General features: G+C 63.9%; 54 protein-coding genes (2 of these 54 running past the window's edge). 27 read left to right on the top strand and 27 right to left on the bottom strand.

All coding sequences use genetic code 11. From position 1 onward, the window contains the following. Together FJ946_RS06425 and FJ946_RS06420 are read left to right on the top strand one after the other, a co-directional pair. A protein-coding gene (locus FJ946_RS06425) for a xanthine dehydrogenase family protein subunit M (protein ID WP_140524808.1) crosses the window boundary here: on the top strand, window positions 1-680 show its 3' portion. 340 nt of this gene lie to the left of the window's left edge; 680 of the gene's 1,020 nt are visible here — the last part of the coding sequence; its start codon lies off the left edge, out of view; its stop codon occupies window positions 678-680. A 2-nt stretch (window positions 681-682) separates the two neighbouring features. Continuing rightward, entirely contained in the window at window positions 683-2,962 is a 2,280-nt protein-coding gene (locus FJ946_RS06420) for a xanthine dehydrogenase family protein molybdopterin-binding subunit (protein WP_140566430.1), read from the top strand. 214 nt (window positions 2,963-3,176) lie between these two features. Here the strand turns inward: FJ946_RS06420 and FJ946_RS06415 are convergent, their stop codons facing one another. Next, the gene (locus tag FJ946_RS06415; RefSeq protein WP_224619155.1) at window positions 3,177-3,458 is read right to left on the bottom strand and encodes a hypothetical protein; all 282 of its coding nucleotides are present in this window, start codon (window positions 3,456-3,458) and stop codon (window positions 3,177-3,179) included. 93 nt (window positions 3,459-3,551) lie between these two features. Then, window positions 3,552-3,767, bottom strand: coding sequence for a hypothetical protein (locus FJ946_RS06410; protein WP_140498386.1), 216 nt, complete (start codon window positions 3,765-3,767; stop codon window positions 3,552-3,554). A gap of 63 nt (window positions 3,768-3,830) precedes the next feature. Between FJ946_RS06410 and FJ946_RS06405 the strand changes: the two genes are divergently transcribed. From FJ946_RS06405 to FJ946_RS06395, 3 genes are all read left to right on the top strand, one after another. Continuing rightward, window positions 3,831-4,850 (top strand): isopenicillin N synthase family oxygenase, encoded by a 1,020-nt coding sequence (locus tag FJ946_RS06405; protein WP_140566433.1) that lies wholly within the window; start codon window positions 3,831-3,833, stop codon window positions 4,848-4,850. 327 nt (window positions 4,851-5,177) lie between these two features. Continuing rightward, complete coding sequence (locus tag FJ946_RS06400; protein ID WP_140566435.1) at window positions 5,178-5,867, top strand: SDR family NAD(P)-dependent oxidoreductase; 690 nt, start codon at window positions 5,178-5,180, stop codon at window positions 5,865-5,867. A gap of 409 nt (window positions 5,868-6,276) precedes the next feature. Then, the gene (locus FJ946_RS06395) at window positions 6,277-6,528 is read left to right on the top strand and encodes a DUF768 domain-containing protein (RefSeq protein ID WP_140498383.1); all 252 of its coding nucleotides are present in this window, start codon (window positions 6,277-6,279) and stop codon (window positions 6,526-6,528) included. Between the two features lie 52 nt (window positions 6,529-6,580). Here the strand turns inward: FJ946_RS06395 and FJ946_RS06390 are convergent, their stop codons facing one another. The 3 genes from FJ946_RS06390 to FJ946_RS06380 all read right to left on the bottom strand — a co-directional run bounded on the left by FJ946_RS06390 (window position 6,581) and on the right by FJ946_RS06380 (window position 10,372). Then, the gene (locus FJ946_RS06390) at window positions 6,581-7,699 is read right to left on the bottom strand and encodes a P1 family peptidase (RefSeq protein WP_140566438.1); all 1,119 of its coding nucleotides are present in this window, start codon (window positions 7,697-7,699) and stop codon (window positions 6,581-6,583) included. Window positions 7,700-7,707: 8 nt separating this feature from the next. Continuing rightward, window positions 7,708-9,339, bottom strand: coding sequence for an exodeoxyribonuclease VII large subunit (gene xseA / locus FJ946_RS06385; RefSeq protein WP_140566441.1), 1,632 nt, complete (start codon window positions 9,337-9,339; stop codon window positions 7,708-7,710). Between the two features lie 76 nt (window positions 9,340-9,415). After that, a complete protein-coding gene (locus tag FJ946_RS06380) occupies window positions 9,416-10,372 on the bottom strand; it encodes a LysR substrate-binding domain-containing protein (RefSeq protein ID WP_140498380.1) in 957 nt (318 codons plus the stop codon). A 177-nt stretch (window positions 10,373-10,549) separates the two neighbouring features. On the opposite strand from FJ946_RS06380, the gene FJ946_RS06375 reads away from it, so the two are divergent. Further along, window positions 10,550-10,840 carry a DUF1127 domain-containing protein gene (locus FJ946_RS06375; protein WP_140524803.1) on the top strand — a complete coding sequence of 97 codons (291 nt, stop codon included), beginning with the start codon at window positions 10,550-10,552 and terminating at the stop codon, window positions 10,838-10,840. Window positions 10,841-11,008: 168 nt separating this feature from the next. On the opposite strand, the gene FJ946_RS06370 is transcribed toward FJ946_RS06375, so the two are convergent. The 4 genes from FJ946_RS06370 to FJ946_RS06355 all read right to left on the bottom strand — a co-directional run bounded on the left by FJ946_RS06370 (window position 11,009) and on the right by FJ946_RS06355 (window position 15,200). Further along, window positions 11,009-12,055 (bottom strand): DUF937 domain-containing protein, encoded by a 1,047-nt coding sequence (locus FJ946_RS06370; RefSeq protein ID WP_140524802.1) that lies wholly within the window; start codon window positions 12,053-12,055, stop codon window positions 11,009-11,011. Between the two features lie 99 nt (window positions 12,056-12,154). Continuing rightward, window positions 12,155-13,528: a glutamate--cysteine ligase gene (locus FJ946_RS06365; protein WP_140558666.1), complete on the bottom strand. Its 1,374-nt coding sequence runs from the start codon at window positions 13,526-13,528 to the stop codon at window positions 12,155-12,157. A gap of 243 nt (window positions 13,529-13,771) precedes the next feature. Then, complete coding sequence (locus tag FJ946_RS06360; RefSeq protein ID WP_140566443.1) at window positions 13,772-14,506, bottom strand: 16S rRNA (uracil(1498)-N(3))-methyltransferase; 735 nt, start codon at window positions 14,504-14,506, stop codon at window positions 13,772-13,774. A gap of 31 nt (window positions 14,507-14,537) precedes the next feature. Beyond that, window positions 14,538-15,200, bottom strand: coding sequence for a hypothetical protein (locus FJ946_RS06355; RefSeq protein ID WP_140566446.1), 663 nt, complete (start codon window positions 15,198-15,200; stop codon window positions 14,538-14,540). Between the two features lie 88 nt (window positions 15,201-15,288). Between FJ946_RS06355 and FJ946_RS06350 the strand changes: the two genes are divergently transcribed. Both FJ946_RS06350 and FJ946_RS06345 read left to right on the top strand, forming a co-directional pair. Then, entirely contained in the window at window positions 15,289-15,987 is a 699-nt protein-coding gene (locus FJ946_RS06350; protein ID WP_140566653.1) for a type 1 glutamine amidotransferase, read from the top strand. 281 nt (window positions 15,988-16,268) lie between these two features. After that, window positions 16,269-16,409 (top strand): hypothetical protein, encoded by a 141-nt coding sequence (locus FJ946_RS06345; RefSeq protein ID WP_181165325.1) that lies wholly within the window; start codon window positions 16,269-16,271, stop codon window positions 16,407-16,409. Between the two features lie 40 nt (window positions 16,410-16,449). Here the strand turns inward: FJ946_RS06345 and FJ946_RS06340 are convergent, their stop codons facing one another. From FJ946_RS06340 to FJ946_RS06330, 3 genes are read right to left on the bottom strand one after another with little or no spacing between them, the layout of a single operon-like run. Next, window positions 16,450-17,217 carry a metallophosphoesterase family protein gene (locus FJ946_RS06340; RefSeq protein ID WP_140498373.1) on the bottom strand — a complete coding sequence of 256 codons (768 nt, stop codon included), beginning with the start codon at window positions 17,215-17,217 and terminating at the stop codon, window positions 16,450-16,452. Between the two features lie 39 nt (window positions 17,218-17,256). Beyond that, complete coding sequence (locus FJ946_RS06335; protein WP_140524799.1) at window positions 17,257-18,393, bottom strand: alpha-hydroxy acid oxidase; 1,137 nt, start codon at window positions 18,391-18,393, stop codon at window positions 17,257-17,259. A 25-nt stretch (window positions 18,394-18,418) separates the two neighbouring features. Beyond that, a complete protein-coding gene (locus tag FJ946_RS06330) occupies window positions 18,419-19,222 on the bottom strand; it encodes an FCD domain-containing protein (RefSeq protein WP_140566450.1) in 804 nt (267 codons plus the stop codon). Window positions 19,223-19,432: 210 nt separating this feature from the next. Between FJ946_RS06330 and FJ946_RS06325 the strand changes: the two genes are divergently transcribed. The 4 genes from FJ946_RS06325 (at window position 19,433) to glcF (ending at window position 25,172) form a co-directional block, all read left to right on the top strand. Then, complete coding sequence (locus tag FJ946_RS06325) at window positions 19,433-20,755, top strand: DUF3422 family protein (RefSeq protein ID WP_140566453.1); 1,323 nt, start codon at window positions 19,433-19,435, stop codon at window positions 20,753-20,755. 160 nt (window positions 20,756-20,915) lie between these two features. Beyond that, window positions 20,916-22,412, top strand: coding sequence for an FAD-linked oxidase C-terminal domain-containing protein (locus FJ946_RS06320; protein ID WP_140515031.1), 1,497 nt, complete (start codon window positions 20,916-20,918; stop codon window positions 22,410-22,412). Between the two features lie 217 nt (window positions 22,413-22,629). Further along, complete coding sequence (gene glcE / locus FJ946_RS06310; RefSeq protein WP_140524797.1) at window positions 22,630-23,835, top strand: glycolate oxidase subunit GlcE; 1,206 nt, start codon at window positions 22,630-22,632, stop codon at window positions 23,833-23,835. Window positions 23,836-23,846: 11 nt separating this feature from the next. Further along, a complete protein-coding gene (glcF, locus tag FJ946_RS06305) occupies window positions 23,847-25,172 on the top strand; it encodes a glycolate oxidase subunit GlcF (RefSeq protein WP_140566456.1) in 1,326 nt (441 codons plus the stop codon). 14 nt (window positions 25,173-25,186) lie between these two features. Here glcF and FJ946_RS06300 read toward each other — a convergent pair whose 3' ends face one another. Together FJ946_RS06300 and FJ946_RS06295 are read right to left on the bottom strand one after the other, a co-directional pair. Beyond that, entirely contained in the window at window positions 25,187-26,107 is a 921-nt protein-coding gene (locus FJ946_RS06300; RefSeq protein ID WP_140498366.1) for a bifunctional 5,10-methylenetetrahydrofolate dehydrogenase/5,10-methenyltetrahydrofolate cyclohydrolase, read from the bottom strand. Window positions 26,108-26,359: 252 nt separating this feature from the next. Continuing rightward, a complete protein-coding gene (locus FJ946_RS06295; RefSeq protein WP_140515038.1) occupies window positions 26,360-27,094 on the bottom strand; it encodes a L,D-transpeptidase in 735 nt (244 codons plus the stop codon). A gap of 214 nt (window positions 27,095-27,308) precedes the next feature. On the opposite strand from FJ946_RS06295, the gene FJ946_RS06290 reads away from it, so the two are divergent. Next, window positions 27,309-27,947 carry a DNA-3-methyladenine glycosylase I gene (locus FJ946_RS06290; RefSeq protein ID WP_140566459.1) on the top strand — a complete coding sequence of 213 codons (639 nt, stop codon included), beginning with the start codon at window positions 27,309-27,311 and terminating at the stop codon, window positions 27,945-27,947. A 2-nt stretch (window positions 27,948-27,949) separates the two neighbouring features. Here FJ946_RS06290 and FJ946_RS06285 read toward each other — a convergent pair whose 3' ends face one another. After that, window positions 27,950-28,195: a hypothetical protein gene (locus FJ946_RS06285; RefSeq protein WP_140566655.1), complete on the bottom strand. Its 246-nt coding sequence runs from the start codon at window positions 28,193-28,195 to the stop codon at window positions 27,950-27,952. Window positions 28,196-28,444: 249 nt separating this feature from the next. On the opposite strand from FJ946_RS06285, the gene hisS reads away from it, so the two are divergent. The 7 genes from hisS to FJ946_RS06245 all read left to right on the top strand — a co-directional run bounded on the left by hisS (window position 28,445) and on the right by FJ946_RS06245 (window position 37,556). Next, window positions 28,445-29,947 (top strand): histidine--tRNA ligase, encoded by a 1,503-nt coding sequence (gene hisS / locus FJ946_RS06280; protein ID WP_140566462.1) that lies wholly within the window; start codon window positions 28,445-28,447, stop codon window positions 29,945-29,947. Between the two features lie 255 nt (window positions 29,948-30,202). Continuing rightward, complete coding sequence (locus FJ946_RS06270) at window positions 30,203-31,324, top strand: ATP phosphoribosyltransferase regulatory subunit (RefSeq protein WP_140566465.1); 1,122 nt, start codon at window positions 30,203-30,205, stop codon at window positions 31,322-31,324. Next, window positions 31,321-32,019, top strand: coding sequence for an ATP phosphoribosyltransferase (hisG, locus tag FJ946_RS06265; protein ID WP_140566468.1), 699 nt, complete (start codon window positions 31,321-31,323; stop codon window positions 32,017-32,019). The genes FJ946_RS06270 and hisG overlap by 4 nt, the downstream gene beginning before the upstream one ends. Before the next feature lie 246 nt (window positions 32,020-32,265). Continuing rightward, the gene (locus tag FJ946_RS06260; RefSeq protein WP_140566471.1) at window positions 32,266-34,038 is read left to right on the top strand and encodes an AMP-binding protein; all 1,773 of its coding nucleotides are present in this window, start codon (window positions 32,266-32,268) and stop codon (window positions 34,036-34,038) included. Window positions 34,039-34,470: 432 nt separating this feature from the next. Then, complete coding sequence (locus FJ946_RS06255) at window positions 34,471-35,286, top strand: DUF427 domain-containing protein (protein WP_224681817.1); 816 nt, start codon at window positions 34,471-34,473, stop codon at window positions 35,284-35,286. A 29-nt stretch (window positions 35,287-35,315) separates the two neighbouring features. Beyond that, window positions 35,316-37,079 carry an MOSC and FAD-binding oxidoreductase domain-containing protein gene (locus tag FJ946_RS06250; RefSeq protein WP_140566477.1) on the top strand — a complete coding sequence of 588 codons (1,764 nt, stop codon included), beginning with the start codon at window positions 35,316-35,318 and terminating at the stop codon, window positions 37,077-37,079. Between the two features lie 21 nt (window positions 37,080-37,100). Then, the gene (locus FJ946_RS06245; protein WP_140566480.1) at window positions 37,101-37,556 is read left to right on the top strand and encodes a VOC family protein; all 456 of its coding nucleotides are present in this window, start codon (window positions 37,101-37,103) and stop codon (window positions 37,554-37,556) included. Between the two features lie 55 nt (window positions 37,557-37,611). On the opposite strand, the gene FJ946_RS31080 is transcribed toward FJ946_RS06245, so the two are convergent. The 5 genes from FJ946_RS31080 to FJ946_RS06225 all read right to left on the bottom strand — a co-directional run bounded on the left by FJ946_RS31080 (window position 37,612) and on the right by FJ946_RS06225 (window position 40,061). Continuing rightward, a complete protein-coding gene (locus FJ946_RS31080; protein WP_246673092.1) occupies window positions 37,612-37,902 on the bottom strand; it encodes a hypothetical protein in 291 nt (96 codons plus the stop codon). Then, window positions 37,899-38,168, bottom strand: coding sequence for a TMEM175 family protein (locus FJ946_RS31075; protein WP_224705536.1), 270 nt, complete (start codon window positions 38,166-38,168; stop codon window positions 37,899-37,901). The genes FJ946_RS31080 and FJ946_RS31075 overlap by 4 nt, the downstream gene beginning before the upstream one ends. A gap of 176 nt (window positions 38,169-38,344) precedes the next feature. Continuing rightward, window positions 38,345-38,584, bottom strand: coding sequence for a hypothetical protein (locus FJ946_RS06235; protein WP_140566483.1), 240 nt, complete (start codon window positions 38,582-38,584; stop codon window positions 38,345-38,347). 136 nt (window positions 38,585-38,720) lie between these two features. After that, a complete protein-coding gene (locus FJ946_RS06230) occupies window positions 38,721-39,593 on the bottom strand; it encodes an NmrA family NAD(P)-binding protein (protein WP_140515049.1) in 873 nt (290 codons plus the stop codon). Window positions 39,594-39,638: 45 nt separating this feature from the next. Then, complete coding sequence (locus FJ946_RS06225; RefSeq protein WP_140524788.1) at window positions 39,639-40,061, bottom strand: DoxX family protein; 423 nt, start codon at window positions 40,059-40,061, stop codon at window positions 39,639-39,641. Between the two features lie 117 nt (window positions 40,062-40,178). Here FJ946_RS06225 and FJ946_RS06220 point away from each other — a divergent pair, with 117 nt between their 5' ends. Then, window positions 40,179-41,084 (top strand): LysR family transcriptional regulator, encoded by a 906-nt coding sequence (locus tag FJ946_RS06220; RefSeq protein WP_140498353.1) that lies wholly within the window; start codon window positions 40,179-40,181, stop codon window positions 41,082-41,084. A gap of 195 nt (window positions 41,085-41,279) precedes the next feature. On the opposite strand, the gene FJ946_RS06215 is transcribed toward FJ946_RS06220, so the two are convergent. From FJ946_RS06215 to FJ946_RS06205, 3 genes are all read right to left on the bottom strand, one after another. Then, window positions 41,280-42,197 carry an NADP-dependent oxidoreductase gene (locus FJ946_RS06215; RefSeq protein WP_140498352.1) on the bottom strand — a complete coding sequence of 306 codons (918 nt, stop codon included), beginning with the start codon at window positions 42,195-42,197 and terminating at the stop codon, window positions 41,280-41,282. Window positions 42,198-42,351: 154 nt separating this feature from the next. Continuing rightward, entirely contained in the window at window positions 42,352-43,053 is a 702-nt protein-coding gene (locus FJ946_RS06210) for a nitroreductase family protein (RefSeq protein ID WP_224619148.1), read from the bottom strand. Window positions 43,054-43,183: 130 nt separating this feature from the next. Beyond that, window positions 43,184-44,140 (bottom strand): AraC family transcriptional regulator, encoded by a 957-nt coding sequence (locus FJ946_RS06205; RefSeq protein ID WP_140498351.1) that lies wholly within the window; start codon window positions 44,138-44,140, stop codon window positions 43,184-43,186. Between the two features lie 243 nt (window positions 44,141-44,383). Between FJ946_RS06205 and FJ946_RS06200 the strand changes: the two genes are divergently transcribed. Then, window positions 44,384-45,337 (top strand): EamA family transporter, encoded by a 954-nt coding sequence (locus FJ946_RS06200; protein ID WP_140498350.1) that lies wholly within the window; start codon window positions 44,384-44,386, stop codon window positions 45,335-45,337. Window positions 45,338-45,349: 12 nt separating this feature from the next. On the opposite strand, the gene FJ946_RS06195 is transcribed toward FJ946_RS06200, so the two are convergent. Next, the gene (locus tag FJ946_RS06195; RefSeq protein WP_140566486.1) at window positions 45,350-46,786 is read right to left on the bottom strand and encodes a PLP-dependent aminotransferase family protein; all 1,437 of its coding nucleotides are present in this window, start codon (window positions 46,784-46,786) and stop codon (window positions 45,350-45,352) included. A 578-nt stretch (window positions 46,787-47,364) separates the two neighbouring features. Here FJ946_RS06195 and FJ946_RS06190 point away from each other — a divergent pair. Both FJ946_RS06190 and FJ946_RS06185 read left to right on the top strand, forming a co-directional pair. Continuing rightward, window positions 47,365-48,489, top strand: a complete 1,125-nt coding sequence (locus tag FJ946_RS06190; RefSeq protein WP_224619146.1) for an acetylserotonin O-methyltransferase — start codon at window positions 47,365-47,367, stop codon at window positions 48,487-48,489. A 121-nt stretch (window positions 48,490-48,610) separates the two neighbouring features. Next, window positions 48,611-49,138, top strand: coding sequence for a cytochrome c (locus FJ946_RS06185; RefSeq protein ID WP_140566658.1), 528 nt, complete (start codon window positions 48,611-48,613; stop codon window positions 49,136-49,138). A 160-nt stretch (window positions 49,139-49,298) separates the two neighbouring features. Here the strand turns inward: FJ946_RS06185 and FJ946_RS06180 are convergent, their stop codons facing one another. Next, the gene (locus FJ946_RS06180; RefSeq protein WP_140566489.1) at window positions 49,299-50,843 is read right to left on the bottom strand and encodes an alpha/beta hydrolase; all 1,545 of its coding nucleotides are present in this window, start codon (window positions 50,841-50,843) and stop codon (window positions 49,299-49,301) included. 283 nt (window positions 50,844-51,126) lie between these two features. Here FJ946_RS06180 and FJ946_RS06175 point away from each other — a divergent pair, with 283 nt between their 5' ends. Further along, complete coding sequence (locus FJ946_RS06175) at window positions 51,127-51,921, top strand: class I SAM-dependent methyltransferase (RefSeq protein WP_246673094.1); 795 nt, start codon at window positions 51,127-51,129, stop codon at window positions 51,919-51,921. Here FJ946_RS06175 and FJ946_RS06170 read toward each other — a convergent pair. Together FJ946_RS06170 and FJ946_RS06165 are read right to left on the bottom strand one after the other, a co-directional pair. Beyond that, the gene (locus tag FJ946_RS06170) at window positions 51,915-52,985 is read right to left on the bottom strand and encodes an ROK family transcriptional regulator (protein ID WP_224684945.1); all 1,071 of its coding nucleotides are present in this window, start codon (window positions 52,983-52,985) and stop codon (window positions 51,915-51,917) included. The two genes, FJ946_RS06175 and FJ946_RS06170, sit on opposite strands and share 7 nt — an antisense overlap. Window positions 52,986-53,066: 81 nt before the next feature. Continuing rightward, entirely contained in the window at window positions 53,067-53,717 is a 651-nt protein-coding gene (locus FJ946_RS06165) for an SGNH/GDSL hydrolase family protein (protein ID WP_140566495.1), read from the bottom strand. A 322-nt stretch (window positions 53,718-54,039) separates the two neighbouring features. On the opposite strand from FJ946_RS06165, the gene FJ946_RS06160 reads away from it, so the two are divergent. Together FJ946_RS06160 and FJ946_RS06155 are read left to right on the top strand one after the other, a co-directional pair. Further along, on the top strand, window positions 54,040-55,119 hold the full coding sequence (locus tag FJ946_RS06160) for a substrate-binding domain-containing protein (RefSeq protein WP_140498345.1): 1,080 nt from the start codon (window positions 54,040-54,042) through the stop codon (window positions 55,117-55,119). A gap of 68 nt (window positions 55,120-55,187) precedes the next feature. Next, window positions 55,188-55,907 carry the beginning of a sugar ABC transporter ATP-binding protein gene (locus FJ946_RS06155; RefSeq protein ID WP_140498344.1) on the top strand. The gene runs 792 nt beyond the window's last position, so only the first 720 of its 1,512 coding nucleotides appear in the window; it begins with the start codon at window positions 55,188-55,190; its stop codon lies off the right edge, out of view.

Here is a 55,907-nt window from a genome sequence, read left to right as displayed (position 1 = left end):
GCAACATGGCAAGCCTTGCCGGCAACATCCTGCAGCGGACCCGCTGCGAATATTTCCGCGAAACCTCATGGCCGTGCAACAAGCGCGAGCCAGGCTCGGGCTGCGCCGCGATGGAGGGGTTCAACCGCCAGCATGCCGTGCTGGGGACCAGTGAGAACTGCATCGCGACCTATCACGGTGACTTTGCCCAGGCCCTGATCGCGCTTGACGCCACGGTTCATGTCCAAGGCCACAACGGGCGGCGAAAGATTCCGTTTGCCAGCCTGCATCGCCTGCCCGAGGACAGCCCTCACATCGAGACCGACCTGGCACCCGACGAGATCGTCACCGCCATAGAGGTGCCCGCCGGCGCATGGACCAGGCGTTCGCGCTATCTCAAGATCCGCGATCGGCAATCCTATGCGTTTGCCCTTGCATCGGCCGCGGTCGCCCTCGACCTCGACGGCGAGACCGTGAACGAGGCGCGCATCGCGCTTGGCGGCGTGGCGACCGTACCCTGGCGGGCAAGAGCGGCGGAGGAGATCCTGCGCGGCAAGGTGCTCGACGAGGCAGCGGCGGCCGAGGCCGCCGAAGCCGCGTTCGCCGAGGCCCAGCCGCGTCGGCACAACGCATTCAAGATAGAACTCGGCAAGCGAACCTTGATCAGGGGGCTGCTCGAAACCCGTGACATGAAGGTGTGATCATGAACGTCGCCGCTCCACAGCCGAAGGAAAACATGGGACAGCCGCTGCCGCGTATCGATGCGCGGCTGAAAGTGACCGGCCAGGCCGAATACGCGGCGGATCTCCCGGCCGCCAACATTGCGCACGCCGTGCTCGCGACGAGCAGCATCGCCAAGGGCAAGGTCGCCAGGCTTTACCTGGATGACGCGCGCTCGGTGCCCGGCGTCCTCGACATCGTCACCTATGGCGACCTCGACAAGGTCGAGACGCCGAAATTCGGAAATACCGGCGCGAGTTCTATCGGGCCGCTGCATGACAAGGCGATCTTCCATGACGGTCAGATCATTGCGCTGGTGGTCGCCGAGACCTTCGAAGCAGCCGAGGAGGCGGCGCAAAGGATCCGCGCGGACTATGCCGAGGAAAAGCCGACCGCCAGTTTCGACATGCCGGGGACAAAGACCATCGACGCCGCCGGCAAAAGCCCGTTGTTCAAGGAGGACGTCAAGGCCGGCGATTTCGATGCCGCGTATGAATCGGCCCCGATGAAGATCGATGCGCGGTATTCGACGCCGACCCAGCATCACAACCCGATAGAGCTGTTCTCGACCACCGCTGTTTGGCATGGCGACCAACTCACCGTTTACGAGCCCTCCCAGAACGTGACCGGCTGGAAAGTCGAGTTGGCGCGGCAATTGAGGCTCGACCCAGCGAATGTGCGCATCGTCTGCCCTAACGTAGGCGGCGCATTCGGCTCGAAGGGGCCGATGACGGCGCGAACGGCCATCGTGGCTGTGGCCGCCAGGCGGCTTGGCCGGCCGGTGCGCTGTGTGGTCAGCCGCATGCAGGCGTTCGGCACCCAGACCTATCGGGCCGAAACCCGGCACCGCATCCGCATCGGCGCCGGCAAGGACGGCCGCATCACTGCTTTCGGCCATGAAGGCTGGGAGGTGACCTCGAGACCCGATTCCTATGTCGTCGGCGGGACTTCGGCCACCGGTCGCATGTATGCTTATGGCTCGGTGCTGACGCATGTCTCGCTGGTGCAGGCGGATCGCAACACGCCCGGTTATATGCGCTCGCCGCCCGAGACGCCCTACGTCTATGCCCTCGAGAGCGCCATGGACGAAATGGCCGTCGCACTCGGCATGGACCCGATCGAATTTCGCCGGATCAACGAGCCCCAGAAGGAGCCGATCGGCGGCAAGCCGTTCTCCAGCCGGTCGCTAATGAAATGCTACGATCAGGCCGCTGATGCCTTCGGCTGGACGAGACGGGATGCGAAAGTCGGCTCGATGCGCGACGGCGACTGGCTCGTCGGCATGGGCTGTGCGACGGCAGTCTACCCGACCGCTGCCGCGCCATGCGCGGCCCGCGTGCGCCTGACCGCCGAAGGAGACGTGCGCGTGCAGTGCGGCTCGCATGAAATCGGCACAGGTGTGCGAACCGTTGCCGGCCAGATGGCGGCGGAACGTCTCGGTGTCGACATCGGCAAGGTCGCCGTCGAGATGGGCGACAGTGCCTTGCCGCCGGCGCCGGTATCGGGAGGTTCGATTTCCACTGCCAGCGTCTGTTCGGCCGTGCTCAAGGCGTGTGATGCTGTGCGCACGAAATTGTTCGCCGCAGCGGTCGCGGAGGGTGGCCCTCTTGCAGGCTCGCACAATGAGGAACTGGACCTCCACGAGGGACGGATCCTCACCAAGGGCGGGGCGTCGGCAAGCACCGCCGATATATTCAAGGCCATGCAGGTAGGCGCCATCGAGGAATATGCCGAATTCGCGCCGAAGGGCTCGACCCCCGAAGCGCTCAAAAAACTCTATGCCGGCCAGTCGGAATTCCATGGCGGCGAGTCCGACGCGGATTCGGTGAAATATGCGTTCGGGGCCGAATTCGTGGAGGTGCACATCAACAGCTACACGCGCGAAATCCGTGTGCCGCGCATTGTCGGTGCGTTCGCCGCCGGGCGCATCATGAACACGCGCACCGCGCGCAGCCAGCTGATGGGAGGCATGATCTGGGGCATTGGCCAGGCCCTGCATGAGGCGACCGAGATCGATACCCGCTATGCCCGCTATGTGAACCGCGACCTGCAGGATTATCTGGTCCCGGTGAATGCCGATGTCAGGGACCTTGACGTCATACTGGTTCCGGAGATCGACCATGAGGTCAATCCGGCTGGTGTGAAGGGCCTGGGCGAACTCGGCAATGTCGGCACCGCCGCTGCCGTCGCCAGCGCTGTCTACCACGCGACCGGCAAGCGGATCCGCGACTTGCCGATCAGAATTGACGATCTGATCGTTTGAGGACCGAGACAAAGAGGATTGCTCCGCCGCAACAAGCGTGGGTTTGTCCTCGCCCAGTTTCACTGCCTTGCGGATCGGGATGCTGATGCGTCAGGAACCGACTGTTTCATGCCAGGGTGATCCGGAACAGCCGGAACCCTTCCCGCCCCATCGAACGGAACTGACCGTAGGAGCGCTCAGCCTTGGCCGCGCAGGATGCTGACGACGAGCAGCGTCAGCGCCGTATTCCACAGCGCCTGCTCGGCCCGGTATTTGCACCGGCAGCCACCACGCCCTGCGCTTGGTCGATGGCGTGTCCCAGCAGGCGCGGAATGAAAAGCTGCAGCGTCGCGGCGATGAAGGTCGAGACGATGGTGATGGCGACCTGCCAAGGGTGGCGCAGCGTCATGCGCATGATACGCAGCAAGGTGCCAGGGCCCTTGCCCCAGGAGGCTTGCGCCACATGGGCAAACGATTTGCCGCGCCCCGCCGCGCTGCCGATTGCTTGCGTGTTCAAGGACCTATCCAAACCGATCCGGACTTTAGCCCGGACGAATGAAACAGACTCAAATTCAAGTGCCACGATGTTACGCGCCTCCCGCGCGGCCGTTCAAGGGCCAATGACAGCTTCGCGCTGTGCCTGAAATGACACGCCGCTGTTTCGCGCAATGATCGCGCTCATCGTCAGGCTGCCCGCCCAAATAGAAAAATTGTTCGTCCCGGCGGCATCGAAAAGCCGATCGTTCCTTTCCCGGCGCACTGAACTCCGTGAGATTTGGGGCATCGATGGCGGCTTCGGCCGCTGGAAAAGGAGCAGCACATCCACGGGCCCGGCTTTCCGGGCGAAGTTTTCAAGCAGCACCCGGAAAGAACCCGGAAAGGAGCTGACATGCCCAGAATAGTGCCCGTGCTCGATCTGAGCCGTCTCGAACAAGGCGCGTCGGAGCGCCGGACGTTTCTGGCGGATCTGCGCTCCGCCTCGCGCGATATCGGTTTTTTCTATTTGGCGGGCCACGGCATCCCATGGGCCGACATCAGCGAGACGCTCGCCGCTTCGCGGCGTTTCTTTGCCTTGCCGGAAGCCGACAAGCTGTCGATAGAGATGGTCAATTCCTCGCAGTTCCGCGGTTATACCCGCGCTGGCGGCGAACTGACCAAGGGCAAGGCCGACTGGCGCGAGCAGCTCGACATCGGCGTCGAGCGCCCGCCCATCGCGCAAGGCCCGGGAATTCCTGCCTGGACGCGGCTGCAGGGGCCGAACCAGTGGCCGTCGGCGTTGCCGGAGCTGAAGCCGGCGCTGCTGGCCTGGCAGGCGAAGGCGACGGCCGTGGCCATTCGTCTGCTCAAGGCCTTCGCGCTGTCGCTCGACCAGGCCGAGGACGCTTTCGATCCGATCTATGGCGGCGAACCCAATCATCGCATGAAGATCGTGCGCTACCCCGGCCGCGAAGCGACCGGCGGCGACCAGGGCGTCGGCGCGCATAAGGATGGCGGCTTCCTGACGCTGCTGCTTCAGGATGACAACAAGGGCCTCCAGGTCGACTATGACGGAAGCTGGGTGGACGTGGATCCGATTCCCGGAACGCTCGTCGTCAACATCGGCGAGCTGCTGGAGCTCGCCTCGAACGGCTATTTGAAAGCCACCGTGCATCGCGTCGTGACGCCGCCCGCCGGCGTTGAACGCATCTCGGTGCCGTTCTTCTTCAGCGCCAAGCTCGATGCCACGATACCGCTGCTCGAGCTTCCCGAGGAACTGGCGGAGCAGGCGCGCGGGCCGGCCAGCGATCCCGACAATCCGCTGTTTCGCGATGTCGGAACCAATGTGCTGAAGAGCAGGCTGCGCTCCCATCCCGACGTTGCGCGGCGTCATTATGCCGATCTGTTTGAGCCCGAGACCCGGGCAGGCTGAGCCATTCGGCAGGTAGAAATTTTTGTAGGGCAGCAAAATTTTAGAATTCTATTCGTCGCCAGAGCGCGAAAATGGGCTCAAGATAAAATTATCGTTCGAGGTTTCCTCCCATTCCTCCGAACGGTGTTCCCCTCTGAAGGTTATGACCTTCTTTCTGGCCGGGCCGTCTTCGCGCCCGGCCATTTTTCTCTGCCGGGAACAGTTTTTGCGGCCTGGGAAGCGCGCCACGACGATACGCGATTTTCTTGGAAATGCTTTCTCTTGCGTTCCACTTGGGAAGGCGCAAACCCTGTCCAATCCAGTCACCACCGCGAAAGAGAGATGCTCATGACATCCAATGTCGCCGTCATTGCCGGAGCGGGATCCGGATTGAGCGCCTCGCTTGCGTGCCTTCTCGCAAGGGAAGGTTTTCGTGTCGTGCTGGCCGCCCGCAACGTCGAGAAGCTCGACCCGTTGCTGGCGCAGACCGGCGCCCAAGCCGTGGCAACTGATGTCTCCGATGCCGCGTCGGTGCAGCGCCTGTGCGAGGTCGCTGACAAGGCCGGCCCGCTGTCGCTCGTGGTCTTCAATGCCAGCGGACGCGCCCGTGGCCCGATAGCCGAACTCGATCCAGAGGCTGTCAGGCAGGCCTTGCTGGTGGGGGCCTATGGCGGCTTCCTGGTTGGCCAGCAAGCGGCCAACCGGCTGCTTTCGCAAGGCTCGGGCTCGATCTTCTTCACCGGCGCGACGGCAAGCGTCAAGGGATTCGCCGGCTCGGCCGGTTTCGCGATGCCCAAATTCGGCTTGCGTGGACTGGCGCAATCCATGGCTCGCGAACTGGCTCCCAAGAACATCCATGTCGCGCATTTCGTCATCGACGGCGCCATTGCCTCGACCGCGCCGGGAGGGGCCCCCGATCCGCAGGATCGACGGCTATCGCCGGACGCGATCGCCGAGGCCTATCTCGGCATCCATCGCCAGAACCGCAGCGCCTGGACCTGGGAACTCGAGCTCAGGCCCTGGGTCGAGACCTTCTGATCGGCACGGCGACCTATGCGGCTTTCGCGGGGCTTCCATGCAAGGCCGCGGGGAGAGTCGACATTGCATGGGGATGTCACTATATAGCGGCGGCTTCGATGGCTTGTGCCTGGAAACGGCAACGTCATCGGGCAGCTGTTGTGACAGCCATTGAGATGCAAACGGACCTGAAAACCGTAAGAAGCAAGTAGAAGCAGCCTCTCGAGGCGGGACAGGATTCCCGCCAAACGATACCCGCCCCCCAGAAACAGAAAATGTTCTTCAATCCTCTATTTCCTTTGGCTCTGTGGACCTTGGACGACATCGGCTTGCCGTCCGGTGGCGACTCGGCTGGAATGGGGACATGCATCCTTCACCGGATGCCGACGTTTATGATTACCAACCGGCTTCGCCGCCAGGGAAAAGCAATATGAGTGAGCACGCCATCGAATTCTTGCAGGGATGGATTGGCGAAAAAGTCCATTGCCAGTCCCACGCCAGGATCGAGAAGCAGGCCGAGACGCTGGCCAGGGAATGCGCTGCCAAGGCGGCCGAGGTCGGCATACCGCTGGAGGATATCCAGGAAGAAGTCGGCGATATCCAGGAACTCATCGCCTCCCGGCTCGAGGAAGCGGCCGAGGCCGACGAGCACCAGCAGGCCGCGAGCAAGGCTGCGGAATAATTCAGGAGCAATCCTGTATGAATACGCGGACCATTCGGTCCGCGTATTTGTCTCAGCCGAATTTCTCCTTCAGCCACGCCTTCGGCAGCGCCGGCACGAAATTGCCGTCGCGGCCGGTCATGTCCTCGTTGGCGACCATCGCATTGAGGACGGCTTCCTCGACGCCCTGGACCACGGCATCGAAGAACGGATCGATGTCGCTGTCGGGGATGAACTCGGCGCGAGCGATCCGGCCCGGCGGCGCCAGGGCCGCGTCGGGATTGGCGGTAGAGAAGGCGAGGAAGATGTCGCCGGAACTGTGATAGCCGAAGCCGCCGGTCATGGCGACGCCGAGCGGCACACGGCGGGCCAGCCGCTTCATCTGATGCGGCAGGAACGGTGCGTCGGTGGCAATAACGGCGATGATCGAGCCTTTTTCGGCACGTGGCGTGCCTTCGCGGATCGCGGGTTCGACGAGCTCCGGCCCGGCGCGCAGGCCTCGAAGCGTGAAATTGCGCCGCTTGCCGAAATTCGCCTGCACGAAGGCGCCGACAGTATAGGCACGCCCTTGCCATTCGGTGATGCGCGACGCGGTGCCCGAACCGGCCTTGAAGCCGAAGGCGATCATGCCGGTGCCGCCGCCGACGCTGCCTTCCTCGATCGGTCCGCTGGCGGCACCGTCGAGCGCCTTGGCAACATGCCCTGATGTCACGTGGTGGCCGTTGATGTCGTTGAGGAAGCCGTCATAGGTTTCCGCTGCCACCGGCAGTCCCCAGCCGCTGTCGAGTGCGGCCGGCAGCACTTGGCTCATCCAGCGCAGCGTGCCGTCGCGCGAAACGCCGCAGGAATGCGTGTTGGTGACGGTGATGGGGAAGTTGAAGGCGCCGGTCTCCTCGACGATATGCGAGCCGGTCAGTTCGCCATTGCCGTTCTGGCTGAAGATGCCGGCGAAGACCGGTGTGGCAAGGTCGGCCCGCGGCCTGGGCAGGATCGCGGTCACGCCGGTGCGCACCGGTCCCTGGCCCACGACGAGCGGGCCGTCGCCTGAAATCAGCGTGGAATAGCCGACCGACACTCCAGCCACGTCGGTGATCGCGTTGAACGGGCCGGGCGTGCCGTCGAAGCCGATACCGAAGCTTCGCGCGCGCGGCTTGCCGGAGGGCGTTTTGTGATGATGCGGATTGTCTGTCATGTCACGGTTCAGAATAGGGAGCCCTGGCTGCCGGGCTCCTTGGCCTTGGTCGCGGTTTTGGCGACCGGTCGTGGCCGCGCCGAGCCGCTGGTCGCGACAGCATCCGCCGTGCCGTCGGCGAACTCCAGGGACAGCGCCATCCCCGCCGTCAATTCCGCCGCACGCTTGACGACGGCGCCGTCGGCATCCTTCACCAGGGCGAAGCCGCGTGCCAGCACGGCCTTGTGCGACAGCGTCGCCAGCAAGCGGTCGGCCTGGGCGACGCGACTGCGCAGCCGCTCCAGCCTCAGCGATGCCGCATGCGTGCTGCGCCGCGTCAGCGCGGTCAGGAAATCCCTTTGGATCCGCTGCCGCCGCGCCGTGGGCTCTATGGTGATGCGGCCCTGCAGCGCCGCCAATTGCTGCCGGTGCCGCTGCAGCGACGCCCGGGCGCATTTCGGCAACTGATCCGCGGCGCGATTGAGCTCCGCGCGCCGGGCCCTCGTCAGCGTGCGCAACGCGCCCTGTGCCCGCAGGAGATTGCGCTCGTTGGTCCGCCACGCCTCGGCAATTCGCTGCGACAGCATTGCCGGCGTCAGTTTCAGGGCGAGGAAGCGTCCGCGCTTTCGTTCGGTCGAAACCATGAGGCCGCGCCCGAGCCGGCTCGCCGCCTCGTCGAGGCGACGACGTGGCAGCGCCAGCAACTGATCGGGCGAGGGCAGCGCACGCGCCGCCGCGCGCACGGACTGGCGCTTGCGCTCGAAATTGCGCGAAACCGCAGCCTTGAGCCGTGCGCCGAGACTGGCGAGCGTCGCTTCGAGGTCGGCCTTCACCGGGACGGCGATTTCGGCCGCCCCCGTCGGCGTCGGCGCTCTCACATCCGCGACGAGGTCGATCAGCGTCCAGTCGGTTTCGTGGCCGACGGCCGAAATCACCGGAATGGCGGAGGCGGCGACGGCGCGGGCCAGCGCCTCGTCGTTGAAGCCCCACAAGTCCTCGAGGCTGCCGCCGCCGCGCGCCACGATCAGCAGGTCCGGGCGCTCGATGGTGCCATCCCTTGCCAGCGCGTTGAAACCGGCGACGGCGGCGGTCACCTCGGCGCCCGCGGTTTCGCCTTGCACCCGCACCGGCCAGACGAGCACATGCAGCGGAAAACGATCCTTGATCCGGTGGATGATGTCGCGGATGACGGCACCCGTCGGCGAGGTGACGACGCCGATGACGCGCGGCATGAAGGGCAGCAACCGCTTGCGGCCCCCCTCGAACAGTCCTTCGGCCTGCAGCCGGCGCTTGCGCTCCTCCAGCAGCGCCATCAAGGCTCCGGCGCCCGCCGGTTCCAGATTGTCGATGACGATCTGGTAGTTGGATTTGCCGGGATAGGTGGTGAGCCTGCCGGTGGCGATCACCTCCATTCCTTCTTCGGGGCGGAATTTCAGCCGGCCCATCGTGCCCTTCCACACCACGGCGTCGAGCCGCGCGCGGTCGTCCTTCAGCGTGAAATAGGCATGGCCGGAGGAGTGCGGCCCGCGATAACCCGAGATTTCACCGCGCACCCGCACATTGCCGAAGGCATCCTCGACCGTGCGCTTCAGGGCGCCTGATATTTCGCTCACCGTATATTCGGTGGCGTTGCTGCGTGATTCGGATGCTGCTTCGCTCATCGGCCGATTGGGGGGTGGTTGCGCGCCGGCGTCAAGCTGGCTGTTTTCAGGTCGGCGTTCAGGTGCGTCTGATCGCTTACCAGCCCGGCAGGATCTGGTTCGGCTTGGTTCGCCGCATCTTGCTGAAGGCGAGTGCCGCGAAATCGAACGTTCCCGCCTCTTCGCCAAGCGGCACCGAGATGTTGTCCAGGCTTTCGGAAATGTGCCGGGCCAGCGCATCGACGATCTCCGGCCGCGAGGTTTGGCCGCGCATGATGCCGATGCGGCAGTCGGGCAGGGCGCCGAAGCCGTCGGCCTCGCCCAGCACCCGCATGCCGGGCCTGAGCGCGCATTCCGGCAGCACCGAGATCGCCAGGCCCGACAACACCGCGGCGGTGATGACCGTTGCGGAAAAGCTGGTGAACAGGATACGATAGTCGCGGTTCTGCTGGTCAAGCACGTCGACGGCGGCGCGTCGCCAGATACAGTTTGGCCGGCCAAAGGCCATAGGCAGCGTCTCCTGCTCGTGCGTGGCGTGGTTGGCCGAGGTGACCCACAGCAGCGGTTCGCGCCGCACCACCTCGGACTGGCCCCGCACGTCGTTATGCGTCACCAACGCCAGGTCGAGATTGCCGCGCTTGATGTGTTCGACCAGCCCCGGCGTCGGTTCGCAGACGACGGTCAGTTCGACGCGTGGATTGGAACGCGTGAAGCGCGCCATGATCTCGGGCAGGAAACGGTCGGCGTAGTCGTCCGGCGTACCGATCCGGATCGTGCCTTCGAGCCGCCGGTCGTCGAAGGCGGCCAGCGTTTCGCGGTTGAGATAGAGCAGCCGTCTTGCGTAGGAAAGCAGCTTGTCGCCTTCCTCCGTCAGTCTGTTGCTGCGCCCTTCCTTTTCGAACAGCGGCTTGCCGATCCGCTCCTCTAGCCGGCGCATCTGCATCGACACCGCCGACTGGGTGCGGTGCACCTCTTCGGCCGCCCGGGTGAAACTGCCAGTGTCGGCGATCGAGATGAAGGTCTGCAACTGATCTAGATCGAGCGGCGCTTTCATCGGCATGATCCATCACTAGTGTTGATGCTTAAGATTAGAAACATTCGTTGGATTAATCAATCGAGCAATGGCAAATTACTGATGTCCACATGAAGGCATGTGAATCGAAGCCGGAACGGCCGCTGTCGCCAGCGCCGATCGCCTGGTTTTGCCCGTTCGAGTCTGAAGGAGACCGACATGGTTACGTTTGATTTCGCTACCGAGACCTCGCGCATCACCACGCGTCCGGCCGTTGCGACGCGCGTGATTAATGCGGTCTCCAATGTCTACCAGGCCTGGAAAAACCGCCGTGCCTTCTATCGCCTCGGCGAGATGTCGGACGCCGAGCTTGCCGATATCGGCCTGACGCGCGCCGACCTGCACGTCGCCATCGACGTGCCGTTTGGCCGCGATCCGACGGCGATGCTGCGCGAAATCGCCAGCGATCGCGTCGAAACCATCGAGGACATCGCCCGCAGGGTGGCCTGATCGGTTGAATTTCGGTCCCGCTGAACCTTTCATCAGTCAGCGCGACAAAGGTTATGCAGGCTTCCCACTCCCTGCCGGTCCCCCGCCGGCCTGCCTGCACGCTGCCCGGTCCTCCCAAGGACCGGGCTTTCTTTTTGCGTTAGGCAAAAGCCAAAACCTGGGCGACGGCTACCGCCGATCCATGCCGCGCTTGAACTGGTCGAAAATCGACTCCATGCCTTTCTGGTAGTCGTCGCGCTGCTGCGCTCCGGTCTCGAACATCTTGCCAAACAGATCGTCGAACGGGTTCGTCGGCCTGCCGCTCGGATTGGCCTGCGGCTGCGGCGCCTGGGGCTGCCGCCGAGCTTGGGGCTGCGGCGCCGGCTGCTCGCCGCCTGATGCACCGCCACCCTGCCGCAGCATCTCCTCGAAGATCTTGCCTAGCGGACTGTCGCCATAGGGGCTCTGGGTCTGCTGCGGCTGAGGCTGGTCCTGCGGCGGCTGCGCGCCACCGCCGAACATGTCCAGCAGCACCTTGCCGAGCGGATTGTCGCCAAAGGGGTTCTGTGTCTGCTGCGGTTGCGGCTGGGATCGGCTTTGCGGCTGTGGCACGCCGCCGCCGAACATGTCCTGCAGCACCTTGCCAAGCGGGTTGTCCATCGGGTCTTGCGATGGCGGGCTCGGCTGCGGCGCCGGCGCCTGGGCGCCGCCCAGGCCGCCTCCCTGGCGCATCATCTGCTCGATGATCTCGCCCAGCGGATTGCTGCCGGCGGCGCCGAAGCCGCTGGCCGCCTGCATCTGCCCCCCGGCCAACTGATTGGTGGTCTGCTTGAACAGCCCGCCCATCATCATCGAGGCCAGGGCCGGCAGCATCTGTTGCAGCACCTGCTGGCTGATACCGGTCGCTTGCGCCGCCTGGCCGGCAACCGCGCGCGACAGATCCTTCGAGCCGAACAGATGCCCCAGAATGCCGTTGCCCTCATTGATGCCTTGCGGCGAGAAGGCCCGGGTCGCGTCCTCGAAATACTTGGCGTGCTGACCGCTCGCCATCGCCGTCATGAAGGCGCCGAGCCCATAGGGATCGGCGGTGTTGCGCCTCAGTCCTTGCGAAAAGGCAGGCAGCAACGCCTCCACCGCAGATTGCGTCTGCTGCATCGAGAGCCCGTATTGTTGGGCAAGCGCCTGCATGCCGCTGCCGTTCTGGGCTTGTGCCAGCATGTCGAACAAGGAAGGCATTGGTCTCTCCTCCGGAAATCCCCGCCGGAGAAGCCTAATTCGTTTCCACCGCCGATTGAAGCGGCTTTTGCAGGAGCTCGGCCGCCTCGAAGCCGAGGGTTAATAGGCGTATTCCATGAACACCGGCTCGATCGAGCCGCCCCAGCGTGTGTGGTAGGCCGACAGCATCTCCTCGGCGCTGGTGGTGCCGCGCGCCACGACTTCGTCGAGCGTGTTGAGGAACGAGGTCTCGTCATAGCCGTCGCGGTTCTTCTTGCCGCGGTTCTTCAGCCCCATGCGCGAGATGGTGAGCACGTCGCGAGCGATGTCGCGCAACGTGGCGTTGCGGAACGGCGCCGAAATGCCTTGTTCGGGCACGGCGTTGCGCATCGCCAGCACTTCCCCGTAGGTCCAGCTCGAGGTCAGCGCCTCCGCCGCATCGAGCGCTGCCTCGTCGTAGAGCAGCCCGACCCAGAAGGCCGGAAGGGCGCAGATGCGCCGCCACGGCCCGCCATCGGCGCCGCGCATCTCGAGAAAGCGCTTCAGCCGCACGTCGGGGAAGAGCGTCGACAGATGGTTAGCCCAGTCGCCCATCGTCGGCAATCCGTCCGGGATTTCATTGCGGACGGCCCCGGCCATGAACTGACGGAAGGTGACGTGCGTCATGTCGTGGTACTGGCCGTCGCGGATGACGAAATACATCGGCACGTCGAGTGCCCATTCGACATAGTCGGCAAAACCGAAATCGGGCGAGAAGCAGAATTCGAGCAGGCCCGAGCGTTGGTTGTCGGTGTCGCGCCAGATGTCGCCGCGCCAGCTCTGCAAGCCGTTCGGCCGGCTTTCCGTGAAGGGCGAATTGGCGAACAGCGCCGTCGACAGCGGCTGCAGCTTCAGCGACACCTGCATCTTGCGCCGCATGTCCACCTCGCTCTCGAAGTCGAGATTAACCTGGATCGTGCAGGTGCGGTACATCATGTCGAGGCCCTTGGTGCCGACCTTGGGCATGTAGCGCGTCATGATCTCGTAGCGCGACTTCGGCATTTTCGGCGTCTCGGCCAGCGACCATTTCGGGCTGCCGCCAAGGCCAAGGAAGCGGATGCCCATCGGCTCGGCGATCTCGCGCACCTGCGCCAGGTGGGCATTGCCCTCGCGGCAGGTCTGGTGGATCGTCTCCAGCGGCGCGCCGGAGAGTTCGAATTGGCCGCCGGGCTCCAGCGAAATCGCGCCCTGGCCGGTCGGCTCGACCAGGCCGATGATGCGGCCGTCATCGATGATGGGGTCCCAGCCGAGCTTTGACTGCATGCCTTCGAGGATGGCGCGTATGCCGCGCTCGCCGCCATAGGGCACGGGCCCGTTGCCGTCGACGTAGAACGGGAATTTCTCGTGCTCGGTGCCGATGCGCCACTTCTCCCGCGGCTTGTTGCCCTCGGCCAGATGCGCGACGAGTTCGTCCATGCCTTCGATCGGCCGGAAATCGGTTGTGTCGCGCGCCATCATCAAGCCCCTGCGGCGCTATGATCCCGAAATCGACCTCGATTTTCGGGATATGCGCCAAAATCAAAGTACTACAGCGGCCTTTGCGCGTCGACGCGCGGCACTGCAGGGCGGCCGGAAGACCGCCGGCGCTAGATGGACGAAATGTCAGTAGCCGATCAAGCGAAAAATCCTGAGCCAGAGGTCAACAGGAATTGAACGATGCGGCTCTTCCCATCTCCACAAGAGGGGAGGAAGAAACCCTCACCAATCGCCGATTGTGGTCTGCATCACCGCCAGTGCGGCCACGGCGGCCGTATCGGCGCGCAGGATGCGCGGGCCGAGCGGAATGGCAGTGACGAAAGGCAGAGCGCGCAACAGCTTGCGCTCCTCATCGGAAAATCCGCCTTCCGGCCCGACCAGCAGGCCGAGCTTCCTTTCGCTTACCGCTTGCAGCGCGGGCAGGGGATTGTTGGTCGAAGCGTCCTCGTCGCAGAAGACCAGCCGCCGCTCCGTGTCCCAGCCGGTCAGCAGGCGTTCGAACTTTTCCGCTTCCCGCACCTGCGGCACCGCAAGTATGCCGCACTGCTCGGCCGCCTCGACGACATTGGCGCGCAACCGGTCGATGGAGGGTTTGGCCACTTGCGTGTGCTGGGTGATGACCGGCTGCAGCACGCCGGCACCCATTTCGACCGCCTTTTGCACCAGATAGTCGAGCCGGCCTTGCTTCAGCGGTGCGAAGCAGTAGACGAGATCGGGCAGCGGCGGCTGCGGCCGTTGCCGCGCTAGCACCCTCAGCTTCACCGCCTTCTTGGACTTGGCCGCGATGGCCGCCGACCATTCGCCGTCGCGGCCGTTGAACAACAGGATCTCGGCGCCCTCGCCAAGCCGCAGCACATGCAGGAGATAATGGCTCTGCTGGTGGCCGGCGTCGAACTCGATCTCCGGCCCGAGATCGTCGGGCACGAACAGGCGTTGCATCTTGTAATTGGCGCGCATGGCCGAGGAATGGGCGAGGCGGCGGCTGGCGTCAAGCCTTGGCGGAAGGATGCCAGACGGGTTCGTAGCCTCGCCTCAGCACCCCGATCGTGGTCGGCGGCGTCAGCAGCCGTAGCGGCCGATGAGCGAGGTCGTTGAAATCCTGCGCTCCGCAATATCCTGCGAACGACCAGCGCAGCGCCTTGCCGCGACGCAAGGCGTAGGCATTGCCGCCACCGTCGACCATCGTGCCGTCGGGCAGGCCTGCAAGCTCGTCGGCCGCCACCACCGGCGGCTTGCCGCCCGCGGCCAGCCGCTCCTTGTGCAGCCGCTTGTCGACCTGCGGCGCGCGCGGCTCCGTTATGCCGAAGGCTTCGCCGAAGCGACCCACAAAATCCCTGGCCCGTTCGCGCCGGCAGAAGAAGCAGGGCCGATGGCCCGCCGCCAGCGCCGTCACCTCGTCGAGGAAGAACAGTTCCGTCCAGCCCGCCTTGGGTCCCGATAGATCATCACGTCGCCGGTTGCGGCCCATCGGCTCGCGCCGCACTTCGCCGAAGTCGCAGACGCAGATGATCCAGGCGTGAAGCGCCCAGCGTTTTTTCAACAGCGTCCTGGTCTCGGGATCGTGGATGATGCCGCGATTGCCCATGAACAGGCCGCGCTCGGGCACGGCGTGGATGGCGCCGAACGGATCGACCCGGTTTTGCAGTGGCATAGTTTTCTCCGCGCGCCCGCATCTTGGCTGAAATGCCGGCGCCATGATATCGCTCGTCGCATCGTTTTCACGTCAGCAGGGTTTTGCGATGCGGGTGCTGGTGGTCCAGAACTACGACAACACCGGCCTCGGCCAGGTCGGCGCGGCACTTGCGGAAGCCGGTGCCGATCTCGACATCCGCCTTCCTTACAAGGGCGATCCGCTGCCGGATGATGCGAACGGCCACGACGCCATGGTGGTGCTCGGCGGCGGCCAGAACGCGCTGGCCGACGATGAATATCCCTATTTTCCGGCGCTGCTCGAACTTATCAGCGATTTCGCCGGCCAGGACCGCGCGGTGCTCGGCATCTGCCTCGGCAGCCAGCTGGTTGCCCGCGCCTTCGGCGGCGAGAACCGCATCGGCGGCGCCAACGAATTCGGCTGGCGCGGCGTTTCGCTGACGCCGGACGCCAAGGCCGATCCGGTGCTGGCCGAGCTTCCGGAAAAGTTCCCGATCTTCCAATGGCACGACGACACCTTCGTGCTGCCTGAAGACGCCGTGCGGCTCGCCGGCAATGATGTCGCCGAGAACCAGGCGTTCCGCGTCGGCCGCGCCGTCTACGGCTTCCAGTTCCATTTCGAGGCCGATCGGCCGCTGGTGAAGGACTGGAGCACCTCTTTCGCGCCGCTCATTGCAGCGCGCCACCCCGACTGGGCCGGCAAGCTCGAGGGCGAAATGGCCCGTAACGGACCGGATGCCGATGCTGCCGGCCTTGCCATCGCCCGCGCATGGGTGGCGACGATCTGAGCATCATCTCTGCGGACCAGGGCGTGGCATAATTGGCACGCGGCGGTGAATCCGCCTGGGGAAAACCGGTTTCGTCCTTGGCTTGTGTACGCCCGCCATCCTAGAAGGCGCGCGCTCTGCATCACCGGTGCAACCGCGACGGACCTTTGTGTGGCCCGTGCGACACACCGCCGATACAGAACGTGCCTAGAAGCGCGAAATCGTCGAAACTTTGAGACGTATTTTCGGTTTCAACGCATTGGTAACCGCCTCGTGCACAGATGCAGGAAGCTCAACAAGAGATGACGTCCGTGAAAGCAGCGCTTCTGTCCTTTGCCATGATGTCCGCCATCGTGATTTGCGGTCTCGGCATCTATGCGGCCGATGCCGCCAACAACCACAACGCCGTCGACGGCTACGGCGTCACCGCTTCGCTGCGCTGAATAGCCGGACCGTTCGCGTCGTTTCCGCGACGCGCGCCACTCAAGCTTCCCTTATTGTCATTGTCAGAATGCGTTTGTCGGCGTCCTCGACAACGAGCGCGCTCAGCATGCCTGATTGCCAGGCGAGCGTATCGACATTGACGCGGTTGGCCATGACCTCCGCCTCGGGAACGGGCGTGTGGCCGTGCACCACGATCTTCGGGAAAAGGCCGGCGTGATCGTGGAAAACGTCGCGGATCCAGATCAGATCCTGCGGATTCTGGTTCTCCAGGGCAACGCCTGGCCGGATGCCGGCATGGCAGAAGAAGAAGTCGCCGAAGCTGATTGAGAAGGGTAGCGAACGCAGGAAATCGATATGGTGTTGCGGTACTGCTTCGAGCAGAGCCTGATGCCCCCGTCTCATCGTCTCCATCCTGCCGAACCAGCCGGCGTCGGCCGCGAGGGGCACACCGTAGGATAGCGCCGTCTGGACCCCGCCATAGCGCATGAAAAGCCCGTCCGGGTCAGGGGTATCGAGAAAATCGAGAAAGCCGAGATCGTGATTGCCGGCAAGCATCAGGTTTCGCGGATCGCGTTTGCGCGCCTCGATCAGGAAATCGACGACGTCCTTGGAGTCCGGCCCACGGTCGACATAGTCGCCGAGGTGGATGACGCGCCAGTCGCGAGCCGGCTTCCATTCGAGCTCGCTCTCGATCCGCTGATGCATGGCGGCCAGCAAATCGAGCCGGCCATGGACATCGCCGATTGCGTAGAGACGCATGCCGTCCGGTCCGCGCGCGTCCAGGAAATGAATGTCGGGTTCTGCCAACGTATCGCTGTCTCCGTGATCAGGCCGTCGCCGACCTGGCTAGCGCCGGATCTGGTCCTTGCCCATGTCGGTCACCAGACGTTTTCCGCACAGGGCCAGTGTGATGTCCATCTCCTTACGGATGATTTCCAGCGCCTTGGTAACGCCTTCCTTGCCGAGCGCGCCCAGGCCGTAGAGAAACGGCCGGCCGATATAGGTGCCCCTGGCGCCGAGGCACAGTGCCTTCAGCACGTCCTGGCCGGAGCGGATGCCGCCATCCATGTGCACCTCGATCCTGTCGCCGACCGCGTCCGCGATTTCCTCCAGCGCCATGATCGACGAGGATGCGCCGTCCAACTGACGCCCGCCATGGTTGGAAACGACGATCGCGTCGGCGCCCGTTTCAGCGGCCATCAATGCGTCTTCCTTATCGAGAATGCCTTTCAGGATCAGCTTGCCGCCCCAGCGTTCCTTGATCCAGGCGACATCCTTCCACGACAGATGCGGGTCGAACTGCTCCGTCGTCCATGACGCCAGCGAAGCCACGTCGCCGACGCCCTTGGCGTGGCCGACGATGTTGCGGAACGTGCGGCGCTTCGTGCCGGCCATGCCCATCCACCAGCGCGGACGGACCGCGATGTTGGCGATGTTGGCCAGCGTCATCTTGGGCGGCGCCGAAAGTCCGTTGCGGACATCCTTGTGCCGTTGGCCGAGGATCTGCAGGTCGAGCGTCAGCACCAACGCCGAGCATTTCGCCGCTTTTGCCCGGTCGATCAGGTCGAGCACGAAGTCCTTATCGCGCAGCACGTAAAGCTGGAACCAGAACGGCTTCTTCGTCACCGACGCGACATCCTCGATCGAGCAGATGCTCATCGTCGACAGCGTGAACGGCACGCCGAATTCCTCGGCCGCCTGCGCCGCCAGCATCTCGCCGTCGGCATGCTGCATGCCGGTCAGGCCGGTTGGGGCCAGCGCCACCGGCATGGCCACCTTCTCGCCGATCATGGTCGATTCCAGTGAGCGGTTGCTCATGTCGACCAGCACGCGCTGGCGGAACTTGATCTTCTGGAAGTCCTCCTCGTTGGCCCGGTAGGTGCTCTCGGTCCATGCGCCGGAATCGGCATACTCGAAGAACATCCTGGGCACGCGCCGTCGCGCCAGGTCCTTGAGGTCGGCAATGGTGAGAATGTCGCTCATCGTGTCCCCGCTTGATCGATATCGTTCAGGAGCGTTTGCGCGCCGGTTCGGCACCGCCGGCTTCAGAGCGTTGCCTGAGCCTGAGCCGCGATACGCGCTGCCAGTCGCCGCTGCGCTCGGCTTGCGCCATCGACCGCTCGACATAGATCATGTGGTCCATCGCCGCCTGCCGCGCGCCGGCCGGGTCGCCGGCCTTGACCGCGATGTGGATCGCCCGGTGCTGGGCCAGCAGCGCATCGCGCGCGCCGGGCACGGTGAACACCAGCAACCGGTTCTGGAACACGCCTTCCGACAGCAGCCTATAGCAGGAGCGCAGCGTATGCAGGAGCAGGATGTTGTGCGCGCATTCGCAGATCGCATGATGGAATTCGACGTCGATCTCGGCTTCGTCGTCGAAATCCCCGGTGCGGTGCGTTTCGTCCATGCGTGCCATGATGCGGTCGAGCAGGGCCAGGTCCTCCGGCGTGGCACGCCGCGCCGCATATTCGGCGGCGATCCCCTCCACCTCGCGGCGATACTCCAGGTAATCGGCCACCGCCTTGCGGTGCGTCGAGATCAGGTCCGCCACCGGCTTGGTGAACAGCTGGCCGATGATGTCGGCGACATATGTGCCGCCGCCCGGCCGCGTCGTCAAAAGGCCGCGTCCCTCGAGCGCCTTCAGCGCGTCGCGCAGGATCGGCCGGGACACATCGAACTGGCGTGCCAGCTCGCGCTCGCCAGGCAGCCGGTCGCCGGTGCGCAGCACGCCTTCGAGGACGAGGCTTTCGATCTGCTGCACCACCTCGTCGGCGGTTCGCGAGTGCTCGATCCTGGAAAAAATGTCGCTCAACGGCATGCCTGGGAGTGTTGAACCGGTGTCGCGCAAGATAAAGCCAGCGTCGCCAACTGGTCAAATTATTTATCCAATTGGCCGAAGCGTGTCGGCTTCCCCGCTCGCGCCCATATCGTCTTCGGCTAAACTTTGCTGTTTGCGTCAGGAGCCTATTGGCTCTAGAGGACGCCACTGCAAGAGGGTTCAAAGAAACCCGGGGAACAAGCTGTGTCGCACGACCCGTCCAATCTCGAATTTCAGCCGCGCGCCAAGGGCAGCGTGCTCGGATTTCCGGCGCATGAGGGACGGCCCGGCGCGCTGGGCGAAGTCCATGCCCGTCCGCACCCGCTGATCGAGAAGCCGCGTGTGCTGATCCAGCTCGCCTTCATGACCGAGGGTGGCGCCGGCGTCGATCATTCGGTGCTTTCCGAGCTGTCGCGCCGGCTCGGCATAGCCGCGCCCGACCGTCAGGCCCGCCATCACGCCATGAGATGGGGCCAGGGCTCGTTGCGCTGGGAGCGGCATACCGAATTCTCCACCTATCTGTGGGAAGGGCCGCTTGCCGAAGGCGGCAAGGGCCAGGAGGATTCGCCGTTCGGCAACGGATTTTCTCCACCCGGAACCGTTATTTCAGGCATCCGGCTCGAGATCCGCAAATGGACGCAGGCGGGCGAGCGGTCGATCGCCGGCTTCGATCCGACCAGCCTCTGCTATTCGCTGGTCGAACGCGGCAATGCAGCAATCGTCACCGATTTCCGCCAGGATGGCGACGGCCTGACCCGTATGCTGATCCTTGACCGAGCCCTGACGCCGGCCAGTACCGGCGCCTTGTCGCAGCGGCTGATCGACATCGAGACCTACCGCACGCTGGCCATGCTCGGCCTGCCGTTGGCGCTGGCCTTGTCCGGCCGCGCCCGCCGTATTGAGGACAGGCTGGCCCAGATCACGCTGGAGATGAAACTCGCCGAGACCCGCGACAGCCAGAAATTGCTTGCCGACCTGACCGAACTCGCGGCTGAGTTGGAAGCCGACGCGGCGTCGAGCCTCTACCGCTTCGGCGCCAGCCGTGCCTATGACGGCATCGTCGGCGAAAGGCTGGAAGCGCTCGAGGAAGAGGCCGTACAGGGATATGACACCTGGGCGGGGTTCCTGCGGCGGCGCATGGCGCCTGCCATGCGCACCTGCCGTTCGGTCGAGGAACGGCAGGCCAACCTGTCGCGCAAGCTGACGCGCGCCACCACGCTGCTGCGCACCTGGGTCGATGTCGAGGTCGAGAAGCAGAACCGCGACCTGCTCGCCTCGATGAACAATCGCGCCCGGTTGCAACTGCGCCTGCAGCAGACCGTCGAAGGCCTGTCGGTCGCGGCCGTTTCCTACTATGTCGTCGGCCTCGTCGGCTATGTCGCCAAGGGCGCCTCGATCTTCGGCCATGCCTTCGCGCCCGAAGTGGTCACGGCGGCGTGCGTGCCGCTCGCCATCCTGCTGGTCTGGTGGGGCGTGCGGCGGGTGCGGCGCATGCATTCCGAGCCGACGAAACATCCGGGCGAGTAGGCGCGCCTTTACTTCCCACAGGGTAAAGCGCGCCAGCGGCAGATTGCCGCTACGGAAGGCGTCCGTTGCGTCCGTGTCCGCTCTCGGTCAAAGCCGGGTTTGCAACCGACGCCCTTCACTGGTAAAAGATTTTGACCAGTAACGCGAGATGAGGCTGCCGATGTCCGGCCTTGCCATGCCCAAGCCAGACGACGCCACGATGCGCCGGCGCGGCGAGATCGTCGCCGACATGCGCATTATCGTGCCGGGCGAGGGTGTGGTCGACGCGGCCAACGAAATGCGCGCCTTCGAGAGCGATGGCCTGACCGCCTACCGGCAATTGCCATTGGTCGTGGTGCTTCCCGAAACGGTGGCACAGGTTTCGCGCGTGCTGAAATACTGCAATGACCGCAACATCCGCGTCGTGCCGCGCGGCTCCGGCACCTCGCTATCGGGCGGCGCGCTGCCGCTGGAGGACGCGGTGCTCCTGGTCATGAGCCGCTTCAACCGCATTATCGAGATCGATTTCCCCAATCGCATCGTCGTCGCCCAGCCGGGCGTCACCAATCTCGGCATCACCACCGCCGTCGAGCAGGAGGGTTTTTACTACGCCCCCGACCCATCTTCCCAGATCGCCTGTTCGATCGGCGGCAATGTCGCCGAAAATTCCGGCGGCGTGCACTGCCTCAAATACGGCCTGACCGCCAACAATGTGCTCGGCATCGAGATGGTGCTGATGAGCGGCGAGGTGGTGCGGCTCGGCGGCAGGCATCTGGACGCGGAAGGCTACGACCTGCTCGGCGTCATGACCGGCTCCGAAGGCCTGCTGGGCGTCGTCACCGAAGTCATCGTGCGCATTTTGAAGAGGCCGGAGACGGCACGTGCGCTGCTGATCGGCTTCCCGACCAGCGAGCAGGGTGGCCAATGCGTCGCCGACATTATCGGCGCCGGCATCATTCCCGGTGGCATGGAGATGATGGACCGTCCGGCGATTCATGCGGCGGAGGATTTCGTCCATGCCGGATATCCCCTGGATGTCGAGGCTCTGCTGATCGTCGAGCTCGATGGGCCCAGCGTCGAGGTCGATCATCTCATCACCGCGGTCGAGGCGATCGCCATCCGCAACGGTTCGACCACCTGCCGCATTTCGCAGTCGGAGCAGGAGCGATTGAGCTTCTGGGCAGGGCGCAAGGCTGCCTTCCCCGCGGTCGGCCGTATCTCGCCCGACTATTATTGCATGGACGGCACCATCCCGCGCAAGGAACTGCCGCGCGTGCTGGCCGGCATGCGCGAGCTCTCCGAAAAATACGGGCTCGGCGTCGCCAATGTCTTCCATGCCGGCGACGGCAATTTGCATCCGCTGATCCTCTATGATGCCAACGTGCCGGGCGAACTCGACAAGGCCGAGAGTTTCGGCGCCGACATATTGCGGCTGTGCGTCAAGGTCGGCGGCGTCTTGACCGGCGAGCATGGGGTGGGCGTCGAGAAACGCGACCTGATGCCGGAAATGTTCAACCAGATCGACCTCGACCAGCAGATGCGGGTCAAATGCGCCTTCGATCCCAATCATCTGCTCAACCCGGGAAAGGTGTTCCCGCAACTGCGCCGCTGCGCGGAGCTGGGGCGCATGCATGTGCATCGCGGACAGATGGCGTTTCCGGACATTCCGAGGTTTTGAGGGTTATGTCAGCGCCTGAACGCCCCCCTCTGTCCTGCCGGACATCTCCCCCTCACGGGGGGAGATTGGCAGCTTCGTCGCTTCGCCCTTCCGCCAACGCTGGAGATTGGCGAAACCCGGCGCGGCATCCAATCTCCACCCTTGAGGGGGAGATGTCCGGCAGGACAGAGGGGGGCGCGAAGGAACGCGGCATTCCCGCATATTGCGCATCGGCGCCATGACCACCTTCACTCCCATCACCCCTTCCGAAGTCCTCTCCACCGTCGCCTGGGCGGCGGCGGAAGGCTCGCCGCTCGAAATCCTCGGTCACGGCTCCAAGCGCGGCATCGGCCGTCCGCTGCAGACGGAGCACACGCTCGACCTGTCGAGGCTCGCCGGGGTCACGCTCTATGAACCAGCCGAACTGGTGCTGTCCGCAAAGGCCGGCACGCCGCTGGCCGAAATCGAGACGCTGCTGGCGCAAAACGGCCAGCAACTCGCTTTCGAGCCGATGGACTACGGCCCGCTGCTCGGCGGCGAGCCGGGCAAGGGCACGCTTGGTGGTGCGCTTGCAGCGAACCTCTCCGGCCCGCGCCGGCTGAAAGCGGGGGCGGCGCGCGATCACATCCTGGGCATCCATGTGGTTTCCGGGCGCGGCGAGGCCTTCAAATCCGGGGGCCGCGTGGTGAAGAACGTCACCGGTTATGACTTGTCCAAGCTGATGGCCAACAGTTGGGGCACGCTGGCCGTGTTCACCGACGTCACCTTCAAGGTGCTGCCATCGGCCGAGACCGAGGTTACGCTCGCCATCCGCGGCCTGCTCGACGATGCGGCCGCCGCGGCCATGGCCCTGGCGCTCGGCTCCAGTGCTGAAGTATCGAGCGCCGCGCACCTTCCGGAGCGGATTGCCGCACGGGTTGCCGCAGGTGCGCTCGGCAATGATGCGGCCACGCTGCTTCGGGTGGAGGGTTTTGGCCCCTCCGTCGCCTATCGCATCGCCGCGCTGAAGGCGTTGCTCGGAAATGCCGGACCACTGGAGGAGATTTGCAGCGAAGCGTCAGCTGCCCTGTGGCGTGACGTGCGCGATTGCAGGCCTTTCGTGGACAACAACGACAAACCGCTCTGGCGCGTATCGATGGCGCCTGCCCAGGCGCACCAGATGGTTTTGACGCTGCGCATGCAGGCCGCCGTCAGCGCCTTCTATGACTGGCAGGGCGGACTGGTGTGGCTGCGCATGGAGGAGGGTGACCCGGAAGCGACGCTGCTGCGCGGACTTCTGAGAAAACATGGCGGCGGCCATGCGACATTGGTGCGCGCGGCTCCTTCGCACCGCGCCGCCCTGCCGGTGTTCGAGCCGCAGGCTCCCTCACTGGCAGCGCTCAGCCAGCGGCTGAAGCACGAATTCGACCCCAAGAACATCCTCAATCCCGGCCGCATGGCCTAGGACATCAAGAGATGCAGACCAATTTCTCGCCCGCACAGCTTGCCGACCCGCATGTCGCCGAGTCGGAAAAGATTCTGCGCAAATGCGTGCATTGCGGCTTCTGCACCGCCACCTGTCCAACCTATGTGACGCTGGGCAACGAGCTCGATTCACCGCGCGGGCGCATCTACCTGATCAAGGACATGCTGGAAAACGGCCGCCCGGCCGACAAAGAGATCGTCACCCATATCGATCGCTGCCTTTCCTGCCTCGCCTGCATGACCACCTGCCCGTCTGGCGTCAACTACATGCATCTGGTCGACCATGCCCGCGCCCATATCCAGCAGACCTATAGGCGGCCGCTGCTCGATCGCCTGACCCGCGCCATGCTGGCCTTCGTCCTGCCCTATCCCCCGCGTTTTCGCGCCGCGCTCAAATTGGCGAAACTGGGCAAGCCGTTCATCGGCCTGTTCGAGAAGATCCCGGCATTGAAGCCGCTTGGCGCAATGCTCAAGCTCGCGCCGGAATCGATCCCGGGAGCATCGCCGATGGCTTCGCCGGGCACCCATACCGGGCAGGGGGCGAAGAGGGGCCGCGTCGCCATCCTCACCGGTTGCGCGCAATCGGTGCTCGATCCCGCCATCAACGACACGACCATTTCACTGCTGACGCGGCTTGGCGTCGAGGTCGTGGTGCCGCCGGGCGAGGGCTGTTGCGGCGCGCTCGTCCATCACATGGGCCGCGAGCAAGCCGCCCTTGCTTCTGCAAGGCAAAATGTCGATGCCTGGACCCGCGCGATTGAACAAGGCGGGATCGATGCCATCATCATCACCGCGTCGGGCTGCGGCACGACCATCAAGGATTACGGTTTCATGCTGCGGCTTGATGCGGCCTACGCCGAAAAGGCTGCACGTGTCTCCGCGCTGGCCAAGGACATTACCGAATACCTGACCGCCATCGACCTGCCCGAACCGGTGCGCAAGCCGGGCACGGTCGTCGCCTATCATTCGGCCTGTTCGATGCAGCACGGCCAGAAGATCACCCGCCAGCCTAGGGAATTGCTGGCCAAAGCCGGTTTCATCGTTCGCGAGCCGCGCGAAGGGCATTTGTGCTGCGGTTCGGCCGGCACATACAACATTCTGCAGCCGGATATTTCGGCCAGGCTGCGCGACCGCAAGGTGAAAAACATCGAGGCTACCGGCGCTTCGGTCGTCGCCACCGGCAATATCGGCTGCATAACGCAGATCGCGTCTGCCGCGAAGCTGCCGGTGGTGCATACGATCAAGCTGCTCGACTGGGCCTATGGCGGGCCGAGGCCGGAAGGTGTCGCCGAACCCGGCCTGATCGCCGCTGAGTAGGGGCCGCCCCGGCGTTATTCGGCCGCCAGCCTGTCGATCGTGCCGTAGGTCGCCTCGTAGAGCGCGCGCTGGCGGCTGAGCGCCACCATCGTGTTGCGCAGCAGGATCGCAACGGTGATCGGGCCGACGCCGCCCGGCACCGGCGTGATCCAGGAGGCCACGTCCTTCACGCTGTCGGTGTCGACGTCGCCGACGATACGGGTGGAACCGTCCGGCAGCGTCTCGGAATTGATGCCGATATCGATGACGGCCGCACCCGGCTTTACCATGTCGGCCTTGATCAGGCGCGGCTTGCCGACGGCGACGAACAGCGCATCGGCGCGGCGCGCGTGCGCGGCGACCGAGCGCGTCATGTGGTGACAGACCGTGACCGTCGCGCCTTCGCTCATCAACAGGAAGGCGATCGGCTTGCCGACGATCTCGGAGTGGCCGACCATCACCACTTCCAGGCCCTTGAGGTCGAGGCCGGTTTCCTTGAGCAACTCGACCGAGGCGGCCGCCGTGCAGGGCGCCAGATCGAGCTGGTTGTAGACGATGTTGCCGATCGAGGCCGGATGCATGCCTTCGACGTCCTTCAGCGGATGCACCGCCGCCTGCAACGTCCTGATCGGGATATGTGCCGGCACCGGCCGCTGGATGATGATGCCGGTAACGCGCGGATCGGCGTTCAGGCCGTGGATCGCCGCTTCCAGTTCGCCCGCGGTGATGGTGGCGGGAAAGCGCCGTTCGTCGAAATCGATGTCCGCCAGCTCTGCCTTGGCGCGCTGGTTTCGTACATAGACATCCACCGCCGCCGTATCGCCGACGGTGATCGACACCAGTTTGGGCGGGAACCCTTCGGCCCTTGCGATCGCCGCATCCTCGCGCACGGCGGCGATGATGCGCCGGGCAACCGGGCCGCCCTTGAGATAGCGGCTGTCGTCGGACAGTGACATGATCGGACTCTTCTGACCTGAGCGTTGCCTTGCCATAGCAAAAGAACCGCGGCAATGGCAGCACGAATGCGAACCGTCATGCCTTTTGCGCGACGTGCGGGCGCGGCAGTGCTTCGTCCGAAACGGAAAGGGCAGCACGGTTTCCCGTGCCGCCCTTTCTGACCGGCCGCATCCCCATACGGCCCGTCCCCCGTTATTCCTTCCGATCCCGGGAAGCGCTGCGCTTCCGGATCGGGTGATTCGCAGCAACTATTATATCACCTCGACAGTGGTTCCGACATCGACCCGTTCATAAAGGTCGACGACATCCTCGTTGCGCATGCGGATGCAGCCCGACGACACGGCGCCGCCGATCGTCCAGGGCTGGTTGGTGCCATGGATGCGATATTCCGTACTACCGAGATAGAGCGCGCGCGCGCCGAGCGGGTTCTCCATGCCGCCGGCCAGGTAGGTTGGCAGGTAGCGCCCCTTGGCGGCCTCGCGCTTGATCATCGCGGCCGGCGGGCGCCAGTCCGGCCAGACCCGCTTGTTGGTGATCTTGTGCGTGCCCGACCATTCGAAGCCCGGCTTGCCGGTGCCGACGCCATAGCGCCGCGCCTTGCCGTCCTTCTCGACCAGATAGAGGAAGTTCTGGGTCGTATCGATGACGATGGTGCCCGGCTTCTGGGAGCCGTCATAGGCGACTTCCTGCGGCAGGTAGATCGGATTGATCTGCGGGCGCGCGACCATGCGCTTGGCCGGGGCCTGCACGGCCGCCGTTTGCACGCGGTCGGGCTGCGCATAACGCGGGCGCGGCTGCTGCGCGACCTGCCGGTTCTGCCGCACGATCCCCGGCGCTTGGCCAAGCTGCAGCACCCAGGGGGCGGAAAGGTCGGGGCTCACCATCACCGGCGGTCTGTCGGCATAGCGGTCTCCGGCCGTGGAAGGTGTGACGCCTGCGGCAAACGCAGCCACGGCGCCGAGCACGGAAAACAAAACTCTCTTCATCGGGAAAGCACCTTGATCGTCTGACAAACCGGGTGGAAACGACCTCCCGGTTCAGCGATCATTGGCGCGGGAACAGCAACCGAAACATGAATCGGAATGTGTAAAATGCGGAACTGTCGGTAAACCTTTTGGTGTGGTTACCGCCGCGTTCAGGAATCTGGTAAAGCCAAGGTAAAGCAGCGCAACCAGCGCGTTAACGAATGGAATTCTCGCCATGGACAAGGAACAAACCGGCCTTCTCGCCGGACCCGACGGTGTCTCGCGCTGCTTCTGGCACGGCAATCTGCCCGACTACCTGCATTACCATGACCATGAATGGGGCCGCCCGGTGGCGGACGACCGCCGGCTGTTCGAGAAGATCTGTCTCGAAGGTTTCCAGTCGGGCCTGTCCTGGCTGACCATCCTGCGCAAGCGGGAGAATTTTCGCGCCGCTTTCGCCGGCTTCGATTTCGACAAGGTCGCCGCCTTCACCGACAAGGACGTCGAGCGCCTGCTCGGCGATGCCGGCATCATCCGCCATCGCGGCAAGATCGTCTCAACCATCAACAACGCCAGGCGTGCCCGCGAGATGGCCGATGAATTCGGCTCGCTCGCTGCCTGGTTCTGGAAATTCGAACCCGGCAAGGAGGAACGGCCGCAGGTCGTCGACCTCGGCCATCTGCGCGCCAATCCCACCACGGCGGTCTCGATCCGCATTTCCAAGGACCTGAAGAAGCGCGGCTGGACCTTCGTCGGCCCGACCACGGTCTACGCCTTCATGCAGGCGATGGGCCTGGTCAACGATCATCTCGAGGGGTGTGTGTGCCGCAAAGAGGTCGAGAAAGAACGGAAGGCTTTCAAACGGCCGAAATAGCCTCAGGCGCCGTTTGCACTTCCCAGGAACAGGCCGGCGACGATCGCGACCACGGTGGCGACGGTTGGATAGATCACCAGCAGGCCGGTCACCAATGCGTCGCGCAGGGAAGGTCCGGTATCGGCGTGTACCTCGAACGGTCCGGCCGGCTGGCCGATCATGCTGGGAGCTTGGACATCTGCGGCGCGCAGGCGTGCCGGCATGTCGCCCGCATCCCTGTTGTCGTGAAATTCCACCGCGCTCATCATGTCCCGAACCCCTCCATTGCGGTGCGCTGTATCGGCCTCGATTATGTCGGCACGATGCCGCGCCGATGGCGGGATTGTTTCATTTTCGGTGCGTTTTTGTTTCGGCGAACGCCCGCGTGCCTTCTCGCATGCATGGAGACAGCGCCTGCCGCCGGCCTTGCCCGGTAGGACCTGTTCGGTTAGGACACGCCCGTTGCGAAAATCGCAACGCTGTTGAGTTTTCAGCAACACGAAACACCGGGCGAATCCATGGCCGACAAATCGGAAAAGACGAAAGCGCGGCTGCCGCGCGGTTTTGCCGACCGCAGCGCCGAAGATATCCGCGCCGTCGAGAAGATGATGGCGACCATCCGCTCGGTCTACGAACTCTACGGTTTCGAACCCGCCGACCAGCCGCTGATCGAATACACCGATGCGCTCGGAAAATTCCTGCCCGACCAGGACCGGCCGAACGAAGGCGTGTTCTCCTTCCAGGACGATGACGACCAGTGGCTGTCGCTGCGCTACGACCTGACCGCGCCGACGGCGCGTTTCGTCGCCGAGAATTTCGAGCGCCTGCCAAAACCCTATCGCAGCTACCGTTCCGGCTGGGTGTTCCGCAACGAGAAGCCCGGTCCCGGCCGCTTCCGCCAGTTCATGCAGTTCGACGCCGACACGATCGGCACGCCGGGCGTCGCCGCCGACGCCGAGATGGCGATGATGATGGCCGATGTGATGGAAGCGCTCGGCATCAAGCGCGGCGACTACGTCATCCGCGTCAACAACCGCAAGGTGCTGGACGGCGTGCTCGAGGCGATCGGCCTCGGAGGTGAAGGGAATACGAGTCGTCGGCTGACCGTGCTGCGGGCGATCGACAAGCTGGACAAGCTCGGGCCGGAAGGCGTGCGGCTTCTCTTGGGACCAGGGCGCTGGGACGGCGGCAAGGAAGGCGAGGGCGACTTCGCCAAGGGCGCCGGGCTGGATGATGCGCAAGCCGAGGCGGTTCTTCAGGCGACCGCTCGAAATGCGCAGGCCGGCCAGGATGCCAGCGTCAGTGGGAACGCCATCTACCAGGAGGGCGTTGGCGAGCTCGCGACCATCGAGGCCCTGGTCAGGGCGGCGGGATACGGCGAAGATCGCGTCGCCATGGACCGCTCCGTGGTGCGCGGCCTAGAATACTACACCGGCCCGGTCTTCGAAGCCGAGCTCCTGGCCGAGATCCCCAACGAGGATGGTCAGATCGTGCGCTTCGGTTCGGTCGGAGGCGGCGGGCGCTATGACGGGCTGGTGTCGCGCTTCCGCGGCGAGCCGGTGCCGGCGACCGGTTTCTCCATCGGCGTTTCCCGGCTGATGACGGCGCTGAAGAACCTCGGCAAGCTCGACAGCCCCGATGTGATCGCGCCGGTCGTCGTGCTGGTCATGGACAGGGACACCGAAAGCCTCGGCCGCTACCAGAAGATGGTGGGCGAGCTGCGTGCCGCCGGCATCCGTTCCGAAATGTATCTCGGCGGCGCCGGCATGAAGGCGCAGCTCAAATATGCCGACCGTCGCGGCTGCCCGGTCGCGATCATCCAGGGCGGCGACGAGCGCGCCAAGGGCGAATTGCAGATCAAGGACCTGATCGAAGGCGCGCGCCTGTCGGCCGAGATCACCGATAACGCCGAATGGCGTGCCGCCCGCCCGGCGCAGGTCACGGTGGCGGAAAGCGAGCTGGTGGCAGAGGTGAGGAAGATCCTGGCGGCGCAGGCTGAGGAGAGGGCGCGTGGCAAATAGAGGCCGCGTTCTACGGCGCCCCCCTCTGTCCTGCCGGACATCTCCCCCTCAAGGGGGGAGATCGGCTGTCACCATGGCTTTCGCCAATTTTCAGGATTCCAAGAAGGGCACCAGCTGCGAAGCAGCCAATCTCCCCCCTAGAGGGGGAGATGCCCGGCAGGGCAGAGGGGGGCGCCGTAGAGCACCAGCCTTGACCTGGATCATTGGCGTCTCTGGTTTGGGACCAGAGGGTCGTACAGCGCTGAGGTTTGCAAATTGACCTCCCGCTATCCCGCCATCGCGGCCGACATCGCCGGCCTCTTCGCGACCCGCGACACGCATGCGGTGGAGGTCGCCGTGCTCCAGCCGGCCGATCCGTTCCTCGACATGGCGGGCGAGGATTTGCGCCGCCGCATTTTCCTGACCGAGAGCGAGACTGGCCAGACGCTCTGCCTGCGGCCGGAATTCACCATTCCCGTCTGCCTCGACCATATCGCCAGCCAGGCCGGTACGCCGCGTCGCTACTCCTATCTGGGCGAAGTGTTCCGCCAACGCCGCGAAGGCGGCAACGAGTTCTTCCAGGCCGGCATCGAGGATCTCGGCGACCGCGACACGGCCGCTGCCGATGCCCGTTCGGTGGCCGACGCGCATGCACTGCTGTCGCTGGCGCTGCCGGGCCAGCCGCTCTCGATCACGCTCGGCGACCAGGCCATCTTCGAGGCGGTGCTGGCGGCTCTCGGCCTGCCGCGCGGCTGGCGCATGCGGCTCGCCCGCGCCTTCGGCTCGGCGACGATGCTGGAGGCAGCCCTTGCCGATCTCGCCAATCCGCCGCGCAACAGCCAGCTCTCCGGCCCGGTCGCGGCACTTGTGCTCGACGGTGACCTGGACGGTCTCTCCGCGCATATAGCCGGCGGCATGGAACAGGCCGGCCTGTCGGCTTCGGCCGGACGCGCGCCGGCCGATATCGCGCGGCGGCTGATCGAAAAGGCCGAGCTGCGCAGCGTGCGGCTGTCCAACGAAGCCTTCGCGGCGCTGAAGACCTTTCTGGCGATCGACGTGCCGCTCGACGGCGCGGCCCAGGCGCTCGAGAGTTTTGCCGGTGCCGCCGGGCTATCGCTCGGGGCCGCGCTGGAAAAATTCGCGGCGCGCGCCAAGGCCGTCGAGGCGAACGGCCTGCCGGCGCAAAAGATCCGCTATGACGCCGCCTTCGGCCGCCCGCTCGATTATTACACCGGCCTCGTCTTCGAGATCGCGGCGCAAGATGGTGAAAGGCCGCTGGCCGGCGGCGGCCGCTACGACCGGCTGCTGACGCTGCTCGGCGCCAAGACGCCGATCCCCGGCGTCGGCTTCTCGGTCTGGCTCGACCGCATCGAGGCATTGCGGGAGCACGCGCCATGATCACGCTGGCGATCCCGTCCAAGGGCCGGTTGAAGGAGCAGGCGCTGGAGGTGCTGGCGAAAGCCGGCCTCGCCATCAGCCTGCCCGGTGACGAGCGCAAATATCACGCCCGCGTCGAAGGCATGGACAATGTCGAGGTCGTTTTCCTGTCCGCCTCCGAAATATCGGGCGAGATCGGGCAAGGTGCCGTCGATCTCGGCATCACCGGCGAGGACCTCGTGCGCGAGAACCTCGCCGACTGGGAGGCGCGCGCCGAAATCGTCGCCCGTCTCGGCTTCGGCCATGCCGATGTCGTGGTGGCCGTGCCCGACATCTGGCTCGACGTCGAGACCATGGCCGACCTCGATGATGTCGCCGCCGATTTCCGCCAGCGTCACGGAAGGCGGCTCAGGATCGCCACCAAATACTGGCGGCTGACCCAGCAATTCTTCTCGCAGAAGCACGGTATCCAGGTCTATCGCATCGTCGAGAGCCTGGGCGCCACCGAGGGCGCGCCGGCGGCCGGCCTTGCCGATGTCATCGTCGACATCACCACCACCGGCTCGACGCTGCGCGCCAACCATCTCAAGGTGCTGGTCGACGGCGTCGTGCTGCGGTCGAAGGCGTGTCTTGTCGCATCGCGAAAGACGCGTTCCACGGCCGACGAGACGATGCTGCGCGACATAGCGGCCAGCATGGCCTCGGTGAAGGGATAGCTGGCGGCGGACAAATTTTGTTCTTGCTTTGTGCCGGCCACTATGCTACAAATACCGCTATGGTGATGATTTGCGCCCCCCGCCCTTCGAGGCGGGGTTTTTCGTTCTGCGCCATTCTCACGACCCTGCCATTCTTATGACCGTGGAAGGCGGCGCGGTCCGCCTTCGAAGCTTGGCCCTACCTTCGGCGGGATTTCCACCGTCCCGGCAGGCTGATAGGCTCGGATGTTCTGGGAGGAGAGAGCGATGCCGGTCAATCTCGACGAGCTGAAGAACGCCACCAGTTTGCGCGGACGCGGGGCGCGCGCCGGCAGCGTCTTTGTCGCGCCCGTCGACGGCAAGGCGCACGTCTCGGGCGAGCGTGGCGTGCCGCTGCTCAACAAGACCATTCCCGCACTGTTCTCCGACACGGCCGGCAAATACGGCACGCTCGATGCCGCCGTCTTCGTCGGCCAGGACAAGCGCTTCACCTGGAGCGAGCTGTCCGACACGGTGGATGCGCTGGCCGCCGGTTTCCTGGCGCTGGGCCTCGAAAAGGGAGATCGCGTCGGCATCTGGTCGCCCAACCGCTGGGAATGGCTGGTGACGCAATTCGCCACCGCCCGCATCGGCCTGATCCTGGTCAACATCAACCCGGCCTACCGGCTCACCGAGCTGGACTATGCGCTGAACAAGGTCGGCTGCAAGGCTCTGGTCACCGCGGCCAGCTTCAAGACCTCGGATTATCTCGGCATGATCGAGACGCTGGCGCCGGAGATCGCGACGGCCACGCCCGGCAAGCTCAGGGCACAGAAACTGCCGGCGCTCCGGATCGTCATCCGCATGGGCGAGGAGAACTCGCCCGGCATGTTCAATTTCGCCGATGTGCTGGCGATGGCGGGGCGCGACGAGCATGACAGCCTCGACCGCATCTCCGAAGGGCTGAAGCCGGAGGACGCCATCAACATCCAGTTCACCAGCGGAACCACGGGCGCGCCCAAGGGCGCGACGCTGACCCACAACAACATCCTCAACAACGGCAATTTCGTCACCTCGGCCATCAGGTTGACGGTCGACGACCGGCTTTGCATTCCCGTGCCGCTCTACCATTGTTTCGGCATGTCGATGGGTACGATGGGCTGCGTCACCAAGGGCGCGACCATGGTCTTTCCCGGCGAGGGCTTCGATGCCGGCGCGACACTGAACGCCGTGGCGCAGGAACGCTGCACCGGCCTCTACGGCGTGCCGACCATGTTCGTCGGCCTGCTCGACCATCCCGATTTCGCCGCCTTCGACCTGTCCAGCCTGCGCACCGGCATCATGGCCGGCTCGCCATGCCCGATCGAGGTGATGAAGAAGGTGGTGTCGCTGATGCATATGTCCGAAGTGACCATCGCCTACGGCATGACCGAGACCAGCCCGGTCTCCTTCCAGAGCAGCGTCGACGACCCCTTGGAAAAACGCGTCTCGACTGTCGGGCGCGTTCATCCCCATGTCGAGGTCAAGGCCGTCGATGCCGATGGCGCAACCGTTGCCGTCGGTGCGCCGGGCGAACTCTGCACACGCGGCTATTCCGTGATGAAGGGCTATTGGGACGACGAGGACAAGACCCGCGAGGCGATCGATGCGGACGGCTGGATGCATACGGGCGACCTCGCCACGATCGATGCCGAGGGCTATTGCAACATCGTCGGCCGGGTTAAGGACATGGTCATCCGCGGCGGGGAGAACGTCTATCCGCGCGAGGTCGAGGAGTTCCTCTATCGACACCCCAAGGTGAGGGAGGTGCAGGTGTTCGGCGTTCCCGACGCCAAATATGGCGAGGAGCTCTGCGCCTGGATTGTGCTTAAGCCCGGCCAGATCGCCACCGAACAGGAGATCAAGGCCTTCTGCGCCGGCCAGATCGCCCACTACAAGGTCCCGCGCCACATCCGCTTCCGCACGGAATTGCCGATGACGGTGACCGGCAAGCCGCAGAAATTCCTGATGCGCCAGGCGATGGTCGAGGAACTGGGGCTGGTGACGCAGAAGACTGCGTGAGGCGAGCGCGGGGCAGGAAGGTGCGGTTGCCGAGACGAGTGTGAATGTCGCATTTCGGGGCCGAAAGCGGACTGGCAGGTTATAGGCAATACGCCTGCCAAAGTGGACAATCGCTGGGGTGGTTGAATAGCCGATTGCTGCTGCGCCGCGCCGATTTGATCGACCCATATAGCGTGCGAACGGCCGTCCCTCAGCCGGCTTGCAGTCGCCTAGCCGTCTTCCGCGAAGTGGGTGCGAATTTCCGAGCGCGCGAGCCGCTCTGGAAGTTTGCGATCGGTGGTGGAACCAATTTCTCGGACTTACGTTGCAAATAGCTATTTGCGGCTCTGCCGCGATATCGGGAACTGAGCAGTGGGACTGTCTTGGCAACAAGGTCCTCTCTCGACGGGAGCCATCGGTCGGTTTCTCGTCCCCGAAGCGTTGCCCAAAAGAATGTTATATGTGGAACGGCTGCGCCGGCGCATGCGCGTATTGTTTGGCGGGGTTTGGGTTGCCGAAAGCGAGGACGTTCTCCTACTGTTTGAACCCGCCCGCTACCCGGTAGCTTATTTTCCGGAGTCCGACATTTCAGCACATGTGTTGGAGCGGACAGAGCAGATCACCCAACATCCTGATCTTGGGTCTACTTCATGGTACACTGTCCGGGTAGGCGAGCAACACGTGGCCGCCAGAGGAGCGTGGCAACACACGAACCTCCCTGCCCATGCAACAGAACTCCAGGGACGATTGGCGTTCGCATGGCGCGCCATGGATGCCTTCTATGAAGAAGACGAACGAATCCTGGGTCATGCTGCCGACCCATACCATCGCATAGATATTCGACAGAGTTCTCGTCACCTCGTGGTCCGCTACAACGACCGCGTCGTTGCGGATACCAGGCATCCATTGGGCCTGTACGAATCCGGGTTCGCTCCACGCTGGTATGTCCCTCGTGATGACATCCACGAGTCCTCCCTCACAGCGGTAAAGCTTCAGACGTTCTGTCCCTACAAAGGGCTCTGCAGCTATTATTCTATTGGCGACGCTCGTCAGGCGGCATGGTCCTACACCGACGCCTATCCCGAAGTCCGCCGCATTGCCAACCTTGTGTCGTTTGAGCCGGACATAGTTTCGGTCTTCCTCGACGACGTTCAGCTTCATCTCGAGCCTGGCCAGACGGTCGTCCCTCACGGTCCTGATCGAAATCTCGATGTGGCCGAGTTGGAGCGGGCACCTGGTGGAGGCCCCGAAATGATTGCCGGGGGCTAGCTACCGGTCGCGATTAAACGGAGCGGAGCATGGCGCGACTATTGTCCGTGAACGTGGGGCTTCCGCGCAACATCTCTTGGAATGACCGCACAGTATACACCGGCATTTTCAAAAACCCGGTAGCCGGACGTTGTCGCGTTGGCCGATTGAATTTGGACGGCGACGGTCAGGGCGACCTCGCTGGGCACGGGGGCGAGCAGCGGGCCGTCTTCGTCTATCAAATCGCATCATATCGCTACTGGCAGAAGCACCTGAACAGAACCGACTTCGTCTATGGTCAGTTCGGCGAAAACTTCACGGTCGAGGGCTTGCCAGACGATGCAGTTTGCATCGGAGATCGATTTCGTATTGGAGGCGCGCTTTTCGAGGTCACTCAACCTCGCGTCACATGCTACCGGGTTGGCATCCGCATGGACGAGCCCCGAATGCCGGCATTGCTGACTTCCAGCGGCCGGCCAGGATTCTACTTCCGAGTTCTGCAAGAAGGCGAGGTAGGAGCGGGCGACGAAATCCTCAAGGTGGGCGAAGCGAATGAACGGGTAACCGTCGCTGAGCTGAATGCACTGCTTTATTCACCGGAACATCCCCGCGTCGAATTGGAGCGCGCGGCGCGGATCAAAGCGCTTTCGCCAGGATGGCGGGGTTCTTTTGAGGCTTTGCTGCGCAGCCAATCGACCGGCGTAGAGAGCGGCAATGCCGGGCTCGCTCCGCCAGCCGCGTTACACCCTGCTGCTCCCGGATTTCAGCCGCTCGCGGTGGCTGATCTAGAGCAGGAGTCCGTGGACGTCGTCTCTCTGTCGATGCGGCATCCCGATGGAAAGCCGCTCCCGCCCGCTCTACCTGGTCAATATATCGTGCTGCGCCTTCGCCCGACCCGTTCCAGTGCTGCGCTATTTCGCAGCTACTCGCTCTCGGGCCCACTCTCGGAAGAGCGCTACAGAATCAGCGTCAAGATCGAACCGCACGGGACGGCCGGCCTTTTTCTGCGGGATCATGTGCGGATAGGCGATCTTGTCGACGTAAGCTCGCCGCGCGGAAGCTTTATATTGCAGCCTGGGCAGAGCCCCGTGGTACTGCTCAGCGCAGGCATCGGCGCGACACCTCTTCTGGCAATACTATACGCGCTGGCGGCAGCCCGGGACACGCGGCAGGTCCTCTGGCTATACGCGGCTCGCGACAGACGGCACCATCCTTTTGCAGCCGAAGTCCGCCGTCTGATGGCCAGTCTCCCCCATGGTCGCAGTTATGTCTGCTATAGCAGGCCAGACCCGGTCGACAGACTCGGCGTCGATTTTGATGCAACCGGCCACCTATCACCATTGGTCTTCAATAGTGTCAGTATCCCGCAGGACGCGGACGTCTATCTCTGCGGACCTGTCGACTTCATGGCAGACATGAAAGAGGCGCTAGCCGCATCGGGCGTCGCCCCGGATCGCGTTCGTATCGAGATCTTCAACGGGAGCGAGCCGCTGAACCCCGGTGTTGTTGCCAGCGAGCGGCGCGCGCCACATCTGCCGGAAGGCGACACCGATGCCGGTCCGCTGGTCTCCTTCGCTCGAAGTGGTGTAGCCGCCCATTGGAACCCTTCAGTGTACCGGAGCATTCTGGAGCTGGCAGAGGCCTGTGACGTTCCCTCCCGGTGGTCATGCCGAACCGGTGTTTGTCACAACTGCGAAAGTGGGTTGATATCAGGCGCGATCGCCTATGAGCCTGAACCGCTTGAAAGGCCGGCCGACGGCAACCTTCTCATTTGCTGCTCGCAACCGACCCGTGATCTAGTCATCGATTTGTAAGCTAATCGAAGGGGACGGACTATGAAGTCTGGCACAGCCGCGTTCGGAATATTATCGCTTGAGGTTGTCACACTGCCGATAAGCGATATCGATCGTGCGCTCCGGTTTTATGTGGACCGGGTCGGCTTTGCGCTCGATGTCGACTATGCGCCGAACACCACCTTCCGTGTGGTCCAGCTCACGCCGCCTGGCTCCCACTGCTCAATACAATTCGGCAAAGGCGTTACGGACGCGCCCGCAGGGTCGCTTCGCAACATCTATCTTGTCGTTACGGATATTGAGACTGCGCGAAGCCGGTTGCTCGAACGCGGAGTCGCAGTCAGCGAACTCAAGCACAAGGCTCCGATCGACGGCTGGGGTGGGGCGTTCGCCCCAGGTTTCGACCCCAACCACCGAGACTATGCCAGCTTCGCGGGCTTCTCGGATCCAGATGGCAACACTTGGGTGCTGCAGGAACGGGGACACCCTGATGTGTGATGCGCGAGCAGCGCTGTGAAATCGCAAAAACGCTGCGGAGTTAGGCCTACTTTTGTCAGTTTCGCCGCGTTTCAGCCATTGGCGGTTCGGGATTCAAATAGCCGAGCAGACAGCAGATGCAGAGACCCAAGCCCACAAGGGGGTACTTCAGCGCAATCATTGCAGCCACGCCGAAGAGGGCCAAGGTCGTAAAGGATCGGACGCGCATGAGCCTGCGTACTTTGGGCGAAATCTTGACGCTGCTTCGCCGATCGAGCAACTCCCAGATCAGCCCGATGTAGGTTGCATTCACCAGAGAGAAGGCGGCTGCGTAAAAGGCTACGGGCTGCGGCTCGAGTTCGCTCACCGCCATCCAAGCAGTGGATAGCGGAGCAGTGAGATCGAAAACAAATGCGCGAAATTGAACCACATGAAGTGCGGTGTCGTCTCGCGAGCGTAGCGCATGAGGTAGTGGTGATTGGCCCAGACGATGGCGATGAAGATGTAACTCACAGCGTAACTCAGCCACGTCGGCCACAGGGATAGCAACGCAACGAAAGTCGGCTGACCGGGTGGTCTCAACTCCAGCACCAGCACGGTGATGAGAACGGCGAATACGCCATCAGAGAACATGCTCAGTCGTTTCTAGAGTCGCAGGGCAAGATATTTGCGTCAATTGGCTGTCGACTTACCTATCTCGGCTCGGAGTTCCGGCATTCAGGGTCTTGCGAGATAGCGTCTTCCCGTGCCACTCAAACCAAGCGCCAGTCGGGAAGGCAATGAAGATCGATGATCCGCTCGGATCCGGCTCACATCTCTGCCGCCATGAACGCAGACGAAAACGACCACTTTCGGGAACGTTTGAAAGTTTGCTGAATGGCGGGAAAGAGGCGCATAGCAGCCGTCCAACAAACGCGCATTCGCCTTGCGCCGACCTCAAGCCTGAAGGGCACCGCCTCAGCCCCCCACTCCTTCACCGCCCCCTCATAGAGGGGGCTCGACGAAGAATGATAGAGCACCGGCAGCGGATCGATCAGCGCGCCTGCCATTCATAGACGTTCGGGCGCTCGGTAAGCGCGCCAACCGGCACGTCTTGTTTTCGCCTGCCACATCCGCTTCCGAGGCGCTCGCTCCGCGCACTTCCCGCGCCGCGTCTAACGCGGGAAGTCTCCGTCTCTCCCGGACTTACGCCTTGGCGGCGTTCTGTGCAGCCTCGAACACATCGCGTGCGGACGTCGTACCGGCTACGTGCTCCGTACTCGCGACGCCGAGGTCCATCCATCCCGCGTTGACGGCCTCGAACATTTCTTGGGCAGGTCCGGAGTGGCCTTTCGGGATGCCGAATTGCTCGAAGGCTTCCGCCCACCCTGCACGCGGGATTGCAAAGGCTTTCACGTCGCGATTGAGGACCTCACCCAGCTGCCCCGCGACGTCATCGGCGGTGACCATCGAACCAACCTCGATGACGCGCTGGCCCGACCACGCCGGCCCGGTCAAAAGGGTTGCGACCTCCGCGCCTATGTCGTTTGTCGCGACCATGGTCGATTTCCGGTTTGTCGGATTGTAGTAGACCGGTAGCGTTCCGCCTTCGGCGACCTGCAAGCCGTAGAGGAAGTTTTCGAAGAACCCGCCGGCGCGCACAAATGCGATTGGCGATTTCAGGTCGCGAAGACCTTGCTCCAGAAGCGACAGGGCCGTGATCACCCCGTGCCCGCTGGTTCGGTTCGCGCCCATCGACGAAAGCGCAACCACTCGCGGCGGCGCTGCCTTGGTGAGCGCCTCGACATAGTTTGCAATCACGCCCTTTGCTTCTTTGTAATCGGGCGAGGGCGCCCAGACAGGGGGCAACATGACGAACGCGCCTTCGACGCCTCCGAGCGCTTGCTCGATGGCTGCCGGATCATTCCAATCGCCCTCCACCAGCTCCACGCCCTTGTTCGCCCAGTTGGCAGCCTTCTCGCGATTGCGGACGAGCGCGCGTACATCCTTGCGGTGCGCCAACAGATGTTCTGCCGTTGCGCCGCCAACTTTTCCCGTGATTCCCATGACTAGAAACATGTGTTTTCTCCTGATGTCGGGGGACAGGGCACTGCCCCGGTTGGTTCAATGGATGAGTGGTAGAATGGCCCGGACTCGGGGATCGCGCAGATAGAGGCCGCCCCACGCCAGCGCGCCCAGAAGCAGGGAAATGATCTCCGGCGGCGATCCCAACTCACCAATGCGGACGTGGGCGCAGATGGCGCCGCCCAAAAAGCCCGTTACCAGGATCGCGCCGAGGACGGCGGTGGCCGGAATGGCGTAGAGGATGGCGCAGGCGAGTATGATCGGGCCCATGACACGGGTCAGGTCCATCGCGAACCCGGTTTCCTGCAACATGCCCGCGATCTGTGCCGGCGCGAAAAGCTGAATGGTGCCGTCTGCCACCAGAGCGATAACGACAAACGCGCTCATGATCCGGCCGGCCCACAGGGCGCGATGCAAGGTCACGGTTTCGGCTGCCTGACGCGGGTTCATGGTTTCGGACACTTGTCGTTCTCCGATGGGGAGATCCCATATCCGAAACTTACTGTGCCTCCTGAGTGTGATAAACACCGAGAAAATGAACCAACTGTTCTCTTTATAAAAAACAATAGAGGTACGAAAATGCAGAATCTCGAGCACGTCCTCATTTTCATAACGGTAGCGGAAATGGGCAGCTTCACCCGCGCGGCCGATAGCCTGGGCATCCAGAAGGGGAGGGCCTCGACGGCGGTCCGGAAGCTGGAAGAAGACGTCGGTGCCAGGCTCCTGCACCGCACCACGCGCAGCGTGCGCCTGACGGAGGACGGGCGCGCGTTTCATGCCCGTGCCCGCGATCTGCTGGCTGAAGTCGATGATCTGCACTCGATGTTCGCCGGCGATCGCGTGGCGCTTCGCGGGCGCTTACGGGTCGATCTTCCGACCGAAGTGGCGCGCACGACGATCGTGCCGGCCTTGCCGGAGTTCATGGCGGCTCACCCCGAGTTGGAGCTGGAGGTGTCGAGTACCGACCGGCAAGTCGATCTGGTTCAAGAGGGGTTTGACTGCGTCTTGCGACTTGGTCCCATCGGAGACGAGACGCTGATTGCCCGCCCGCTGGGCCTGTTGCGCATGGTCAACGCCGCCAGTCCCGCTTATCTGGCGCGCTATGGCGTCCCTCGGTCGCTGGACGACCTCCAGCGCCAGGAACATCGGACAATTCATTTTTCGACGATGCTGGGCGCGAGACCGCATGGATGGGAATATCCGGACGGCGACGGCTACTCGACGCGTCAGTTGCCAGGCGCGCTACACGTCAACAGCGCGCAGACCTACGACGCTGCCGCCGTCGCCGGCCTTGGCCTGATTCAAGCGCCGCTTCTGGGGATTGGCCAATACTTGAAGAGTGGAGCGCTGGTGGAGATCATGCCCGATTTGCGTCGCCGGGCGATCCCCGTGTCCTTCGTCGTAGCACATCGCAGCAATCTGTCGCGCCGCGTCCGCGCATTCATGAAATGGATCGAAGATGTACTGGCGCCGTATCTCGAATAGCGGGACGAACATCTTCGTCCCGCCTCGAAATCAACATTCTGGGTATGTCTGCCGGTCGGCGGCCCGGCGGGCCAACAGAATGCGACACCGAAACCGGCGGGGCCGACATGAGATATCGCTGCTCGCAACCTATCCGGGGCCGCCCGTCTGGACGAAATCGGGGAGAGAGGAACCGTCCCTCTCTCCCCCAAGACCTCACGGGCGAACGCGGATGACCGTTTTCCCCGCGCGTCGCTCGGTCGAGTTGAAGGCGGCGATCGCCTCGTCGAGAGGAGCGACTTTGCCGATGTTCGTCCGCAGCCGTCCGTTCCGCACCCGCTGGACGATCTCGCTCAGCTGGGCACGATCGGCTTCGACGACGAAGTCGACCGCCAGGCCATCCACGGGCCTCGCCTCGGCCGGGCCGACGACAGTCACCATCGTGCCTCCGGCTCGGATCAGCGCCGCGGACCGCTTCTGGATGTCGCCGCCGATGACATCGAACACCAGATCGACGCCGCGCACGTCTTCGAGGGCGTCGTTCTCGAGGTCGACGAATTCGTTTGCGCCGAAGTCGAGCGCCTTCTGGCGGTCGGCAGAGCGTCCGGTGCCAATGACGTAGGCGCCGGCCTCTCGTGCGAGCTGCGTCACCATCGACCCGACGGCGCCGGCCGCGCCATGCGCAAGGACGCTCTGCCCCGCCTGAAGACGGCCGTGCTGAAACAGTCCCTGCCACGCGGTCAGGCCCGAGATCGGCAGGCTAGCGCCCACCGTGAAGTCGACATCGCCCGGCAATGGCGCGAGGTTGCGGGCCTCGATGGCGATATACTCCGCCAGGGTGCCGTCGCGATACCAGTCGGCGAGGCCGAACACCCGCTGGCCCACCGACAGTCCCGTCGTACCGTAGCCCAGGGCGGTGACCACTCCGGCCAGTTCGTGCCCGGGGATCGATGGCGTCCGGTCGCCGTCGACGCGATCGGTCCAGGTCGAGGGCCACGTCAGCTCGGTCGGGACGAACCCCGACGCATGGATCTCGACGACGACATCGTTTATCGCCGCCTGCGGCTCGGGCCGCTGCACCACCTTCATCCCGGCCGTTCCTGCAGCCTGGTCCGTCACTACGATCGCTTTCATGGGAATTGTCTCCTCAGACATTTGTTGGTTCGGGGTAATTTACGGGCGTGGAAGGTCTTCGATCTCTCACGCAATCAGCCATTGGCGCGGCGCCTTCCACGAGAGCGGCAGTTCTTGCCATCCTTGTCTCCGTAAGATCTGGAGTTGCTGGGGATTATGCAAAGTCCAGGACATCGGCCACCGGCATGCGCGGCTTCTGCGGCCAGTTGCCGGCTCGCTCCGGGCCGACGGTCAGCAGCATCACCGGCACTTCGTCTTCGGCCAGGCCGAACTCGCGGTGCACGGCCTCGGCGTCGAAACCGATCATCGGCGTCGAACCCAGGCCCAGCGACCGGGCCGTGTAGATGATCGCCGCGGTGCCAAAGGTCGCGGAGCGTACCGCCTCGTCGCGCTGGCGCCGCGGCTGATCGTCATACAAACCGCGAGCGGGGATCTCCCATTCCGGCACCAGGTGCGCCGGCATGATGCCGGCCTCCACCACGGGCGCCAGGCGGGCTGGGACGGTGCTGGCATCGGCCAGCCTGCCGATGATGATGAAGGTCACGGCCGCATCGGTGATCGCCGGCTGATTCCAGGCGATCGGGCGCAGCCGTGCCTTGGCTTCCGGCGAGCGTACGGCGATGAAGCGCCAGTTCTGCAGGTGGAAGGAGGTTGGCGCGGACGTGCCGATACGCACCAGGTCGCGGATTTGGTCGTCGCTCAGGGTGGCAGCGGGATCGTAGTACTTGGCGGCGCTGCGGCTTAGGATCGTTTCGATGACGGCATTCGTCGCGAAAGCGTTTTCGCTCTTCCCGGTTTGCGCGAAGATCTGGGCGGCTACGCGGGTTGCGGGTCCGGTGGTGGCGAGGCAGTTCATTGGATGGCTCCCTTATCAAGTGATTGCGGAGCCTAATCTACGGGGAAGAATGATTATTTCGAGGCTGAATTAGCTCAATGTGATGCGCGAAAGGATCAAATTGCGCTTTCTCGATTCCGGACCGCGCGTCTTACTCGCCCTTGTGCGCCAGTCGCCGCCACTCCCCCGGCGTCATCCCCGTCCTTTCGGCGAAAACACGCCGGAACGCCGAAACGGATTGATACCCGACGGTCTCGGCCACGGCCTCGGTGCTGATCGCCGGCTTCTTCAACTCGTTGGCGGCCAGGCTCATGCGGAGATCGGTCAACAAATCGAGCGCGGAGCGACCCAGCTTGTCCTGGAACTGGCGCATGAACGTAGCGCGCGACATCCCGCACAATTCGGCCAGATCGGGCAGTTTCCAGGGCCGTGCCGCATCGGCGAACATCGCGGAAATGGCTGGAGCAAGCCGGGGATTGCCGGCCAGGGCCAACAAGCCTTCGGGGGCTTTCCCGGATTGGCTCGCCGCGCGCAGTACCAGTGTGAACAGGGCCGAAGAAAGCGCGTTGAGAATGGCGCGTCCTCCGGCTCTGTCTCCGGCGGACTCCATTCGCATCAGCGTCACCAGGCCGGCCAGTTGGCTGGAGGCGGAGCCGATGCCGTTTTCTTCATCGCCGTCCTTGGACCGCGCCACCAGATCCGCAGGCAGGTAGTTGCGGACCAGCCGATCATGGGGTGGTGCGATAAAAAATCGCCCACACAGCAGATCCAGTTGCTCGCCCTGGCCATCATTCTCGCTCAGCATCCATCCGGCAGCCCCCCGCCGTTGCTGGGTAGGGATTGGTATTTGCCCGCTGCCGTCGTGCAGCACATGCGCCGCGCCGTGAGGCAGCAGCACAATATCTCCACTCACCAGCTCCCTTGCTGCTCTCGTGTCCGGATCCTCCAAAATGGCCCGGCCCCTGACGATGACATGGTAGGGAATTTCGTTTGCGGCAGCCTTGCTCCAGGCAATGCGCCACGGCGCACCGTAGGCGCAGCGGACCTCGAGCTGGCCGGTAACGGTGATGATTTGCAAGAGATGGCTGAGCCAGTCCACTTCAGACATTGGACCTCGAAAACCGGAATGGTGAAACATCTTATCGCAATTGTGCACTGGTTCTATCTGTCGCTCACATTTCGACCGCGCCTGGATGGGAGCGAGCACCGGGCGCCCCACGATCGGAACAGGGCCTGTATCAGGCGTGCGGTCGAGTGCGGATTCCTTTCGCCCTTCAAAACGGATGCACGACCCAACCGCGCAGGCTATATTGTCGCATGGGGCCGACGTCATCGAAGGGGAGGGCATGACATGCAGGCAATGCCGATAGCGCATCACGTCGCGCAACCCGAGGTCGTGCCCTCCGTGACCGGCTATCCGGCCGCCGTCCTGTGCTGGCTGCTTTCGGCTGGCGTCTATATCGCGGCCAAATGGGTGGCGCCTGAAATGCCACCCTGGGGCCTCTGCTTCTGGCGGCTGACGCTTGCCTGCGCCATCCTGCTGCCGATCGTGCACCGTCATCACGACGCGATGATCGGACTGTTGCGAACGCGCGTCGTGGAGGTCGTCGCGGTGGGGGCGATCGGCCTCACCCTGTGCCAAGGTATGATCTACCATGGCCTCAACGACACCGACGCCACCACGGCCGGCATCATCATGGCGCTGTCGCCTGTCATGACGATGGTGCTCGCCCGTTTCGTGCTTGGCGAGCCGCTCGGGCTGTGGAAGTCGCTAGGCGCGCTGGTTGCGCTCGCCGGGATGATTTTCATCGTTGCCCACGGCAACCTGACGGCGCTGCTGCAACTCAAGTTCAACGCCGGCGAGCTGTGGATCGTCGGCAGCGCGTTCTGCTGGGGCCTGTACACCGTGCTTTTGCGCCGTGCCAAATTCGGCATCGAACTCCTGCCGATGGTCGTGCTGCTGCTCGGCGCTGGTGCGCTGGTCGCCTTGCCGTTCCATGTGTGGGAATTGTTCAACGACGAACGCTCCGCCATGGACGTCCACAGCATTCTCGCGCTCGCCTATCTGGCAGGTCCGGGCGGCGCCTTGATGTACTATCTCTACAACAAAAGCGTGGAAACGCTCGGCGCGAGCCGAGCGAGCATGCTGCTCTACCTGCAGACGGTGTTCGTCGCTGTGTTAGCCTATCTGCTGCTCGGCGAGGGCTTGCACGATTACGATCTGGTCGGCGCGGCCTTCATCGTCACCGGCATCGTACTCGCCACCGTGGCCAAACCCAGGCCAGCTCAACCACGCGTGGCGTAGATAAATCGAAGGTCAGGGCGGTTCACTGTCGAAACAGGCGCGCAGCAAATGCAACCCTTCTTCGATGCGGGGCGTCGGAATGGCGCCATACCCCAGCATGATGCCGGCTCGCGGTATGGCGTTCACGGCGAACCGTGACAGGATCTGGACGGCGACGCTGCGATCGGCTGCGCGGCGGGCGACCTCGGCGATCCGGTCCGCCGACATTTTCCGGGCAAGAGCGGTGAGATGGAGCCCCGTTGTCGATGGGATGAGCTCGAGATGCCCGGCAAAATCATTGGCGATGGCGTCCGCGATGATCTGGTGCCGTTCCCGGTAGATCGCGTTCACCCGACGGATGTGACGCGCAAAGGCGCCCTCATCGATGAAACGCGCGAGCGCTGCTTGCGCCGGGGTCGATGAATGCCAGTCGCTGACGAATTTCGCTTTGTGCACGGCCGCTCGCAGCGATGGCGGCGTCAATATGAAGCCCAGCCGAAGCGTCGGCAGCATTGTCTTCGAGAAGGAGCCGACGTAGATGACCCGGCCTTTTGCGTCGAGCGTCTGCAACGGCTCGAGGGGACGGCCCCCGAAACGGAACTCGCTGTCGTAGTCGTCTTCGATGATGGCCGCGTTATTTCGCTCGGCCCAGGCCAGCAGCGCCTGCCGGCGCGGCAGCGTCATCGTCACCGACAGCGGAAATTGATGAGACGGCGTGACATACACGGCTCGGACTCCGCGCGGTAGCGCATCAACGACCAGGCCCTGGCGATCCACCGGTACACCGACGATGCGAATACCCAAGGCCTTGAACAAATGCCTAGGAGGGCCGTAGCCCGGATCTTCAATGGCAATTGCATCCCCCGGTGCCAGCAGGACGCGGGCCAGGACATCCAGTGCCTGCTGCGTACCGTTTGTGACAATGATGTCGTCCGCAACCGCCCCGATCCCTCGGGAGATGCCTATGTGCCTGGCGATTGCGACCCTGAGATCGTGATGTCCGGCGGGATGCTCGTAAGTGCCGGCGGTCGCTTCGCCCGAACGCAGCGCCCAAACCACCGACCGCCGCCACGCCCCGTGCGGAAACAGCGAAGCATCGCAAAACCCGGCGTGAAAGTCGAACCGAACCGGCTCGAATGCGGGTGGTGGGGCTATCGCCTCCCAGATCTGGCGTGGCTGGAGCACGCCGGTAGATCGGCGTCCGGTCTTTTCTCGCCCGGCCGGCACGACCAATTCGCTGATGAACGTCCCAGACCCCTGCCGGGATGTCACGAACCCTTCCGCGGCGAGCCGTTCATAAACCACGGTCACGGTGGCACGCGACACGGCAAGCGTCCGCGCCAGTTCGCGGCCAGGCGGCAGAGGGTCGCCGGGCCGCAGCCGTCGATCCAGAACGGCGCGCCGTATCTGACGATAAATCTCGCCGCTGAGATTCTTGCGCCCGACCAGGCTTATGTGAAAGGCCGTCATTGTTCAGCAACTGGAATTGGTCTGACGCAGGCACTGGAATTCAGCCTGCCACCAGTCCTCCTGCGTCCTGCGCTGGCTTAGCGGTAGCGCCTTGCAAGTGTCGTCATGCCAATTGGAATTGGACTGGCCAAGAATCCATGAATTGGCACTTCTATCGGTCCTCTAGCCTCCTTACCATTGCTTCGGCGGCAAGGGAAGAAGCGGATGGCCGGCTATGGGAGGCTGAAATGCCTCGAGCGGAGACTCGAATCCATCACCCGTCGAGCGTGCGACTACCTTGGTCTGTGCCGAAAACCACAGTCGCGGCCCTCAAGACTTGGCAATTATCCGTCTCAAGAGGTCGGGCAATCGCGGATTTGTCCCCCGAGCTGTTGAGGGACATTCGGACCACGGGGCCGATCCTACGCCGGTCGCCACGGCTGACCCTATTCGCGCCATCGGCGCGGCCTTGCGAGCACAAGGCCGCCGCCGCTTGCTGGTGGACCATTCGATCGGCGGCATTTTCGAAACCCGCGCCGTCGAGACCACCGCGCGGCTCGAAGCTGCGAACCAACCGTCAACATTTTGGGGAGAGTGCCATGCCCAACCATCAGCGCTCTGCTACGCGCACGACAACGCTTGCCCACCAGCCCGGTTCGATCCCGGGCGAGACAGGGCTGCGCGCGGCCGACCGACCAATCGTCACCAAGCAAGAGCTTCCTTCCGCTGTCCCACTGATGGCGCTTTCGACCGGTTTCTGGGCCTTCAAGACTCTGGCCGCCGCGCACGAGTTGGACCTCTTCAGCCGCCTTGCGAGCGGCGCCGCCATCACGGTTGCCGGTTTGGCGGAAGCGCTCGGCCTGCATCAACGACCGGCCGAGATGCTGTTGACCGGCTGCGCTGCACTTGGGCTCCTGGAGAAAACGGACGGCCGCTATCGCAACACGCCCTTAAGCGAAACTTATCTCGTGAAGGGTAAGCCGTATTACTTCGGCGGCTTCGTGCAGATGGCCGACAAGCGACTCTATGCGGGCTGGGGAAGGCTTGCAGAGGCGCTGCGCACGAACCGGCCAACCACATGGGATCCGGCAGTGCAATCCTCGATGTTCGAGGGCGAGGATCCTACGATGCTGGCGCTTTTCTGGGAGGCGATGCATTCGCTTTCCACGATGACCGCGCGCAAGCTCGGCGAAGCCGTGGATCTCAGTCATTTCCGCCGCCTCCTGGACATCGGCGGCGGATCGGGCGCGTACGACATCGAGCTTTGCAAACAATATGGGGCGCTGCGTGCGACCGTGTTCGACTTGCCGCATGTGGCCGCGATCGCCGCGGGAAAGATCGCCGAGGCCGGCTTGACCGACCGCATCGAGACCGCGGACGGCAATTTCTTCGAACAGCTTCCCGGGGATCACGACGTGCATCTCCTGTCGATGATCATGCACGATTGGGACGAGGCGAAGAATCGCGCCCTGCTGCGCCGATCCTTCGAGGCTTTGCCAAGCGGCGGCGCGGTCGTCATCAGCGAGCTTCTCGTCAATGATGAAAAGACCGGCCCGGCGCCGGCCGCGCTGATGAGCCTCAACATGCTGATCGAGACGGAAGGACGAAACTACACCCCGGCCGAGTATTCGGCGTGGCTCGAGGAAGCCGGATTCAGGCACGTCGAGACGGTCTGGTTCGATGCTCCCGCCGCGAACGGCGCCGTGATCGGCCGCAAACCGTAAGGCGCAACGTAGAGCGGATCAGGTGCGCCGCAATCGGCTGGCCGGGCTGCGTAACGGCAGCCCCCGACGGGAGCACGACAAAGGTCATAGGAGAAGCCAAGAACAACCAAGGGAGAAAACCATGTTTCCAGCGTCAGTTCGTCTCGCATTGCTCACGGCCTCGGTCGTCGCCCTTCCATCATACGTCGCCGTGGCCGACGACGCGCAGGTCGCGCGTGGCGAGTACCTGGTCACGATCGCCGGCTGCAACGACTGCCACACGCCCGGCTACTTCTTCGGCAAACCCGATATGTCGCGCTTTCTTGGCGGCTCGGATGTGGGCTTTGAGATACCTGGCGTCGGTGTCTTTCCCGGTCGAAACATCACGCCCGACAGGGAGACCGGCATCGGCAGCTGGACCCCGGAGCAGATCGTCGCTGCGATCCAGACTGGCCAGCGGCCGGACGGCCGCACCCTGGCGCCGATTATGCCCTGGCCTGCTTTTGCGCATCTCACAGCGGACGATGCCATGGCCATCGCGGCGTTCCTGCAAAGCGTGAAGCCGGTAAGCAACAAGGTCCCGGGCCCGTTCAAGCCTGGCGACACGGTGTCGACATCCATGATGCGGATCATCCCGCCGGGCGGAAGCGCTGCCGCTGCACCGAAATAGGCCGAAAACCGGCCTTCCACCGGACGTCGTGTTCGACGCCGCCCGGCGTCGTCCCGGAGCATGGCCAAAATGGCATCCGCGCCGGCCTCGCCATTCGCGGCCAGTCCCCACAACCATTTGCACACGCGGAACTGACGGCGGCAGATGCCGCATCCGCGCATCAACTGCTTCGTGCAAGCGCGCCGATGCTGTCGAGCAGCGGCTGTTGGTCGCCGACCCAAAACCAGTGGTCGTCACCGGCGACCTCGATGAACCGCGCGCCCGGGATCCCGGCGGCCAGGAGCCGCCCCGCCTCGACGCGCACGGCGCGGTCGCCGGACCGGTGCAGGACAACCGTCGGGACGGAGACCTTTGCGAGCAGGGAACGGACATCGGTATCACGCAGGGCTTCGAGCAGGCCCGCGACCGCGCCGGGGCTGGAGGCTGCCCTGAGCAATCCCGCCCACCAGGTCTCCGCCTGGCGGTCTCCGGTGAGGCCCGGGGCGAACGTCTCGATTTCCGCCGGGCCGCCCCAGCCGGCGATCAGCCGCTGCTTCCACAGATCGTATTGCGCGGCGGTCAAGGCGAAGGGATAGTCCGACGCGCGGCTGCCTTTCGCGAGCGAGCCCCACAGGACAAGGCCGATGAGCCGATCCGGATGATCGATGGCGAAACGGACACAACCCGGCCCGCCTTCCGAGGCGCCGATGAGCAAGGCCCGGCTGCTGCCGGCCGCGTTCATGACTGCCAGAATATCCTGCGCTGTCGTTTCGACTGTGGCACGGACACCGACACGGTCGGAAAGTCCCATGCCGCGCCGGTCGAACAGGATCAGGCGGGCCAAGCGCGAAACCGCTGATATCCAGGCGCGGCAGCGTCTGTCTTCCCAGATACGCTCGACATGCGAAATGAAGCCGGGAACAAGCACGATGTCCGTCGGTCCGCTGCCGACGATCTGATAGGCGAGATGGATGCCGTCCACTTCGACGTAGCGCGTCCTGGGCACGTCCAAAGTGACATCTTGAGTTGGCTCCCGCACCAGGGCAAGCGTGGCCGGGTCCGGCGCTACGCCGAGTTCGTCTCGTAACAGCCGGACACAGCTTTCGGCCTGGCGCTCGGCTGCCGCCCTGTCCCCGGCCGCCAGGTGGGCGCGGATCAGGTGACGGTGCGCACTTTCGCTCAAGGGGTCGAGTGCCGCCAGGCGCGTCGCATGCACCACCCCGCTGCGTGGTTCGCCGCCGGCGATCTTCGCTTCGATGGTACGCTCCAGCGTCTGCACCAGTCGGCTACGCAAGGCCTCGCGCCTGAAAAAGACCCATTCGTCGAATTCCGGACAATCCGGGAGTGAGAAGCCGCCGAGATAGTCGCCCTTATAGATGTCGGCCGCCTCGTCGAGCGGGCCGACATTGCAGGCATGCTCGAAAACCTTGGAGTCGAGCTCGACGAAAAGCGCCGGGTGTAGGCTGAGGGATGCCCCCGTGGCGGCGATGACCTCCGTGCCGAACGCGATGCGAATTTTATGCAGTGTGCGCCGAAGGCGTGCTCGTGCGGCTTCTTCGTCGGTTTCGGGCCACAGAAGCGTGGCGGCGACCTCGCGCGCCACGGGCCCGCCGGCCTCGGCGACATAGATGAGGAGCGCGGCCGCCTTGCGCAAGGCGAGCTCCACCGGCTGCCCGTTCAGACGGAACTCCGGAAACCCCAGAAGTCGGAACTCCAATCTTTCCATCGACCCGTACGCGGCCGAGCGGGGACGTTCAGGGGACGCCGGCCTTCTATCCATCCCACGACGTCGGGCCGATCGGGCCCGATCAGGAGACTCCTTGGAGCGAGAAATGTCACCGGTCAATACTCTCAGCCAGCATTGCACGTCCGAGGCCATTGCCGGGGGTGGCGTTCCCATCGGCGTCAAGAACGCAGGGAAAGGAGGCTGAGACATGTGCCAATCCTGTCTCTCCTGGTACGCACGCTGCATTGCTCCCTACCTCGTCCACGCCGGCTGTTCGGCAAACGTGTTCGCGCGCATGCGAAGGCGCCTGATCCCGCGGGCGCAGGGCATTGTCGTCGAAGTCGGCTTCGGGTCCGGCCTGAACCTTCCCTATTACGACGCCGCCAGGGTGGAGCGGCTGGTCGGCATCGATCCCGACGGCACAATGCTTGGCCTGGCCGAACCGAAGATCCGTTCCCTGCCGTTCGACGTCGACTGCATCCGGGCCAGCGGCGAAAGGCTGCCCTTGATCGATGGCCTCGCCGACACGGTCGTCGTCACCTATGCCTTCTGCACCATTCCCGACCCTGACGCGGCGCTGACCGAGATCCGCCGCATATTGAAACCTATGGGCCGGCTGATCTTCATCGAGCACGGCCAGGCCGAGGGGCCGCGCGGCCGCAGATGGCAGGAGCGGCTGAACAAGCCGTGGGGACAGATCGCCGGCGGCTGTCATCTCAACCGCCAACCGCTGCACTTGATCCGAGAGGCGGGCTTCCGCATCGTTGAAGAGGAGCGCGGGCGGTTCCCGCTGCCCTTCTGGCAATTGGGAAGCCACTACGCCGGCGTCGCGGTGCTCCGACAGGGTGACAGGCCATCACCCCAGGCCAGATCGTGCATTACGAGGTCCCACGCACATCCGCTTCCGCGCGGAATTGCCGATGACGGTCGTCGGCATCCCGTTCCTGATGCGCGAGGTCACAGAAGATGGCGTGAGGGACAGCTTCTCGCACCGGAGTTAGCCGACATTCAAACCGGGTGCATCCACGTCTCAGATGGGGCTTTGCAACCCTTCTGTTATCAGCGTTCCGATCATTGAATCATAAACCGCGAGCTGAACGGCAGGCTGGCTGCGCCGACGGCTTTCGGGCTGATGGTCACCCGCGCTGGCAACGCTTGGACAGCGGCAAATTCCCGGCCGATATCGGCGCACAAGGCCTTGGCGATTTTCTGCGGCGCATAGCTGGACAGGAGGACCGTCCTGAACTCGACAAACTGGGTCAGCGCCGAGATCGATGCTTTCAGGCGGTTTGAGCATTCCCCCAGCCATTCGGTGTAGGCCTCTCCAAGATCAGGCCACTCAGGGCTGCTGCTCCAGATGATTTCGGACGAGCGTCCGCGCATGGCCAGTTCGCTTTCCAGGCGCATGAGGCCATGATCGAAGCTGGCACTGGAGTTTCCCTTATAGATCTGGTGGTTGAGGATGAGCCTGCTCTGCAGCCTAGCTCCGAGATAGAAGAACAAATAGTCGTTCAGCGGCTTTGCGACGCCGAACATGCTCTCGCCGCCGGCCGCCGCGGTGATGTCGTTCTGGACGAAGACCGGCAGCTTGATCTGCTCTTCGATCTCGCTTTGCAAAGCCTTCAGGGACGTGCTCGATCCGTTGCCGGTTGCAGCCATGGCGTCGACCTCATCGGGAACGGCCAGCCCGATACCCGCGACCCGGCTGCGCGCCTCGACCGGCAGGCTCGTCATGGCTTGCCTGATCGTCGCAAGCAAATCGCTGCTTTGCGGAAACGGATTGGCTTCATCCGCGGGCAACTGCGTGTGGAAGCGCACGGTGCCGATGAAGTCGATGAGCGCGATGTCGATCCTGCGCCGGCTGAAGCCGACGCCGACCGCGTAGGCGCCTTCCGGGTTGAGTGAAAGCGGGATGGTGGGGGGCCCGACACGGCCGCGCTGCGCCTCGCCCTGCGAGACCAGCCCTTCCTGTTCGAGGGAGCGGACGATGACCGAGGCCGTCTGCGCCGACAGACCGGTCTTCTCGCCGATTTCCATCCGCGATATGCCCTCGTTCTGAAGCAGCAGCGACAGCACCAGACGCTCGTTGTAGCTGCGCACGCTCAACGCGTTCAGCCCGCTCGCACGATCGGCGATGCGCAAGGGATTGGGTGGTGCAAACCTCATGTCAGGCAAGGGTCGCCCCATCGGTAAGAGCGCATTGCCGGGCGGCGGTATGGTTGCTCATGTCGAGCGGCTCCAGCCGATCGCATCGACCGCGCGGGCGAGTGCGATGCCAAGCAGTCTGTGCGCTTCGGCATCGATGTGAAATCCGTCCGCTTCGCTGCAGGACACCACCGAGCCAGCATCGAAAAAGTGCAGTTCGAGCGAATCCGCCAGCACCTCGAACTCGAGCGCCAGCAGCCGCGATTTCTCCGGTGCGCCGGCGAAGATGGACTTCCACTCCTTGACGTCGTCCTGCATCGGCGGCGGTGCGACGATCATGATTTCGGGTGTGGTGCCGCCCGGACCGGGCGCCAGTTCCTTGATGTCGTAGACAAGGCAGCCGATGCCCATAGCCACTTCCGACGGCGGTTTGTTGAAGCGGATCTTGAGGTCATTGGTGCCGAGCATGATGATGACGAGGTCGAGCGTCGCATGGCTCTGCAGACAGGGGCGGAGATAGGTTCTACCGTTCTTGTGTGTCCCCTCGATCGGATCGTCGTGGACGGTGGTTCGACCGCTCAATCCTTCCTCGATGACATACCAGTCGGGGCCTAGCTGAGCGCGCAGTATCCCCGGCCAGCGCTCAGCCGGGCCATAGCGCTCGAGCGGCCCCTTGCCGGGGATCTGGCCGTGCGTGTTGGAGTCGCCGTAGCACAAGACTGATCGCATGATTTTCCCGCCGGGACTGACCGCGCGCCGGTGCAGGACGAGCGCTCTTCATGATGAATAGCGGAGTGGCGAAAGGCAAGCAACGGAATAGTCATTCAACATGACTAACTATTGACAGGTCAAACCCACTATGCTTCTAAAGTGCCCGGAGGAGTTCTCGACCGTCATCATTGTCCAGCCGAAATTGGGCCTCGACACACATGTGTTCGGGGGCGGGAGAATTGCGTGCATAGGTCGGTTCGCGACGACAGGCATGCATCGGGAGAGCGTCTCGCGGCCCGTGCGCGTCCGTACGGCCGGAGCAACCACAAGGAGGAGTTCAATGTTAGGATTGCTGAAAACCGTCGGGCTGGGGATGCTCGTTGTATCAGCGCTTGCCGTAACGTCCCTGGCGCACGCGGAAGATATCAAGCTGATGGACGGCGTCGCGCCGCGCCCCGACGACACGCGCATGACCGCGGCCGGCGCATTCAAGAAGGATCCCCCCTGGGTCATCGGAATGAGCGACTTCGGCGTCAACGCCAACACCTGGACCGTGCAGGTCGCGCATGAGGCGGAAAATGCCGCGGCGAAGGACAAGCGCATCTCGAAGTTCATCCTGCTCGATGCCGGCTTCGACCAGAAGAAGCAGGTAGCCGATATCGAGGATCTGATCGCCCAGCATGTCGACGCGATCATCGTTCAGCCGGTGACCAGCACGTCGGCCAACGCCAGCATCGCCAAGGCGGTCGCCGCCGGCATCCCCGTCATCCTTCACACCGGCCGCATCGATTCCGATGCCTACACCACCGAAATCCAAGGTGGAGCCGAGCACTTCGGCAAGGTGATGGGCGACTGGCTGGTGAAGACCGTTGGCGACAACGGCAAGATCTGGGTCCTGCGCGGCCTTGCCGGCCACCCGGAAGACACCAACCGCTACAACGGGCTACTGGAATCACTCAAGGGCACGCATGTGCAGATCATCGCCGAGGAGCATGGCGACTGGCAGTATGACAAGGCCAAGAAGCTGTGCGAAACGCTCTATCTGAACAATCCGCAGGTCGACGGCATCTGGTCGTCCGGCGCCGACATGACGCGCGCCTGCGTCGATGTCTTCAAGCAGTTCGGCACGCCGATCCCGCCGATTTCGGGCGAGGGCAACAATGGCTATTTCGGCCAGTGGATCACGGATGGATTCAAGTCGATCTCTCCGGAATACAGCCCGGCCCAGGGTGCTGCCGGCGTGCGCGCCGCTGTAGCCCTGCTCGAGGGCAAGCAACTCTACAAGCGCTATGTCTACAACCCTGATGGCTGGGACAAGGACAAGGCCGCGAAATACTATCGCGACGACCTGACGGCCAATGTCTGGTGGCCGAGCGAACTCCCCGAAGAAAAGCTCAAGGAATATTACGGCAAGAAGTGACACGCCGTGGCCGGCGGGGAGTGGACAAGCGTCCCCGCGGGCCCTTCCAGTGGTGAAGCGAGGGTTTAGTGGCCAATCTTATCGAGATGTCGCACATTTCGAAGGCATTCGGGGGAAGCAAGGCGCTCCACTCCGTTTCCCTCGATCTGAAGGCCGGCAGCGTTCACGCCCTGATGGGCGAGAACGGCGCCGGAAAATCGACCTTGATGAAGATCCTGGCGGGCGTGTATCAGCCCGATTCCGGCGGGATCTTCATGAATGGGGAAAAGCTCGATCTGAAGTCACCGCGCGCCGCGCTCGATGCCGGCATCTCGACCGTTTTCCAGGAACACTCGCTGCTGCCTAATCTGTCGATCGCCGAGAACATGTTTCTCGGCCGGGAGCCGACGAACCGGTTCGGCTCGATCGACTATTCCGCGATGAACAGCCGAACCGCCAAGGCACTCGGCGAACTCGGTCTCACGCTAGACTCCTCGCAACTCGTTTCCAACCTGACCATTGCCGAGCGGCAATTCGTCGAGATCGCGCATTGCATCCAGGCCGACGCCGGCGTGCTTATTCTCGACGAGCCGACAGCGGCGCTCAACGCGGCCGATGTCGATGTGCTCAACCGCAATATCCGCCGCCTGCGCGATAGGGGAAAGGCAATCGTCTACATTTCGCATCGCATGGAGGAAATCTTCGAGCTGTGCGACACTGTGACGGTGCTGAAGGACGGCGCACTGGTCGGCACCAGAACGGTGTCCGAGATCACCGCAGACGAACTCATCGCCATGATGGTCGGGCGC

The sequence above is a fragment of the Mesorhizobium sp. B2-4-7 genome (assembly GCF_006442685.1).
GTDB lineage: Bacteria > Pseudomonadota > Alphaproteobacteria > Rhizobiales > Rhizobiaceae > Mesorhizobium.
The sequence above is the reverse complement of the archived record's forward strand: the minus strand, read 5'-3'. Positions and strand labels throughout refer to the sequence as shown.

Bases quoted from the DNA above. Each gene is read 5' to 3' on its own strand.
- FJ946_RS06195 (WP_140566486.1), bottom strand. From the start codon at position 46,786: ATGACGGCCTTTCACATAAGCCTGGTCGGGCGCAAGAATCTCAGCGGC.
- FJ946_RS06245 (WP_140566480.1), top strand. From the start codon at position 37,101: ATGAAGTCTGGCACAGCCGCGTTCGGAATATTATCGCTTGAGGTTGTC.
- FJ946_RS06260 (WP_140566471.1), top strand. From the start codon at position 32,266: ATGCCGGTCAATCTCGACGAGCTGAAGAACGCCACCAGTTTGCGCGGA.
- FJ946_RS06180 (WP_140566489.1), bottom strand. From the start codon at position 50,843: ATGGAAAGATTGGAGTTCCGACTTCTGGGGTTTCCGGAGTTCCGTCTG.
- FJ946_RS06290 (WP_140566459.1), top strand. From the start codon at position 27,309: ATGGACAAGGAACAAACCGGCCTTCTCGCCGGACCCGACGGTGTCTCG.
- FJ946_RS06375 (WP_140524803.1), top strand. From the start codon at position 10,550: ATGGTTACGTTTGATTTCGCTACCGAGACCTCGCGCATCACCACGCGT.
- FJ946_RS06320 (WP_140515031.1), top strand. From the start codon at position 20,916: ATGTCCGGCCTTGCCATGCCCAAGCCAGACGACGCCACGATGCGCCGG.
- FJ946_RS06250 (WP_140566477.1), top strand. From the start codon at position 35,316: ATGGCGCGACTATTGTCCGTGAACGTGGGGCTTCCGCGCAACATCTCT.
- FJ946_RS06205 (WP_140498351.1), bottom strand. From the start codon at position 44,140: ATGTCTGAAGTGGACTGGCTCAGCCATCTCTTGCAAATCATCACCGTT.
- FJ946_RS06395 (WP_140498383.1), top strand. From the start codon at position 6,277: ATGAGTGAGCACGCCATCGAATTCTTGCAGGGATGGATTGGCGAAAAA.
- FJ946_RS06335 (WP_140524799.1), bottom strand. From the start codon at position 18,393: ATGAGCGACATTCTCACCATTGCCGACCTCAAGGACCTGGCGCGACGG.
- FJ946_RS06365 (WP_140558666.1), bottom strand. From the start codon at position 13,528: ATGGCGCGCGACACAACCGATTTCCGGCCGATCGAAGGCATGGACGAA.
- FJ946_RS06405 (WP_140566433.1), top strand. From the start codon at position 3,831: ATGCCCAGAATAGTGCCCGTGCTCGATCTGAGCCGTCTCGAACAAGGC.
- glcE (WP_140524797.1), top strand. From the start codon at position 22,630: ATGACCACCTTCACTCCCATCACCCCTTCCGAAGTCCTCTCCACCGTC.
- FJ946_RS06200 (WP_140498350.1), top strand. From the start codon at position 44,384: ATGCAGGCAATGCCGATAGCGCATCACGTCGCGCAACCCGAGGTCGTG.
- FJ946_RS06185 (WP_140566658.1), top strand. From the start codon at position 48,611: ATGTTTCCAGCGTCAGTTCGTCTCGCATTGCTCACGGCCTCGGTCGTC.
- FJ946_RS06350 (WP_140566653.1), top strand. From the start codon at position 15,289: ATGCGGGTGCTGGTGGTCCAGAACTACGACAACACCGGCCTCGGCCAG.
- FJ946_RS06190 (WP_224619146.1), top strand. From the start codon at position 47,365: ATGCCCAACCATCAGCGCTCTGCTACGCGCACGACAACGCTTGCCCAC.
- glcF (WP_140566456.1), top strand. From the start codon at position 23,847: ATGCAGACCAATTTCTCGCCCGCACAGCTTGCCGACCCGCATGTCGCC.
- FJ946_RS06370 (WP_140524802.1), bottom strand. From the start codon at position 12,055: ATGCCTTCCTTGTTCGACATGCTGGCACAAGCCCAGAACGGCAGCGGC.
- hisS (WP_140566462.1), top strand. From the start codon at position 28,445: ATGGCCGACAAATCGGAAAAGACGAAAGCGCGGCTGCCGCGCGGTTTT.
- hisG (WP_140566468.1), top strand. From the start codon at position 31,321: ATGATCACGCTGGCGATCCCGTCCAAGGGCCGGTTGAAGGAGCAGGCG.
- FJ946_RS06345 (WP_181165325.1), top strand. From the start codon at position 16,269: ATGACGTCCGTGAAAGCAGCGCTTCTGTCCTTTGCCATGATGTCCGCC.
- xseA (WP_140566441.1), bottom strand. From the start codon at position 9,339: ATGAGCGAAGCAGCATCCGAATCACGCAGCAACGCCACCGAATATACG.
- FJ946_RS06360 (WP_140566443.1), bottom strand. From the start codon at position 14,506: ATGCGCGCCAATTACAAGATGCAACGCCTGTTCGTGCCCGACGATCTC.
- FJ946_RS06355 (WP_140566446.1), bottom strand. From the start codon at position 15,200: ATGCCACTGCAAAACCGGGTCGATCCGTTCGGCGCCATCCACGCCGTG.
- FJ946_RS06300 (WP_140498366.1), bottom strand. From the start codon at position 26,107: ATGTCACTGTCCGACGACAGCCGCTATCTCAAGGGCGGCCCGGTTGCC.
- FJ946_RS06210 (WP_224619148.1), bottom strand. From the start codon at position 43,053: ATGAACTGCCTCGCCACCACCGGACCCGCAACCCGCGTAGCCGCCCAG.
- FJ946_RS06255 (WP_224681817.1), top strand. From the start codon at position 34,471: ATGTTATATGTGGAACGGCTGCGCCGGCGCATGCGCGTATTGTTTGGC.
- FJ946_RS06380 (WP_140498380.1), bottom strand. From the start codon at position 10,372: ATGAAAGCGCCGCTCGATCTAGATCAGTTGCAGACCTTCATCTCGATC.
- FJ946_RS06160 (WP_140498345.1), top strand. From the start codon at position 54,040: ATGTTAGGATTGCTGAAAACCGTCGGGCTGGGGATGCTCGTTGTATCA.
- FJ946_RS06285 (WP_140566655.1), bottom strand. From the start codon at position 28,195: ATGATGAGCGCGGTGGAATTTCACGACAACAGGGATGCGGGCGACATG.
- FJ946_RS31075 (WP_224705536.1), bottom strand. From the start codon at position 38,168: ATGTTCTCTGATGGCGTATTCGCCGTTCTCATCACCGTGCTGGTGCTG.
- FJ946_RS06390 (WP_140566438.1), bottom strand. From the start codon at position 7,699: ATGACAGACAATCCGCATCATCACAAAACGCCCTCCGGCAAGCCGCGC.
- FJ946_RS06400 (WP_140566435.1), top strand. From the start codon at position 5,178: ATGACATCCAATGTCGCCGTCATTGCCGGAGCGGGATCCGGATTGAGC.
- FJ946_RS06215 (WP_140498352.1), bottom strand. From the start codon at position 42,197: ATGAAAGCGATCGTAGTGACGGACCAGGCTGCAGGAACGGCCGGGATG.
- FJ946_RS06235 (WP_140566483.1), bottom strand. From the start codon at position 38,584: ATGGCAGGCGCGCTGATCGATCCGCTGCCGGTGCTCTATCATTCTTCG.
- FJ946_RS06165 (WP_140566495.1), bottom strand. From the start codon at position 53,717: ATGCGATCAGTCTTGTGCTACGGCGACTCCAACACGCACGGCCAGATC.
- FJ946_RS06230 (WP_140515049.1), bottom strand. From the start codon at position 39,593: ATGTTTCTAGTCATGGGAATCACGGGAAAAGTTGGCGGCGCAACGGCA.
- FJ946_RS06420 (WP_140566430.1), top strand. From the start codon at position 683: ATGAACGTCGCCGCTCCACAGCCGAAGGAAAACATGGGACAGCCGCTG.
- FJ946_RS06220 (WP_140498353.1), top strand. From the start codon at position 40,179: ATGCAGAATCTCGAGCACGTCCTCATTTTCATAACGGTAGCGGAAATG.
- FJ946_RS06295 (WP_140515038.1), bottom strand. From the start codon at position 27,094: ATGAAGAGAGTTTTGTTTTCCGTGCTCGGCGCCGTGGCTGCGTTTGCC.